This is a genomic window from Nitrobacter vulgaris (assembly GCF_002028545.1).
Lineage (GTDB): Bacteria > Pseudomonadota > Alphaproteobacteria > Rhizobiales > Xanthobacteraceae > Nitrobacter > Nitrobacter vulgaris.
On record NZ_MWPQ01000045.1, the window covers coordinates 1 to 56,694 of the forward strand.

Annotated in this window: 52 protein-coding genes, 1 tRNA gene and 1 other RNA gene (1 of these 54 only partly in view); 30 read left to right on the forward strand and 24 right to left on the reverse strand. The window is 59.1% G+C overall.

The genetic code is table 11. The annotated features are described in order from the left end of the window. Positions 1–114: 114 nt before the first annotated feature. Positions 115–417, forward strand: a complete 303-nt coding sequence (locus tag B2M20_RS12345; RefSeq protein ID WP_079447353.1) for a RusA family crossover junction endodeoxyribonuclease — start codon at positions 115–117, stop codon at positions 415–417. Positions 418–707: 290 nt separating this feature from the next. Continuing rightward, the gene (locus B2M20_RS12350) at positions 708–1,142 is read left to right on the forward strand and encodes a hypothetical protein (protein WP_079447354.1); all 435 of its coding nucleotides are present in this window, start codon (positions 708–710) and stop codon (positions 1,140–1,142) included. A gap of 60 nt (positions 1,143–1,202) precedes the next feature. On the opposite strand, the gene B2M20_RS19570 is transcribed toward B2M20_RS12350, so the two are convergent. Next, positions 1,203–1,340, reverse strand: coding sequence for a hypothetical protein (locus B2M20_RS19570; RefSeq protein WP_158081537.1), 138 nt, complete (start codon positions 1,338–1,340; stop codon positions 1,203–1,205). Between the two features lie 895 nt (positions 1,341–2,235). On the opposite strand from B2M20_RS19570, the gene B2M20_RS12355 reads away from it, so the two are divergent. From B2M20_RS12355 to B2M20_RS12370, 4 genes are all read left to right on the forward strand, one after another. Beyond that, complete coding sequence (locus tag B2M20_RS12355; RefSeq protein ID WP_139372902.1) at positions 2,236–3,300, forward strand: tyrosine-type recombinase/integrase; 1,065 nt, start codon at positions 2,236–2,238, stop codon at positions 3,298–3,300. Continuing rightward, positions 3,300–3,491, forward strand: a complete 192-nt coding sequence (locus B2M20_RS12360) for a site-specific integrase (RefSeq protein ID WP_079447356.1) — start codon at positions 3,300–3,302, stop codon at positions 3,489–3,491. Before B2M20_RS12355 ends, B2M20_RS12360 begins: the two co-directional genes overlap by 1 nt. 391 nt (positions 3,492–3,882) lie before the next feature. Beyond that, on the forward strand, positions 3,883–4,338 hold the full coding sequence (locus tag B2M20_RS12365; RefSeq protein ID WP_079447357.1) for a hypothetical protein: 456 nt from the start codon (positions 3,883–3,885) through the stop codon (positions 4,336–4,338). Between the two features lie 317 nt (positions 4,339–4,655). Then, positions 4,656–5,717: a hypothetical protein gene (locus B2M20_RS12370; RefSeq protein WP_079447358.1), complete on the forward strand. Its 1,062-nt coding sequence runs from the start codon at positions 4,656–4,658 to the stop codon at positions 5,715–5,717. A gap of 105 nt (positions 5,718–5,822) precedes the next feature. Here B2M20_RS12370 and B2M20_RS12375 read toward each other — a convergent pair whose 3' ends face one another. Further along, positions 5,823–6,149 carry a hypothetical protein gene (locus B2M20_RS12375; protein WP_079447359.1) on the reverse strand — a complete coding sequence of 109 codons (327 nt, stop codon included), beginning with the start codon at positions 6,147–6,149 and terminating at the stop codon, positions 5,823–5,825. A 541-nt stretch (positions 6,150–6,690) separates the two neighbouring features. Between B2M20_RS12375 and B2M20_RS19125 the strand changes: the two genes are divergently transcribed. The 5 genes from B2M20_RS19125 to B2M20_RS12405 all read left to right on the forward strand — a co-directional run bounded on the left by B2M20_RS19125 (position 6,691) and on the right by B2M20_RS12405 (position 11,433). Beyond that, complete coding sequence (locus tag B2M20_RS19125; protein WP_139372903.1) at positions 6,691–6,885, forward strand: hypothetical protein; 195 nt, start codon at positions 6,691–6,693, stop codon at positions 6,883–6,885. Positions 6,886–7,574: 689 nt separating this feature from the next. Next, positions 7,575–9,170 (forward strand): terminase large subunit, encoded by a 1,596-nt coding sequence (locus tag B2M20_RS12390; protein WP_201789024.1) that lies wholly within the window; start codon positions 7,575–7,577, stop codon positions 9,168–9,170. 1 nt (position 9,171) lies between these two features. Next, the gene (locus B2M20_RS12395; protein ID WP_139372904.1) at positions 9,172–9,834 is read left to right on the forward strand and encodes a hypothetical protein; all 663 of its coding nucleotides are present in this window, start codon (positions 9,172–9,174) and stop codon (positions 9,832–9,834) included. A gap of 89 nt (positions 9,835–9,923) precedes the next feature. Next, a complete protein-coding gene (locus B2M20_RS12400; protein ID WP_079447363.1) occupies positions 9,924–10,727 on the forward strand; it encodes a hypothetical protein in 804 nt (267 codons plus the stop codon). Between the two features lie 310 nt (positions 10,728–11,037). Then, a complete protein-coding gene (locus B2M20_RS12405; RefSeq protein ID WP_079447364.1) occupies positions 11,038–11,433 on the forward strand; it encodes a hypothetical protein in 396 nt (131 codons plus the stop codon). 178 nt (positions 11,434–11,611) lie between these two features. Here B2M20_RS12405 and B2M20_RS12410 read toward each other — a convergent pair whose 3' ends face one another. The 5 genes from B2M20_RS12410 to B2M20_RS12430 form a co-directional block, all read right to left on the reverse strand. Then, on the reverse strand, positions 11,612–12,907 hold the full coding sequence (locus tag B2M20_RS12410) for a hypothetical protein (RefSeq protein ID WP_079447365.1): 1,296 nt from the start codon (positions 12,905–12,907) through the stop codon (positions 11,612–11,614). Positions 12,908–13,091: 184 nt separating this feature from the next. After that, a tRNA-Lys gene (locus B2M20_RS12415) sits at positions 13,092–13,167 on the reverse strand. 161 nt (positions 13,168–13,328) lie between these two features. After that, positions 13,329–13,928: a Spy/CpxP family protein refolding chaperone gene (locus tag B2M20_RS12420; protein ID WP_079447366.1), complete on the reverse strand. Its 600-nt coding sequence runs from the start codon at positions 13,926–13,928 to the stop codon at positions 13,329–13,331. Between the two features lie 197 nt (positions 13,929–14,125). After that, the gene (locus B2M20_RS12425; protein ID WP_079447367.1) at positions 14,126–15,685 is read right to left on the reverse strand and encodes a 2-isopropylmalate synthase; all 1,560 of its coding nucleotides are present in this window, start codon (positions 15,683–15,685) and stop codon (positions 14,126–14,128) included. Between the two features lie 372 nt (positions 15,686–16,057). After that, positions 16,058–17,077, reverse strand: a complete 1,020-nt coding sequence (locus B2M20_RS12430; RefSeq protein ID WP_079447409.1) for a polyphosphate kinase 2 family protein — start codon at positions 17,075–17,077, stop codon at positions 16,058–16,060. Positions 17,078–17,322: 245 nt separating this feature from the next. Between B2M20_RS12430 and B2M20_RS12435 the strand changes: the two genes are divergently transcribed. Further along, a complete protein-coding gene (locus B2M20_RS12435) occupies positions 17,323–18,129 on the forward strand; it encodes an ATP-binding cassette domain-containing protein (protein WP_079447368.1) in 807 nt (268 codons plus the stop codon). After that, on the forward strand, positions 18,126–19,685 hold the full coding sequence (locus B2M20_RS12440; protein WP_079447369.1) for an ABC transporter permease/substrate-binding protein: 1,560 nt from the start codon (positions 18,126–18,128) through the stop codon (positions 19,683–19,685). The genes B2M20_RS12435 and B2M20_RS12440 overlap by 4 nt, the downstream gene beginning before the upstream one ends. A 156-nt stretch (positions 19,686–19,841) precedes the next feature. Here the strand turns inward: B2M20_RS12440 and ilvC are convergent, their stop codons facing one another. The 5 genes from ilvC to miaA all read right to left on the reverse strand — a co-directional run bounded on the left by ilvC (position 19,842) and on the right by miaA (position 25,455). After that, on the reverse strand, positions 19,842–20,861 hold the full coding sequence (gene ilvC, locus B2M20_RS12445; protein WP_079447370.1) for a ketol-acid reductoisomerase: 1,020 nt from the start codon (positions 20,859–20,861) through the stop codon (positions 19,842–19,844). Positions 20,862–21,011: 150 nt separating this feature from the next. Next, positions 21,012–21,713: a class I SAM-dependent methyltransferase gene (locus B2M20_RS12450; RefSeq protein ID WP_079447371.1), complete on the reverse strand. Its 702-nt coding sequence runs from the start codon at positions 21,711–21,713 to the stop codon at positions 21,012–21,014. Between the two features lie 4 nt (positions 21,714–21,717). Then, a complete protein-coding gene (ilvN, locus tag B2M20_RS12455) occupies positions 21,718–22,260 on the reverse strand; it encodes an acetolactate synthase small subunit (RefSeq protein WP_079447372.1) in 543 nt (180 codons plus the stop codon). Between the two features lie 166 nt (positions 22,261–22,426). Next, complete coding sequence (locus B2M20_RS12460; protein WP_079447373.1) at positions 22,427–24,205, reverse strand: acetolactate synthase 3 large subunit; 1,779 nt, start codon at positions 24,203–24,205, stop codon at positions 22,427–22,429. A 317-nt stretch (positions 24,206–24,522) separates the two neighbouring features. After that, the gene (gene miaA, locus B2M20_RS12465; protein ID WP_079447374.1) at positions 24,523–25,455 is read right to left on the reverse strand and encodes a tRNA (adenosine(37)-N6)-dimethylallyltransferase MiaA; all 933 of its coding nucleotides are present in this window, start codon (positions 25,453–25,455) and stop codon (positions 24,523–24,525) included. Here miaA and serB point away from each other — a divergent pair. Beyond that, a complete protein-coding gene (serB, locus tag B2M20_RS12470) occupies positions 25,454–26,347 on the forward strand; it encodes a phosphoserine phosphatase SerB (RefSeq protein WP_079447375.1) in 894 nt (297 codons plus the stop codon). The genes miaA and serB overlap by 2 nt on opposite strands. A gap of 127 nt (positions 26,348–26,474) precedes the next feature. Here the strand turns inward: serB and B2M20_RS12475 are convergent, their stop codons facing one another. The 6 genes from B2M20_RS12475 to B2M20_RS12505 all read right to left on the reverse strand — a co-directional run bounded on the left by B2M20_RS12475 (position 26,475) and on the right by B2M20_RS12505 (position 32,107). Next, positions 26,475–27,965, reverse strand: a complete 1,491-nt coding sequence (locus B2M20_RS12475; protein ID WP_079447376.1) for a Do family serine endopeptidase — start codon at positions 27,963–27,965, stop codon at positions 26,475–26,477. A 388-nt stretch (positions 27,966–28,353) separates the two neighbouring features. Next, positions 28,354–28,554, reverse strand: coding sequence for a DUF2065 domain-containing protein (locus B2M20_RS12485; RefSeq protein ID WP_079447378.1), 201 nt, complete (start codon positions 28,552–28,554; stop codon positions 28,354–28,356). Positions 28,555–28,588: 34 nt separating this feature from the next. After that, entirely contained in the window at positions 28,589–29,485 is an 897-nt protein-coding gene (hflC, locus tag B2M20_RS12490) for a protease modulator HflC (RefSeq protein ID WP_079447379.1), read from the reverse strand. Next, on the reverse strand, positions 29,482–30,627 hold the full coding sequence (gene hflK, locus B2M20_RS12495; protein ID WP_079447380.1) for an FtsH protease activity modulator HflK: 1,146 nt from the start codon (positions 30,625–30,627) through the stop codon (positions 29,482–29,484). Before hflK ends, hflC begins: the two co-directional genes overlap by 4 nt. A gap of 155 nt (positions 30,628–30,782) precedes the next feature. Continuing rightward, complete coding sequence (locus B2M20_RS12500; protein ID WP_079447381.1) at positions 30,783–31,316, reverse strand: dihydrofolate reductase; 534 nt, start codon at positions 31,314–31,316, stop codon at positions 30,783–30,785. After that, the gene (locus B2M20_RS12505) at positions 31,313–32,107 is read right to left on the reverse strand and encodes a thymidylate synthase (protein ID WP_079447410.1); all 795 of its coding nucleotides are present in this window, start codon (positions 32,105–32,107) and stop codon (positions 31,313–31,315) included. The genes B2M20_RS12500 and B2M20_RS12505 overlap by 4 nt, the downstream gene beginning before the upstream one ends. A gap of 116 nt (positions 32,108–32,223) precedes the next feature. Between B2M20_RS12505 and ssrA the strand changes: the two genes are divergently transcribed. The 6 genes from ssrA (at position 32,224) to B2M20_RS12535 (ending at position 36,108) form a co-directional block, all read left to right on the forward strand. Beyond that, positions 32,224–32,582: a transfer-messenger RNA gene (gene ssrA / locus B2M20_RS12510) on the forward strand. A 167-nt stretch (positions 32,583–32,749) separates the two neighbouring features. Next, entirely contained in the window at positions 32,750–33,301 is a 552-nt protein-coding gene (locus B2M20_RS12515; RefSeq protein ID WP_079447382.1) for an SspB family protein, read from the forward strand. Positions 33,302–33,388: 87 nt separating this feature from the next. Beyond that, positions 33,389–34,798 (forward strand): class II fumarate hydratase, encoded by a 1,410-nt coding sequence (gene fumC, locus B2M20_RS12520; protein WP_079447383.1) that lies wholly within the window; start codon positions 33,389–33,391, stop codon positions 34,796–34,798. Positions 34,799–35,026: 228 nt separating this feature from the next. Beyond that, the gene (locus B2M20_RS12525) at positions 35,027–35,215 is read left to right on the forward strand and encodes a DUF4169 family protein (protein WP_079447384.1); all 189 of its coding nucleotides are present in this window, start codon (positions 35,027–35,029) and stop codon (positions 35,213–35,215) included. Next, entirely contained in the window at positions 35,212–35,466 is a 255-nt protein-coding gene (locus tag B2M20_RS12530) for a ribbon-helix-helix domain-containing protein (protein ID WP_079447385.1), read from the forward strand. The genes B2M20_RS12525 and B2M20_RS12530 overlap by 4 nt, the downstream gene beginning before the upstream one ends. Before the next feature lie 309 nt (positions 35,467–35,775). Further along, positions 35,776–36,108, forward strand: coding sequence for a ribbon-helix-helix domain-containing protein (locus B2M20_RS12535; protein ID WP_079447411.1), 333 nt, complete (start codon positions 35,776–35,778; stop codon positions 36,106–36,108). 110 nt (positions 36,109–36,218) lie between these two features. Here B2M20_RS12535 and B2M20_RS12540 read toward each other — a convergent pair whose 3' ends face one another. Further along, a complete protein-coding gene (locus B2M20_RS12540) occupies positions 36,219–39,830 on the reverse strand; it encodes an AsmA family protein (protein ID WP_079447386.1) in 3,612 nt (1,203 codons plus the stop codon). Between the two features lie 621 nt (positions 39,831–40,451). Beyond that, positions 40,452–40,625 carry a DUF1328 domain-containing protein gene (locus B2M20_RS12545; protein ID WP_079447412.1) on the reverse strand — a complete coding sequence of 58 codons (174 nt, stop codon included), beginning with the start codon at positions 40,623–40,625 and terminating at the stop codon, positions 40,452–40,454. 266 nt (positions 40,626–40,891) lie between these two features. Between B2M20_RS12545 and B2M20_RS12550 the strand changes: the two genes are divergently transcribed. The 3 genes from B2M20_RS12550 to B2M20_RS12560 all read left to right on the forward strand — a co-directional run bounded on the left by B2M20_RS12550 (position 40,892) and on the right by B2M20_RS12560 (position 45,146). Further along, complete coding sequence (locus B2M20_RS12550; RefSeq protein ID WP_079447387.1) at positions 40,892–43,342, forward strand: ATP-dependent helicase; 2,451 nt, start codon at positions 40,892–40,894, stop codon at positions 43,340–43,342. 119 nt (positions 43,343–43,461) lie between these two features. After that, positions 43,462–44,382 carry an ABC transporter ATP-binding protein gene (locus B2M20_RS12555; RefSeq protein WP_079447388.1) on the forward strand — a complete coding sequence of 307 codons (921 nt, stop codon included), beginning with the start codon at positions 43,462–43,464 and terminating at the stop codon, positions 44,380–44,382. Positions 44,383–44,384: 2 nt separating this feature from the next. After that, complete coding sequence (locus B2M20_RS12560) at positions 44,385–45,146, forward strand: ABC transporter permease (protein ID WP_079447389.1); 762 nt, start codon at positions 44,385–44,387, stop codon at positions 45,144–45,146. A gap of 79 nt (positions 45,147–45,225) precedes the next feature. Here B2M20_RS12560 and B2M20_RS12565 read toward each other — a convergent pair whose 3' ends face one another. Continuing rightward, positions 45,226–45,564 carry a hypothetical protein gene (locus B2M20_RS12565; protein ID WP_079447390.1) on the reverse strand — a complete coding sequence of 113 codons (339 nt, stop codon included), beginning with the start codon at positions 45,562–45,564 and terminating at the stop codon, positions 45,226–45,228. Between the two features lie 266 nt (positions 45,565–45,830). Between B2M20_RS12565 and B2M20_RS12570 the strand changes: the two genes are divergently transcribed. The 6 genes from B2M20_RS12570 to B2M20_RS12595 all read left to right on the forward strand — a co-directional run bounded on the left by B2M20_RS12570 (position 45,831) and on the right by B2M20_RS12595 (position 53,136). Further along, complete coding sequence (locus B2M20_RS12570; protein WP_079447391.1) at positions 45,831–46,628, forward strand: L,D-transpeptidase; 798 nt, start codon at positions 45,831–45,833, stop codon at positions 46,626–46,628. Between the two features lie 150 nt (positions 46,629–46,778). Then, positions 46,779–48,386 (forward strand): phytoene desaturase family protein, encoded by a 1,608-nt coding sequence (locus B2M20_RS12575; protein ID WP_079447392.1) that lies wholly within the window; start codon positions 46,779–46,781, stop codon positions 48,384–48,386. A 299-nt stretch (positions 48,387–48,685) separates the two neighbouring features. Continuing rightward, entirely contained in the window at positions 48,686–48,955 is a 270-nt protein-coding gene (locus B2M20_RS12580; RefSeq protein ID WP_079447393.1) for a hypothetical protein, read from the forward strand. Positions 48,956–49,088: 133 nt separating this feature from the next. Further along, positions 49,089–49,985, forward strand: coding sequence for a 50S ribosomal protein L11 methyltransferase (locus tag B2M20_RS12585; protein WP_087881178.1), 897 nt, complete (start codon positions 49,089–49,091; stop codon positions 49,983–49,985). A gap of 51 nt (positions 49,986–50,036) precedes the next feature. After that, positions 50,037–51,860, forward strand: coding sequence for an aminopeptidase P family protein (locus tag B2M20_RS12590; protein WP_079447395.1), 1,824 nt, complete (start codon positions 50,037–50,039; stop codon positions 51,858–51,860). A gap of 250 nt (positions 51,861–52,110) precedes the next feature. Continuing rightward, a complete protein-coding gene (locus tag B2M20_RS12595) occupies positions 52,111–53,136 on the forward strand; it encodes a class I SAM-dependent methyltransferase (protein ID WP_079447396.1) in 1,026 nt (341 codons plus the stop codon). A 119-nt stretch (positions 53,137–53,255) separates the two neighbouring features. On the opposite strand, the gene B2M20_RS12600 is transcribed toward B2M20_RS12595, so the two are convergent. After that, a complete protein-coding gene (locus B2M20_RS12600; RefSeq protein WP_079447397.1) occupies positions 53,256–53,975 on the reverse strand; it encodes a DUF899 family protein in 720 nt (239 codons plus the stop codon). Between the two features lie 413 nt (positions 53,976–54,388). Next, positions 54,389–54,598 (reverse strand): cold-shock protein, encoded by a 210-nt coding sequence (locus tag B2M20_RS12605; protein ID WP_079447398.1) that lies wholly within the window; start codon positions 54,596–54,598, stop codon positions 54,389–54,391. 236 nt (positions 54,599–54,834) lie between these two features. Here B2M20_RS12605 and B2M20_RS12610 point away from each other — a divergent pair, with 236 nt between their 5' ends. Continuing rightward, positions 54,835–55,119, forward strand: a complete 285-nt coding sequence (locus B2M20_RS12610; RefSeq protein ID WP_079447399.1) for a hypothetical protein — start codon at positions 54,835–54,837, stop codon at positions 55,117–55,119. A gap of 153 nt (positions 55,120–55,272) precedes the next feature. On the opposite strand, the gene ahcY is transcribed toward B2M20_RS12610, so the two are convergent. Continuing rightward, on the reverse strand, positions 55,273–56,694 hold the 3' portion of the coding sequence (ahcY, locus tag B2M20_RS12615) for an adenosylhomocysteinase (protein ID WP_079447400.1). 18 nt of this gene lie beyond the right edge of the window; 1,422 of the gene's 1,440 nt are visible here — the last part of the coding sequence; its start codon lies beyond the right edge, outside the window; it ends in the stop codon at positions 55,273–55,275.

The window sequence follows — 56,694 nt, forward strand, 5'->3', positions numbered from 1 at the left end:
TCCACGATCAGCATCCCCGACCACCTGCTTCATGACAAAGCAGGCAGCGCAACAGCCAACCTGTAGGGGGTCAATTTTGGACGCCGATCCCCCGGCTTACGGGGTCAATTTTGCATGCCGAATGACATGCTACGGCGGCATCCTAAGCGTTACATGACCCACGAAGGGCGCGCGCTTAAGGAGAAGTACCATTGGGAAGCGCGGGCGCAGTGGAAGGGGAAGCCGCTCAAGGGCGAGGTGCGCATGCACGTTACGCTGTACTTCGGCACCAAGCGCCGCGCGGACTGGGACAATTTCCACAAGCACGCGCTCAACGGCATCGCCTACGAGGACGACAGCCAGATACGGCAGGTTACCGGCATGCTCGCGTACGACAAGCAAAACCCCTGGATAGAACTTGCGGTTGAGCCGTATTGAGGCCTTCCGGGGAAATTTCGCGCCTGTAGGAACGTTTGCCGTGGGCTCTTGTTGTTTCGCCTTCAAAGCGGAGGAGAAGCTGTGCAGAATCTAGGCCGGAGCACCAATGATCGGAACGAAGGCTCCGAACTGCTGGACGAGGAACGGCTCGTGCGGGGATCGAAGACTAGGGAGGGACGAGGAGCGATCCGGGACCGCGGACAGACCCCTGTGCAGGGCTGCGCGCACCCTGTCCCCGAGTTACGCAACACTCAGGTGAATTGTTCCCTGAACACGCATTGGGTTTCTTAATGTCGAAAGGCTCGATGTTCGCTGCTGCCGCGGTTGCCGCGTTAGTCCTTGCTGCAATAGCGGCGTTTGTGACCGCCCTGGTACCTTCGAGGGGCGGGCTAGAACGTCGCGCAGCCACGAGCCCCGACCGTAACCGCCAATGGGATACCTATTCAGTTTCCGATTACTACCGAGGCGAATACGACTGGCCGGGGCTGAAGCTTGGGGACCCGGCGACAAGGCAGAGCATCATTCATGACATCGTCCCGCAGATCGAGCGCCTCACTCCTGACCAGTTGGCGCGGCTCGCGAAGCAGCAGGATTTCTGCTCGGGTCCTCTTGCAATCAAATGCTTCGGGATTCCTGCCAGCAAGCTGAGGGGGTATGTCGAATGGACCCTGGGCAGGCATGTCCATGACATGGCAGTCCAATCCTCGAAGACAGTAGAGCGCTGAGCCGCCGCTTAGTTGGCGCCAGGAAGCCCCACCGGCGCCCGTCGCGGAAACGACCCAGCCTTACTCGGCTTGCGTAGACACTGCCGTTGAGCCTTCGGGCCGGTAATGCGTGCCCTTGCCGTTGTAAAACGACGAAAAGAGGAACAGCGCTATGACGACCGCGCCCCCGATAACCCAGCCTTGTCTGACGCTACTCATGTTTTCGAACTCCCATGGAATGCTGCCCAATACCATGCTGCGCTTTGAAGAAACAGCAGCCTGACAACGCGTCCATTCACGCGCGCGTGATACCATGAGGAAGAGCCGTAGGGTTCGCCGCTCGTCCGTTTGATGCGGGCAACAAATAACGCGAGTTCGATTCCGCGCGCCGTGAAACTCGGTATGACTTCATAGCCTGGTCGGCTTATCCGGGGCGGCTGCGGTTCGACTCCTCACGGCTCAAAAGCGCGTGGTACGATTGGCGTACGCCGCCGCGCCATGAAACCTACCTCAGGCACATCCTCGAAGGCATCGTGCTCCAGCCCGAGCATATGCGCCTCGAGCGCACGGAGGACCCGCGCGGCATCCTCTCCGCATCCGAAAGCACGTTTCAAGCCGACGAGAGACCATCGCCGTCCCGAACTATCTTCGTTAGTACGACGCCGGCTATGTCCCTATGAAACGATTGGCAGCGGCTGAATTGGCTGCCCTACCCAGTCAGCGAACCGGTCTCTGCCGCTCCGCCAGGAACGGGAATTTTCGATGCAGAGACGGAGCGCCCTCTTGCGATATTTCTGGGGCCAGAGACGCACGCAGAGACCAGACGGATCGAGGAAACCCGCAATTTACGGGACAAATTGACGGATGTGTCACCGAGCTCGTTCCCTGCGAACTGGGTGGTGGGCGATGTAGGGCTCGAACCTACGACCCGCTGATTAAGAGTCGAAAGTCGTATCAGCGATTAGCGGCGATTATCGATGATCACCGGAACCAAAACCTTTATCCTTTCAAATAGATAGTTTAATTTTCGGTGATCGCTGGGGGTCGCCAATGACGTTCAGGGAGCCATTGATCCCGCGCTTTTTTGCGCACCTTTTTTGGAGGCTCGCGTGTCATGCCCACGCGTCTATTTAAAGAATTGAGCGTTATGAAGCTGCGCCATAAGGCCGGCGAAGCCGATACTCAGGTTACATACTACGACGCGAAGCAGAAGGGTCTGATCCTTCGCCTCAATCAGAAGGGCACAAAAAGCTGGCGCGTGCTTTACTGGCATGACGGGCGGACTCGATCTGAGGCTCTTGGCCACTTCAAGCCCGGCCTGCCCGACCACATGAGCGTCAAGCAGGCTCGCGATGCGGCAGCGAACTTCAGGGCGAACAAATCATCCATTTTGAGCGATCGCGCGAAGCAGGCTCTTGCCAACCGCGACAGCTTCGAAATCGTAGCCGAGCGATATTTGAAACGCTTCGTCGATGGCAAGCGGCGATCGGCTGGGCAAATTCGCAAGCTGATCGAAAAGCTCTATCCAGCTTGGGGCAAAAAACCATTCGAAACCATCAAACGCTCTGACATCTCAGACCTGCTCGACGATATCGAGGAGAACCGCGGGGCAAGAACCGCGGATGTCACGCTTGCAGTCCTGCGGCGCATGATGGCGAAGCACGCCATCGCTCACGACGACTACGCCAGTCCAATCTGCGAGGGCATGAGCCGCATCGAAAACCCGTCGGAGCGTGCTCGAGACCGCATCCTGAATGACGATGAAATTCGTGCCGTGTTCAAAGCGTGTAATGAACTGGGGGTGTTTGGCAGCCTCACAAAGATGCTGTTACTCACAGCCCAGCGGCGCGCCAAGGTCGCCACCATGAAATGGTCCGACGTTAGCGACGATGGCATTTGGACGATCGCGACCGAAGATCGGGAGAAAGGCAATGCCGAACGACTGAAGCTCCCAAAGCGCGCTCTTGCGATCCTCGACGCCCAGAAGAAGCTTCGGCTGAACGAGTACGTATTTCCAGCAGGCCGTATCGGCAGGCGCAACGGTCCCGGAAAACACTTCGGCTCGTTTTCAGCTTTCGGTCAGGGCAAGCGCGAACTCGATAAGGCCATGGCCGCGATTCTCCCTGGCGTTCCGACGTGGGTGCTGCATGACCTTTTCGCCGCACAGCCCGGTCCCTGATGTCGCGTGCCGATGTGCGGCCTGACATCGCGGAGCGCGTGCTCGGCCATGCGATCAGCGGCGTTCAGGGCGTATATGATCGGCACCATTATGATCGCCAGCGCGCTGCGGCTCTCGTTTCGCTATCATCGCTAATCGGCGACATTTTGGAGCCTAAGCGGGCGGGTAAGGTCGTGGCGTTTCGGCGCTAGGCCTTCTTCTTTGCGACCGCCTTCCGCTTAGTCCTCGCTGCCCTTTGGCCACCAGTGCCTTGATTCAAATGCTTCGCGAGAGCCTTGATAATCTTTTCGTCTCGCCTCTTGGCGATAAATACCAGAACTTCGCGGCCCTTAGGCATTTCTACTCCTAATCGTTGAATCGGCATTTGTTCGAATATGCGCTTCGAAGCGCTAATTTTCTATGTCCCGCTGCATAAGAGCCCTTGAAGGGTTAGAGGTGTTTTGGCAATATTGATTCGGGCCACACAACAGCGCCCAAGGGCGTCGCTGTTGGGAACCTCCTGCTGAAACAGGGTGCGGACTCGAAATACTCTCGCGAATGAGAGCTTTGAGTCGCCCTTTGTATATTAGTACGGAGGATATTATGCCTGTACAACGTGAACGATTGAATCCGATCAAGCGAGAACGGCTCCATGACAATAAGGAGCCGATCAAGCGAGAGCGGCTCCATGCCGAACCGGAAAACATTTCGGACTTCGCGCCAACACGCCGGAAACTGCGTCCGACTCGAAAATCACGCGGCCCTAACAAGGAGCGGTTGATCACCGATAATCGGCGACTCCTTTTGAGGCGTGAGCTAGCCGATGTTTGCGCCGTCAGTGTCGATACGGTCAAAAAATGGGAAGCGAAGAACCCGGGCGACACCGGTATTAAACCCGTGCGCCTCACACCGAATGGCCGTTCGGTCTTCTATGACATTGAAGATGCCGAGCGCTACCTCGGGATCGCCTTGCGCCCTAAACAGGCGGTGATCGCCTCGACGGACGCGCCTGACGAGACGCCGCCACCCTCGGAGCAACCGCCGAATAAATCGTCATAGCGGGGCCGTGACTGCGTTTTCGGGCGTTCGCCGGGCGATACAGCGGCGAACGCGGGCAACGTCCCTACGCCTCCCGTAGCGCGCTATAGAGGGCGTCGATTCTATATCATTGAAATGATGGAAGAACTTCGACGTTGCATCGACGAAGCGGGGTCCGTCATATCGAGGGCAATGACGAAACACGTTCATATCGCCTGCAATAAAGAACCCGACGCTGTTTGCGCAGCGCCGGGCCTTATCTCTTCGCCAACACCGACAACCAACCGCCAAGTCAATTCCCGATGCGTGAACGACACTGACAGGGAGGCCAGATCGTTATGTTCGGAATCATAGGAGGCCCCGAGGGGCAGAACAAGCCCGCTCCTCTCCTCACATTCACGTCTTACATCGACACGTTGGCGGTTGTCGTCACCGGCACTGATCGATTACCGAGATCGATATTTCGCCAGATCATTCAGATCTACGGCGACAGACCCCACGGGCGCGGGCATCGTTTCGAAATCAACGACCGAACGATCGCCTACCTAGTGCTGACCTTTCAGTGCCCTCAACCCGATTTGATCGAGGCACTTGTCGATATGGCCCAGCAACTAGTCGAGACCGACTCAAATATTCGCGTTCGCATATCGCGCCTCGATATCGGCTACGACGTGATGCCCGATCCGCTGCAACCGGCATCAGAGCAATTCAGGTTCATCAAAGAGCATGTCCTGATGCGTTATCGCAGGCGCCAGCCGATCAAGGTGATCGATAACGACGACGGCACCCAAGGCTATTACTTTTCGCATTATCACGGTCAGCGCGACCTAGTGCTCTACTTGCGGCGATCGAAATTACCCGAATATCGAGACCAACCCGTCGCTCGCATGGAGCTCAGAGTGAAGGGATGTGCCGCGCGCAAGGTGCTGTTGAGCGATCTGTTCGAACTAGACCCGATGAAGCACCTATTCAGACACATTCGTTTCGTTTCAGATGATTTACAAAAACGACGATTACAGATGTTGAAGCGTGTCGTGCAAACGAATACGGGTGTCATGAGGGCAAAAGCACGTCTCAATCAGCTTGATGATGATGCACAGCTTGAATTCATGCAACGTGTTTACGATCAATCGAATCCATCGCTGTTTCATCCAAAAACCGATCTCGTATCAGTGCCAAATGCGTTGATGTGGGGAGCTGTTCGAAATCAAAATGCGCGTTGCAATGAAATCAATGACATAGGGGTGAAATGTATAAAGGGGAGGTACATTAATATGAGACCCCCTTCGAAATCAGACTATCACGCGCAACGATTAGAGCCGATTGCACGTGAAAGACTGATTAAGCGTGAAAGACTAGGTACTACGACGATTGTCCGTGAACGTCTGAGACCGAGCTAAGCCGGAACGTGGATGTTCGCGATCGCGTTCATCACAAAGTCCAAGTGAAGCAACTTGGCGGTAGACCGATACTGCGCAAGTTGAGGCTACCGCTGACGCAACGGCCTAGCGATGTTGGTCGAGGCGAGCGCGTGCGACATCAAAACAAAACTCAATAATGCTCTTGCTTAGCTCAACGGCCTCGTCATCGCTCATCTGGCGCAAAGTAGACGGGACTTTGCCTTCTCCAGCATGTCCTTCCGCTTTGGCGGTGAGACGGTTCATGATTTCGCGAAAATTGGACTGCATTTCGGGATCATTGTCGAAATCAGAAACCTGGATCGGATGAAAGCTTGAGTAGGCAGACCACAAGCGGTCTTGCATCCGCCCATTACCCGCGAGTGAATAGACAGCAGTCGAAAATTTTTCCCATACGTAACTAAGATCGGCCATTGTTCTTCTTTCCACAAAATAAAAAACCGCCCCAAGGGGGCGCGTCCCGAACCTAAACGATGTATTGAGTGATGAAAACCCCGCCGATCCCGAGTCGCTGAATCCGTCCCCATACTCGTTTTCTCGCTTTGACGTACCCACATAGCGCCCCGCCCTCGAAATCCTCCCCATCCGCGGATATGGGGGAAATACGCGCCTTCAAAATCGCCCCCGAGCAGGCGAACGCCTGCCCTCGACAAAAGCGACACCAGCGGGCTTGGCAAATCAAACAATCGCAGCGATGTTGCAGAGCCTCATGACAACGGAGGCGAACATGCCAATCCCCGACAACGAAATCGATTACAACATTTGCTTCGGCAAAGGAGCCGAGCGCCAAGAGCGTGAACACAACTCAGACGCCCGCCGTCATGCGAAACACAATCGATCAAAGCCGATCAGGCGCGAACGGTTAAAGACTGAGCGATCAAAGACCCGAGAGTTAAAGACTGACGACAGCCAAGACGCCCCCGAGCGAACAATCAGGGACACGAAGTCACTCGTGATGCTTCAAGCCCTGAAGTACCCGACATTCAAAGAGGCGTACGAAAATCACGAAGACGAAATCGGGACCCATTTGACGCCCGTCACGTTCGCAAACGTCATTCGCGATACGAAACACGCGTTGAAGCTTTTCACTCACATCGGCATCATCGATCAGGCAGCACTCAAGCGCTTTAAGAGGCGAAACAGAGTGTGACGATCGGTCCTTTAGCGCTGTCGAATACATGAGTTGAAACGTCGTATTCGTGTCCACACACAACTTCACTTCGATACAACGCCTTGGGACAACGCCATTCGCGTCGCGCAAATATTTCTAGTTATATGATCTAGGATCATGCGGTGACGCGCATTAAGCCCCTCTGATTGTTCAGTTCTCACCATGAGGCTAGTTCTAAGGTGCGGTAAGAGGATATGTTTCATACCGTAAATGGTGGCAAACAGATCGAGGGGAGATCGACGCTAAAATGCGCCCAATGAGGCCGAGGTCTGCAGTCTCAAACGGGTCGCGGCTATTTGCGTCACGCCTCGATATGCGTACGCCTCGCGGCAAGCGCTTTAAGGACCTGATCGATTCCTACTCCCGCGATGCGGGGTGCGGTAGCCTGACTGAAGCCCAGCGCGCGCTTGTTCGAGAGCTGGCGATGCTCCAATGCATAGCCGAAGACCTACAGCTTGAGTACATGCAGACCGGCGACATGTCTGACGAGACCCGGACTCAATACAATCGCGTATCGAATACAATCCGCCGCCACCTTGCGGCCCTCGGCTTGACGCCTAAGGCACCGGCTCGGTCTAGCGACGATAACAACGAAGGGCTTGATCCATTGTCATACGCCAAACGGGGCGGCACCCGCCACAAACGGTCGAAACGATCAGAGTGAGAGCATGGGGCTTAGGCGTGAAAGACTAGCCTCAAAGCCCCCCACCAAGACCACCACCACACCTCCAGCACCGATCGAGCGCGAACGGCTTGATAAGCACAAGCGCTCGGAGCCGTCACGCCTGACATTGCTCGATGCGATGGAAGACCCGAACCTGTTCGCCGGGCTCTTCCCCGACCTTGAGTCGTGGCTTGCATGGAGAGCCTTCATCGCTGCGGCGTTCGGCTTGCCCATGAGCGCCGAACAGCTTGCAATTTATCGGTCTTGCACAGGGCGCACGGAGCCGCCCTCACAACAAATGCGAACGATGGTGCTGGTCGTGGGTCGCCGTGGCGGTAAGTCGCGCATATTGGCACTGATCGCTGTGTGGCTGGCCTGTTTCGTTGATCATTCGAAATACCTCGATGCAGGCGAGCTTGGTGTTGTGCAAGTCCTCGCCGCCGATCGAGATCAGGCAAAGGTGCTGCTCCGATACGTGAAAGCGTTCCTGCATCGGGTGCCGATGTTGCACCGAATGATCAAACGCGCTTCGCAAGTCGGCATCGAACTCTCGAACTCGATAGCGATCGAAATCACCACCTCAAGCTATAGAGCCGTCCGAGGGAGGACAGTCGTCGCGGCGCTCTGCGACGAAATCGCGTTCTGGTCTAGTGAGAACTCAGTCAACCCCGATCAGGAGGTGATCAACGCGATCAAGCCTGCAATGGCGACGATACCCTCATCAATGTTGTTGATCGCATCCAGTCCCTATTCGAGGCGCGGTGTCCTCTATCGAATGCACAAGCAATATCATGGCGTCGATGATGCCCTGACCTTGTCATGGCAGGCACCTACGGACGTGATGAATCCGACGATCGATCGCGATTTCCTTGATCAACAGTATTCGGAGGACGCGGCGTCGGCATCAGCGGAGTACGGTGCTCAGTTCCGATCCGATATCGAAGCCTTTATCAATCGTGAGGCAATCGAGGCGGTCACGAGCGACGAGCACGAGCGCCCGTATCTCTCCGAATTTCAATATCACGCCTTCGTCGATCCAGCGGGCGGCTCGGGTCGCGACAGCTTTACATTGGCTTTGGCGCATGTGGAGGGCGGCTTCAGCGTTCTCGATGTGATCCGTGAGGTCCGGCCCCCGTTTTCGCCCGAGGCGACAGTTCAGATGATGGCTGAACTTCTCAAGGCATATTCCATTCGCAAGATCGTCGGTGACCGGTATGCGGGCGAATGGCCCCGCGAACAGTTTAGCAAACACGGCATCACCTACGAACCAAGCGCTCGACCTAAGTCGCAGATTTACTCCGAGTTCCTGCCTTTGTTGAACAGCAAACGCTGTCTGCTCCTTGATCACCAAAAGCTCTTCAGCCAACTCGTGGCCCTTGAGCGCCGCACGGCGCGCGGCGGCAAGGATTCAATTGATCACGCCCCCAATGGTCACGACGACGTTGCGAACGCCGCTGCGGGCGTGATCACGAGCATGGGCTCTCGCAAATATCGATACGACTGCACGATGGCATGGGCGCTGCCAAGCGAGCCGTCAAAGGACGACCGAAGTTCCGCTTCCGAATATGTCTCCCGCCTGCTCAGATCAAGAGGACTATGACATGACTACTGACAACGCTAAATCCAGCCGCAGCATGATCGACGACTATGATCTCGAAGACTCTAACCGTGAAGTTCTTCGCGACAAACGACGCCGAAGCTTTTCGCTGTTGGTGATGGACAACGACCCGACAGGGCTTACGCCTGTTCAAAAACAGGCTCTATGCAATGACATCAACAAGGGCGTGCCATTTGATCGCGCCCTTGATAACGCGCGCTCGGCGACCGGCGGCACAACGCAGCAGCCCGGGAGCACTCAGCCGTTTTTACAGGCCATAGCGGACTCGGATGATTGTCTCGCTTCGCGCAAGGAGCGCATCAGCAATAGGTGGCGCGACGCGGATGCTGAAGCTCCGCCGCCGACGCCGGTCAACACCATCACTCGCGAGGATGTCGATCGCGCCATGGACCGTCGAAACGAGCGGTTGACCAACGGATGGCGCGAGAGCGCTCCCGATGTCGTGAACAACGCGGCTCCTGTCGTTCACCAGACCATAGCGGACTCGGAGCTCGTCTCGCAAACGGAACGACACCGCAATAGGTGGAGTGACCCCGAGTCCAACTTCATGTTCAACGTCGTCAACGGTTGCTTCCTCACTCGTGAGGAAGTCAATAGCGCCATGGAGCGGCGACACGAGCGCCTCAGAAATGCGTGGAAGAGTTAGGCCCGTGCTGTTCGCACGATTGTTAACGCCGTGGAGGCGTTTGTTCACCCCCAAAAGCCGTCGAACCGATCCGGCATGGAGAAAACATAATGGCATCAAGTCCCCGACTACCTCCGAAAGCGAATGCGAAGGCACACGCGATCGACGAGGCGAAACTGGCAGCACAAGTGCTGGTCAATACGACGCTCAGCACGATACGGGAACTCAATCCCGAAGACGCCGAATGCCAGAGTGAAATCGATCGACTCTCCGAGCGGCTTGAGACGCTTCAGGCCCGGCACTGGGCGCTAACCGACCTGAGCGCCCGCGTTCAACGCTACCTTGAAAAGCTTCCTCCCGATGCGGTGATTGAAGCGGCCCCGCGCTTCAAGGTTCGCCTTAGAGACGGCGAAAGCCTAACACGTGCCGTTGACCGCATTCGGGGCGAGATCGCAAATCAACAACGCGAGCGTCAACGGGTCCTGCGCGCCGAACTGCCTATAGCTGATCGCAAACGGGCTGCGCGGGCCTACGTCAATGAATTGGCGGCAAAGGGCAGTCCGCGGATTGCGGCGGATCATGATCGGTTCGAGCTCAACTTCCCCTCAGGATTGTCGTTCGGATCGAAACCCGACGTGCAAGCGTTGCTGGCTTGGCTGAACCCGGAGCTATTTCGCGAACGACTCTGCGCCGAAATCGACGCAATGCCCAAGCCAAAGTTTGCGTTATCGACGGATGCGAAACGCGAGCGGCTACGGGAAATCAAGGCGGTCATCACTGAGCTTGAGCGCGAAGAAGAGGGCCTGATCGAAAAGGCGGCGGACGAGGGCTTCGATATCGCCCGCCGTCCCGATGCATCGCCAGCGGTCATCCTTGGGATCGTCGTCAATAAGAAGGCACGCGTCGCCGCCTAATTGTGTTCCTCGCAGGTCTTAGCTTCCCTAGCGAGGCGTGGACCAGTGGTCAGGTGTCCACGGCATATTAAAAAAACAGACCACAGCCATTGGTCAGTTTTATCCTTACTGAGGCGGTGGCAACCCTAGCTGGGGGTTTGAACCCAGAGCCCGCGGTCGTTAGCCAAAGCGGCGCGGCGGGCCCTCCCAAAATAGATTTGACCCGTATCGGTGATTAGCAATGATCGCCGGGAGCAGCCCGTATCACGGGCTCGTCGAAAACTTTAGCCTGGCTCGCATTGGACGATAGTCGTCCGACGGAGAACCACGCATGGCTAATAAGATCAATTACGACATGGGTAGAATTTCACCGATGGACTGGCGTGAAGCCTCCGTAGACGAGCACTTCGCGTTCGAATTGGCGCGCCTAATCAGAAAGGCTGTGGACCAAGTCTCGAAAGCTGCAATGGCTGAAGAGGTCAAGCGCGGTTATGAATGTGACTGCGGCGATCCCAACTGCCCGACGCTCAAATGCTCCCAACATGTGATCGATAAAGCGCTATTGATTTTACACTACAATCATCGAGAGATTTTCTTCGCATTGCGAAATTCCGAAATTGATGAGGCAATTAGGTGCGCCGACGAGTCTTTTGGCCAGTTAAGACAGGTATTTAATCTCGTCGGCGAGATTGAAATCTCGCATGGAGTGACGCTGCTGGCCAGATAGTTTGGCTTTGACCTCTCACCTGAACCCAGCGTCGGTCGGTCGCGCGACCTGTTGCTGGGTTCCGAGATCGCTTCAACGGCGTCGAAACGCCTGACACCGGGAAGCAGCTAGGTCGATGATGAGTGCCGAAACCGGTTTAGGCCGACATAGGGAATCCTTCGGCCGCAAGATTTAAAGTTTAGTCTTGCCAGTCGTTTGGAATCTCGCGCGCCCAAGCGTCATATATCGGGGCGAACATAAAGTGTTGCCCCCTTATTATTGTTTGAGTGGCTCCAAGCGTTACTTGATCGCCGTTGCGATGGAAGTCCGCAAAGAGCTCAACGGGATCACCCTCGCGCCGAACAAGAATGGCACGAAGCACCTCTTTCCGATCCGGCGCGTCGGCTGCACGCATGTACGGTTTGCTTGGGTCCGCAACAGCTCTCCAAGCCTCTCCTATCAGTATGACGCCATCTGCGGCCAACCGCGTTACTTCATGCGCGATGTCCCGCATTATGAGGTACTTGGCTCCGTGATCCGAAAACTCCGGATGAATAACCTGAACCATTTTGACGCCCCTCAGCAGAAACACGAGCGTGAGGTGATAGCCATCTTTTTCAACCATCTTCCTAGCGGTATCAAAGAGCGAATCTAGAAGGGTCTCTTGATCGCCGGAGGTGTCGAATACTGCCTCCGGCTGCAAGCCGTATCTTGCTACGCTCTCCTCGGCTTTTTGACGATCAAAATGGATTGCCTCTCGCGAGAGATCAAACTCCTTCCCATCAGAAAGAGAAATGTTGATGCTTCGCGCATCTCCGTGGCCTATCATGCACGGAAGCCTTCCAGCTCTTCCCGCTCCAAATTCTTCGCCAGTTTCAACGTCGATCGTTATGGGAGGATGTCGCCCTATGTTTCTATGCGCATCGTGAACGACCTCAGCAATTTTGCCATAGGCCATAGCGACTGCATCAAGCAGCTCGTAATCAGGCAACGAATTCTCTACCCAACGGCGTTGAATTTTAACCGTTCCGAATTCCTTAATATGCTGCCCCAAGGCTGACTCCGGTATGCTCTTTATGAGCACCTGCGGACCGTCAAAAAGCTTTGCTGGCACCTCGATGACAGGGCCATTGTTGAGGTAGGATGCAATAATTTCAGCACGAACGAAGCTGTTCGCTTCTAAGTCTCCCTGTTTTTCGATCTTGTTTCTTGCGTCGACCATCCAGCGCATTAGCCCATCGGACTTTAGCTTTTCTTGCCAGGGCGCATACCAACGATCGAATTCGGGGATGAGGTGCTTATTACTCTGCAATACAAAAGTGACGGTGCGCAGTGTTTGAATAGCGGTCTGGATCGCGATGCGAAATCCGTCCGGTTCGAAATAGGCTCGCTCCGCCGAATGCCAATGCCGATGAACATCCTCGAGGCGACGGTCAATTGCTGCTAAAGGGCAGGCTCGGTCATGCAATTCGGTTCGCTCGGTCTTTCTTGACATGCCACCATCTAACCTCGCGAACCCTGATACACGCTAACTACCCAAATTCGCTACCTCCCGCGGCCGCCGAGCGCGTGAGTTTATCGGGGACAAAAGGTGATTATCGGGGTTTTTGGACCGCGCCTTTACCGCACCTTTGGGTATCGGGCGTTTTGGCGAAAATCAACTAAACCATTGATTTTATTGGTGGGCGATGTAGGGCTCGAACCTACGACCCGCTGATTAAGAGTCAGCTGCTCTACCAACTGAGCTAATCGCCCGGAACTGTCCGAAATTCCCTTGCGGGAGGGGGTCGTTTAGCAAAGCGAACCCGCGATGTCCAGCAAAGCAGCCCTGCTTTCCCCTGCCGCCGCAACCTTCGGAGAGACGAAAAAGCCGCCGATTTCCGGCGGCTTCCTCTTGGCTATCTTATGTCGGCGGATCAGAGGCGTCCGGGCTTCTGCTGGTCATGGTGATCGGAGTCCCCGTCGCGGTCCTTGCTGTGATCGGACCAATCACCGCCTCGGTCAAAGTGATGATGGTGCCACCCGCTTCCCATTCCGAAGCCGTGATTCATACGGGTGAGAACCATCAGGCGCCGCTTTTGGCCATCGTCGAGGGTCTTGTAAAGCGGATCGGCAGCATCAGCGATCTTTTTCAAAGCCGCAGCTGTCTCGGCCATGCGATCGGCGTGCGCGCGAAGCCGCGCCACCTGATCGACAGGCGCCTGCTTTTCCGCGTCATCATTCTTGGCTTCGTTCTTGCTTTCCTTCTTGGCCTGCATCTTGGCGTCGGCACGATCGATCCGAAGCTTGGCAAAATCACGGATTGCCTTTTCCACCGGCGGCCACAGCTTTTCCTGATCCGGCGTCAGAGTAAGACCGGCGTGGACCGCCGCAATCCGCGCATCGGCGATAGCCGTTCGGTCCTGCTGACTGAGTTGTACGCGATCACGAGACCACAGGTGATGCGGGTGAGCGTACACCGCTGTCGAACCGGCGATGACGAGCGCTGCGACACCGGCGAGGATGGCCTTCTTCATTGGAACTCTCCTTTGCAAGGTCCAATCAAGATGGGGGCGCGCAGCACACCAAGCAAATTACATCTTCGAAAGGGAACCCTATCTTACGAAGATGTAATGTCGCCTCGCGATTCGTCGCGATGATATGTCGCGTCAGGATCTGTCGCGCGCACAAACGGCGGTTGACGCACCGTCCGTTTCGCTTGCGGAACGAGCAGTCAACTGGCAGCGGCCGAAGGAAGGTCGCGCTGATGTTTCATCACGATCTTGTTTAGCGCACCGAGATAGGCCTTGGCGGATGCAACCAGCGTGTCAGGATCGGCGGCCTTCGATGTCATCGCGCGGCCGTCCTGGCTGAGACGCACCGACACTTCCGCCTGTGCGTCAGTGCCCTGGGTCACCGCATGAACCTGATAGAGTTCGAGCTTGGCCTCGTGCGGCACTAGCCTCTTGATGCAGTTGAATACGGCGTCGACCGGCCCGTTGCCTTCGGCCTCCTCGATCCGGGTCTGGCCATTGACGGTGAGCTTCATGGTCGCTCGCTGCGGGCCATGGGTGCCTGCGATCACTGTCAACGATGACAGCTTGATTCGATCGTGCGACGCGGCCATTTCCTCGTCCACCAGCGCAATGATGTCCTCGTCGTAGATGTCCTTCTTGCGGTCGGCCAGTGCCTTGAAGCGCACGAACGCATCCTGCAACTGGTTCTCGGCCAGCTTGTAGCCGAGTTCTTCCAGCTTGTGCTGAAAGGCATGGCGGCCGGAATGCTTACCCATCACCAGCGAGGTCTGTTTCACGCCGACGCTCTCTGGCGTCATAATCTCGTAGGTCTGCGCGTTCTTCAACATGCCGTCCTGATGAATGCCGCTCTCGTGCGCGAACGCGTTCCGGCCGACGATCGCTTTATTATACTGCACCGGAAATGAGGTGGCGGCCGAAACCAGCTTGGAGGCACGAGTCAGCATGGTGCTCTCGACGTTGCACCAATACGGCATGACATCGCCGCGGGTCTTGATCGCCATCACGACTTCTTCCAGCGCGGCGTTCCCTGCCCGCTCGCCAATGCCGTTGATGGTGGATTCAACCTGGCGCGCGCCACCCTCGACGCCGGCCAGCGAGTTGGCGACGGCGAGACCCAGATCGTCATGGCAGTGCACCGAGAAGATCGCTTTATCCGCGTTCGGCACCCGCTCGCGAATGGTCTTGAACATCCGCCGGTACTCGTCAGGCACCGCATAGCCAACGGTGTCTGGCAGGTTGACGGTGGTGGCGCCGGCTGCAATCGCCGTCTCTACGCATTTGCACAGGTAGTCAATTGGGGTGCGGGTCGCGTCCATCGCCGACCACTCGACATCCTCGACCAGGTTGCGGGCCTGCGTCACCGTGGCGGTGATGATTTCCAGCACCTCCGCCTCGCTCTTTCGCATCTGATGCGCCAAATGGATCGGCGACGTGGAAACGAAGGTGTGGATGCGGCCCCGCCGTGCATGACGCACCGCTTCACCGGCACGAGCGATATCGCCGGAAATGGCGCGGGCCAGACCTGCGATCACCGCGCTTTTGGCGTTCTTCGCGATCTCCGCAACCGCTTCGAAATCGCCGACCGAAGCGATTGGGAAGCCGGCTTCGATGATATCGACTCCCATGTCGTCGAGCATCTCGGCGACTTCGATCTTCTCCTCGAAAGTCATGGTGGCGCCGGGGCATTGCTCACCGTCGCGCAGGGTGGTGTCGAAAATAACGACGCGGTCCTTGTCGGACTTATTCGCGGTAGTCATGGGGAAAGATCCTCTGGGTCAATGCGCCGTGCGGGCGCTCGAAGGGGTTCTGGTGTTTCCTGCGTTCCCCTGAGTGCCCAGGCAACAACTGCCCAGCCGGCGCTCAGGGGCCGATAAGAAGCAGAAGCCCGCCAGTCAGCAGACTGGGCATGGGCATAGCCGGAATCTCTTCGGAACAAGCAGCCGACGCCACCAGCCCGTGAACTCCTGCCATTTCGCTGCAAGCCAGCATTACCGAACCCTTTAGAGGGTCATTTTCAACAAGAACCGTTGACGGTTCGTTGCCGACCCTTCCTCTACAGATTTTAGACGAGAATGACCTGACATCGCAATGCCCAAAATTTGGTCAGGAATCGTGACCAACCACTCTGCTCAGTTCGTTCGTGCCGGCCTCCCTGTTCCTCGAGATGCCGACGAATCGGAAGCAACTTCGGACTTCTCCCCCGCAGCATGCTTCACCGCTGCCTTCTTTACGCGCAACGCGCTGTTGTTCTCATTTTGCAATGCCTTGCGAACCTTCTTGAATTCACCCAATTCGCTCTTGTCGACCTTGGGGAACCGCAGGTCCAGCCTATCCAGCGCGCCGACAATGGCAGATCCGACCACGACACGCGCGAACCACTTGTGGTCGGCCGGCACGATGTGCCACGGCGCATCGAGCGAGGATGTATGGCGGATCATGTCCTGGTAGGCCGCCTGATACCTGTCCCAGAGCTTTCGTTCGGCGACATCGCCCATCGAGAACTTCCAGTTCTTCGCCGGCTCCTCCAGGCGATCGAGAAAGCGCCGGCGCTGCTCCTCCTTCGAGACGTTGAGGAAGAATTTCAGCACGAGCGTGCCGTTACGGGCGAGATATTTCTCGAAAGCCGAAATATCCTCGAAGCGTTCGCGCCAGATGTTCTTCGTCACCAGCTTCGGTGGAACTTTCTGCTTTGCCAGAATTTCCGGATGCACGCGCACCACCAGTACTTCCTCATAATAGGAGCGGTTGAAGATACCGATGCGCCCGCGTTCGGGAAGCCGCCGCGCCGCGCGCCACATGAAATCATGATCGAGTTCTTCCGTTGAAGGTTGCTTGAAGGAATGCACGTCGCAGCCTTGGGGATTGACGCCGTCGAACACGCTCTCGATGGCGCTGTCCTTGCCGGCGGCATCCATGCCCTGGAAGATCAAGAGCAGCGACCAGCGATCCTGCGCATAGAGCTTTTCCTGCAAATCGCTAAGGCGGTCGCGGTTGGCCTTGATAATCTCCTGCCCGCTGTCCTTGTCGATGCCGCCGCGCTCCGCAGTTTTGTACGAGGCGAGACGAAACGCCCTGGTGTCATCGACACGAAAGGGCTCCACGTAGCGTTTTAATTGTTCTGGCAACAACGATGATGATGTCTTTCTCATAAGGGAATTGCGCCTTTGCTTCCCCATTTCCTGCGGAAGATGGTGGTTTCGAGCGTAGCGAGAAATCGGATCCAAAACAAAATAAAGGCGGGGACAACAAGATAAAATCGTCGATGCTTTCCAGCGTCACCGACCGGATCAAAACTCGAACTGAATTGTGGGTTCGGGCTTCGCCTAGAATTTACTGTTGCCACCAAGGGCATGGGCTTGGTGCGATGGCGACCGTGTGATAACCCCCGCAGGGCATGAGCGAAACCTCACCGCTGGTCGCGTTTTCACATGTCGCCAAAAGCTTCAAAGGCGGCTGTGCAAGAGACGACTATGTAAGAGCCGTGGACGACGTCTCGTTTGCCATCGGCGCGGGCGAATTCCTCGCCGTTGTCGGCGGTTCCGGCTCCGGCAAGACCACACTGCTGCGGCTCGCCAATCGCCTGATCGATCCCGACGCCGGAACTATCACCGTTGCGGGCGAGGATATCGCCGGAATCGACGCGATCGGGCTGCGCCGCCGCATCGGCTATGTATTCCAGAGCGGCGGCCTGTTTCCGCATATGACTATCGCCGCCAACATCGGCATCACGCCCCGCCTGCTCGGGACGCCGAAATCCGAAATCGCCGCGCGGGTCGACGAGTTGATCGATCTGGTGCAACTCGACCGCGCCCAACACCGCGATCGCTTTCCGCATGAACTTTCCGGTGGCCAGCGCCAGCGGGTCGGCGTAGCGCGAGCACTTGCCGCAGAGCCGCGCATCGTCCTGATGGACGAGCCGTTCGGTGCCCTCGACCCGGTAACGCGTGACGCGCTCGGCAACGACTATCGTGCGCTGCACGCCAGACTCGGTCTCACAACCATCATGATCACCCATGACATGACCGAAGCGCTGCTGCTCGCGGATCGCGTTGCTGTCATGCACGAAGGTCGCCTGGTTGCGCTGGGCACGGCAAAGGAATTGTCCCGCATCGACAACCCTTATGTCGGCGAGCTGCTCGGAACGCCACGCCGCCAGGCCGAGCGGCTTCAGGCAGCGCTCTCGCAGAGCACCACGTTATGAGCCTGCTCTTTGATCCGCGCTGGAATGAAGCGCTCGGTCACCTGCCCGACTATCTTGGCAACCACGTCCGCGTCAGTGTGACGGCGCTGGCGCTGGGACTCGTGATCAGTTTTCCGCTCGCGCTGGCCGCTCGCAACCGGCCGGTGCTGCGGAGTATGATTCTCGGTTTTGCAAGCATCGTGCAGACCATGCCGGGGCTGGCGCTGCTGGCTTTGTTCTATCCGCTCCTCCTGGCTCTGGCGACAATGACGTCGCGATGGTTCAGCCTCGGATTCTCAGCATTCGGATTCTTGCCTGCGGTCCTGGCGCTGGCGCTCTATTCGATGCTTCCGGTGCTGCGCAACACCATCACAGGCTTGCAGGGGATTGATCCTGCATTGACGGAAGCGGCTCGAGGGGTCGGTATGACGGCGCGGCAATCCCTCGTCATGGTCGAACTTCCGCTGGCGCTTCCTGTGATCATGGCCGGCATCCGCACCGCAGCGGTTTGGGTGATCGGCACCGCGACACTCTCTACGCCGATCGGCCAGACCAGTCTCGGCAACTACATTTTTGCCGGGCTGCAGACCCAGAACTGGGTGTTCGTGCTCTTCGGCTGCATCGCCGCGGCAGGCCTCGCGCTGGTCGTCGATCAGTTGCTGGCGCTGATCGAATCCGGCTTGCGGATACGTCGTCCCATCCGCGTGTCAGTCGGCCTTGTCGGAATCGCAATTCTCGTTGCGGCCACACTAGCGCCCTCCCTCACCCGCGCGAAACCCACCTACATCGTCGGCGCCAAAACCTTCACCGAACAATATGTGCTCGCGGCGCTGATCTCGCACCGGCTACAAGCCGCGGGTCTTCCCGTAGCCACCCGCGAGGGTCTTGGCTCCAACGTCATTTTCGATGCGCTAGCGAATGGCGACGTTGACGTCTACGTCGATTATTCCGGCACGCTGTGGTCCAATCAGTTCCATATAACAGACGTCAAGCCGCGTGAGGAACTACTCACCGAGCTCAAGGCGAGGTTGGCGCGGCAGAATATCACGCTGCTTGGTGAACTCGGCTTCGAGAATGCCTACGCGCTGCTCATGCCAAAAACACGAGCTGACGCGCTGAACATTCATTCGATCTCCGACCTCGCCGCCCGCGCCGGCACGATGTCAATCGCCGGCGACTACGAATTCTTTGCCCGGCCTGAATGGATGACTCTGAAGAAGATTTACGGATTATCGTTTCGCGAGCGGCGGCAGATGCAGTCGGACTTCATGTATGCCGCGGTGGATTCCGGTGAAGTCGACGTGATAGCGGGCTACACCAGCGATGGACTGATCGCCAAATACGGCCTGACCGTGCTTGACGATCCCCGACACGCCATTCCGCCCTATGACGCGATCGTGCTGATATCGCCGCGGCGCGCCAACGACGCAAAGCTGCGTGCCGCAATTCAGCCGTTGCTCGGAAGAATCAGCCTCACGCTCATGCGCGAGGCCAATCTTCGCGCCAGCGGCAGCGACGCGGACAGTTCATCGGCAATGGTGGCGCGGTGGTTATGGGCGAAGATCGACGAGAAATAAGGTGGTGGGTGCTTACTTGTATACCCTCACAGCGCGGCACCTTTCCCTCTCCTTGTGGGAGAGGGAGCCTCAACTCACTGTTAGTCGACCCGCGCACCACACTCCTGATCATTGAGATCGCACCGCGCGATCAATCATAGGCAGGAATGAAGAACTTCAGTTCTTCGCTTTGTCGACCAGTGCGGCCTTCTTGATCCACGGCATCATGTCGCGGAGTTTTGCACCGACCTCCTCGATCGGATGGGCGGCAAGCCTTGCGCGGGTCGCCTTGAAGGAAGTCTGGTTGACCTTGTTTTCCAGCATCCAGTCGCGAGCGAATTTGCCGGACTGAATATCGTCGAGCACGCGCTTCATCTCCTTCTTCGTCTCCGTGGTCACGATGCGCGGACCCGTGACGTATTCGCCGTATTCAGCGGTATTGGAGATCGAGTAGTTCATATTGGCGATACCACCCTCGTAGATCAGATCCACGATCAGCTTCACCTCGTGCAAACACTCGAAGTAGGCCATCTCTGGTGCATAACCGGCTTCCACCAAGGTCTCGAAGCCGTTCTTGATCAACTCGACCAGACCGCCGCAGAGCACAGCCTGTTCGCCGAACAGGTCGGTCTCGCACTCTTCCCTGAACGTGGTCTCGATGATGCCAGCGCGGCCACCACCGATCGCCGAGGCGTAGCTAAGACCAAGATCATGCGCGTTACCCGAGGAATCCTTGGCAACCGCAATCAGGCAAGGAACGCCGCCGCCGCGTTGATACTCCGCCCGCACAGTGTGGCCAGGGCCTTTCGGAGCGATCATCAGGACGTCGAGATCGGCGCGCGGGTCCAGCAGATTGAAATGCACGTTGAGTCCGTGCGCGAAGATGAGCGCCGCACCCTTCTTCATGTTGTCGTGCAGCTGCTCGCGATAGATGTCGCCCTGCAGTTCATCAGGCGTCAGCATCATCACGAGATCGCCCCACTTCGCGGCATCGGCGACTTCCATCACCTTGAAACCAGCAGCCTCAGCTTTCTTGGCGGAAGCAGAGCCCTTGCGCAGCGCGATCGCGACCTCCTTGACGCCGGAGTCCTTCAGGTTCAGCGCATGGGCGTGGCCCTGGCTACCATAGCCGACGATGACCACCTTCTTTCCCTTGATCAGGTTCAGGTCGGCGTCGCGATCGTAATAAACACGCATGGTTGGTCCTCTTTTGCGGCCACAAGTTGCGCCCGGTTTTAGGGCTACGGATGCCGGGAAACAAGTCCGCTGCAATGCCTTGAATGATGGAAAAACTTCAACGGTCGTCCGGTAGGAAAAGGTGAATAGCGCCGCGCGACAAACACAAGACTATGCCGGAGGCTCGTCGCCTGGCTTACGGCAGAGATAAGTGCCGTGAAGCGGCGCGTGATAGTCCGCAGATACCAGCGCAAAGCCGACGTCCTTCAGCATCCGCTCAATCACCCAGCCAAAGGTCGAATGTTCGTCGCGCATGTGGCTGGCGACCTCGCCGCTTGGGAAGTCGTGGTTGTTGATGTTGAATTCCGCCCATTGCTCGACCGTTCGGTCGGAGCCATCCGGTTCGCGGACGAACACGATGTCGCGCAGAAACAGCTGTCCGCCGGGCTTGACGACGCGGAACATGCGTGACAGCGCGACTGCCTTCCAGAAATCCGGCAGATGATGCAGCGTGAACTCGCTCACGACCAGATCCAGAGAATCCGATGCGAGAGCAAAACTGAGCAGACCGGCCGCCTGAGTCCGGATCGCAACGTTGCCGTCACGCGCCTGGGCCTCGGCCAGAGCGAGCGCTGCCGGCGCAATATCGACCGCATAGACTTCCGCACCCATCCTGGCGGCTTCACAAGCAAGCGTGCCCGTGCCGCAACCGATATCTGCGATCCGCCAGCCGGGCCGCACGCCTAGCTTGGCGAGAGTTGCGCGAGCCCGGCTGCCGCTATCATCGTGATCATAGATCGCGGAGCGCGCAGCAATGAGCGAATCCAATCCGATCCGCCCACGTTCACTGTAAAACCAGTCGCGCGCCAGCATGACCTTACATCCCCTCCGGTCCGCGCCCGATCGCAGCGACACCGGTTCGCGACACTTCGACCAGACCGATCGGCCGCATCAGATCGACAAACTGATTGATCTTCGAGGTGCCGCCCGTAATCTCGAACACAAAGCTCTCATTGGTGGCATCCACCACACGAGCACGAAACACCTCTGCGAGCCGCATTGCCTCGATACGTTGGTCCCCCGAACCCTTCACCTTGACCATGGCTAGCTCGCGCTCGATGGAGCGCCCGGTCAGTGTCATATCAACGACCTGATAAACCGGGATCATGCGGTCGAGCTGATGCTTGATCTGCTGGATCACCATTGGGGTGCCGGTGGTGACGATGGTAATTCGCGAGACGTGCTTCTGATTTTCGGTCTCGGACACCGTCAAGCTTTCGATGTTGTAACCACGACCTGAGAACAGTCCGATCACCCGCGCCAAAACGCCCGGTTCGTTGGCGACCAGCACCGACAGCGTGTGCGTCTCGTTCGGATCGCGGCGCTCTTCGAGAAAGTAGGCGGAAGCGGGCTGGTTCATGGATATGTTCTCAAATCGATATCGTGATTGCCGTCATTGCCGAGCGTAGCCGTTCGTAAAACGGCGTCGTTTCGTTCGCCTGTGCCCCGGCAAGCCGTCTTCACGATGGATGCGCAGATCAAGTCCGCGCATGACGATCTGTGCGTGGCGACACTTCGAGACATTTTCACACCAGCGCCTTGCCGCCGGCAAATGCGGCCGCGGTCGCATCGTCATTGGCTTCCGCCGGCAACAGCATTTCGTTGTGCGCCTTGCCGGATGGAATCATCGGGAAGCAGTTTTCCAGCGCTGCGACGCGGCAGTCGAACAGCACCGGCTTCTTCACCGAGATCATCTCCCTGATCGCGCCGTCGAGATCAGACGGCTTGGTCGCCTGCAGGCCGACACAGCCGAAGGCATCGGCGAGCTTGACGAAATCGGGAAGCGCCTCTGAATACGAGTGCGACAGGCGGTTGCCGTGCAGCAACTGCTGCCACTGCCGCACCATGCCCATGTACTGGTTGTTGAGGATGAAGATCTTGATCGGAAGCTCGTGCTGAACCGCCGTCGACATTTCCTGCATCGTCATCTGCACGGAAGCATCGCCGGCAATGTCAATGACGAGGCTGTCGCGATGCGCCACTTGCACTCCCAGCGCGGCCGGCAAACCGTAGCCCATAGTGCCGAGGCCACCCGAGGTCATCAAGTGGTGCGGCTCCTCGAATCCGAAGAACTGCGCGGCCCACATCTGATGCTGGCCGACCTCGGTTGTGATGTAGGTGTCCCGGCCTCGCGTCGCCTCGAACAGACGCTGGATCGCGAACTGCGGCAGGATTACATCGTCGTTCTTCTTATAAGCCAGCGAGTTGCGCGCGCGCCAGCGCCCGATCTCGAACCACCACGGATCGATTTTAGGATTTTTGCCTTCCGCCTTGAAAGCCTGCAACAGGTCGGCCATCACGCTGCCGGCATCACCGATGATCGGCACGTCGACGCGGATATTCTTGTTGATCGATGAGGGGTCGATATCGACGTGAATTTTCTTTGATCCCGGCGAGAACGCATCGGTACGACCCGTTATTCGATCGTCGAAGCGTGCACCGATGCACAGCATGACGTCGCAGTCATGCATCGCCATGTTGGCCTCATAAGTGCCGTGCATGCCGAGCATTCCAAGCCAGTTCTTGCCGGAGGCCGGATAGGCCCCTAGTCCCATCAAAGTGGACGTAATCGGAAAACCAGTGGCTTCGACCAGCGCGCGCAGCGTCTTCGACGCCTCTCGGCCCGAGTTGATGATGCCGCCGCCGGTATAGATCATCGGCCGCTTGGCATTCACCAGCAGCGCGACAGCCTTGCGGATCTGTCCGGCATCCCCCTTTATCTGAGGCTTGTATGACGCGTGGACATCGGTCTTGCGCGGCGGGTGATAGGTTCCGGTGGCGAACTGCACGTCCTTGGGCACATCGACCACGACCGGCCCGGGGCGGCCGGTAGTCGCCACATAGAACGCCTCGTGCAGCACCTTGGCGAGATCGTTGACGTCGCGCACCAGCCAGTTGTGCTTGGTGCAGGGCCTGGTGATACCGACGGTGTCGCATTCCTGAAACGCATCGTTGCCGATCAGGTGCGTCGGCACCTGGCCGGTGATGCAGACCAGCGGGATCGAGTCCATCAGCGCATCGGTCAGCGGCGTCACCATATTGGTAGCGCCGGGCCCCGAGGTCACGAGCACCACCCCCGGCTTGCCGGTGGAGCGGGCGTAGCCTTCGGCCGCGTGACCCGCGCCCTGCTCGTGCCGCACCAGGACATGCTCGATATCGCTCTGCTGAAAAATTTCGTCATAGATCGGGAGTACAGCCCCGCCCGGATAACCGAAAATGCTTTTGACACCATGGTCAACGAGGGCTCGAACAATCATGGCCGCACCGGTCATCTGATTGGAATCTTGGCGCTTGGTCTGACTCATGGTCGGCTCCGGATTCGCGCAGGCTTCGTGTCCGCCAGCGTCGCAAACAATAAAAAAGGGCCTTGAAGGCCCCCGGCACACCGCCTTCCATTCGGACGGCTCAGCCGTCCCGGGCGGTGCTCCAGGATACGATGATAACGGGGACGAGGTGGCGGATAACAAAGTTGCGCATTTTACAGCTAACGTTCCCAAAGGTTGCGCGGGTTATACGGGGCGGATTTGCGGCCGTCAACGGTGTTTCGATGCAAATAAGCCGGTTTCGGCGGTTTGGAAGGGGGCCGAGGGGCCGGTCGCCTCAGCGCGAAACGTCAACCCCCTTAGTCCAGCGCCTTTCTGGCCTCCTCAGGCCGCACCCAGGCGAACTCTGTCAACTGATGGCGAAACCAGGTGAACTGCCGCTTGGCATAGTGGCGCGTGTCGGCGCGCCCGATCTGGGCGGCCTCCGCCAGCGAAATCTCGCCGCGCAGATGCCGGACCAGCGCGGGCACGCCATGCGCCTTCATCGCCGGCAGGAGCGGGTCGAGACGCCGTTCGGCCAGCGCCGCGACTTCCTCCAGCGCCCCGGCCGCCAGCATCGCATCGAAACGGGCGTCGATCCGCGCGTAGAGCACTTCACGATCCGGAGCAACGAAGACCGCCCTCGCCCGCTCGGGCGGCAGCAACGGCGGTAAGCCATCGCGATGCCAATCGATCAACGAGCGTCCGGTCGCCTCGACCACTTCGAGGGCACGGGCGATGCGGGCGCGGTCGCGCGGTTTCAGACGTTGCGCCGCCGCCGGATCGCGCCGCGCGAGAACAGCATGAAGCACTTCGGCCCCATCACGTTCGAGGCGCGCTCGGACGTCATCGCGCACCTGAGACGGAATCGGCGGCACCGCCGACAGGCCGCGCGTCAGCGCTTTGAAGTAAAGGCCGGAGCCGCCGACGAAGATCGGCACCCGGTTTTGCGCGCGAGCTTCGGCAAGAGCGACCGCTGCATCGGCGACCCACATCCCGGCGGAGCAGTTCACGCTCGCATCGACATGGCCGTAGAGCCGGTGTGGCGCTCGCCCCTCCTCATCAGGGGTCGGCCGCGCGGTCAAGATGCGGAGATCTCGATAGACCTGCATGGAGTCGGTATTGATGACGACGCCGCCCGTCCGTTCGGCAAGTGACAACGCTAACGCAGACTTGCCGCTCGCGGTCGGCCCTGCGATAAGCACGGCATCCGTCGCCTGCCCGTTTACCTCGCCAGAGCTCTCCCCATCCATGTCGCTCGTCGCCACGCTGATCTGCAATCCGGTTAACCCCGCGCTCGATAGCACGGTGCTCGACGGCGCGCGCGCAATTCTGAGCAATGCCGGCCCGGCGCGCTGGCTGTGGGACGAAGTCGCGGCCGACATTCCCTTCGAAAGCGACGAGCCCATTCCGGCCATTGCGCAGCGCCTGCGCGAGGCGCGCGGCGATCTGCCGATCGACGTAGTGATCCAGCCGCAGCTCGGCCGGCGCAAGAAACTGTTTCTGGCCGACATGGATTCCACCATGATCGGGCAGGAGTGCATCGACGAACTCGCCGATTTCGCCGGTCTCAAGGCACATGTAGCAGCGATCACCGAGCGTGCCATGCGCGGCGAAATGCAGTTTGAAACCGCGCTGCGTGAGCGCGTGGCGTTGCTGAAGGGTCTTTCTGTATCAGTCGTAGACGAGGTGCTGGCAAAGCGCATCACGCTGACACCGGGCGGGCGCGAATTGGTCATGACCATGCGCTCCAATGGAGCCTATACCTGCCTGATCTCAGGCGGCTTCACCTTGTTCACCAAAGCAGTGGCCGCCATGATCGGCTTTCAGGAAAATCGCGGCAATACGCTACTGGTCGAAGACGGAAAATTGTCGGGCGCGGCCGCCGAACCGATCGTCGGTCGCGAGGCGAAACTTGCAACTCTGATCGAACTGCGCGATGCCTCCGATCTCGACAATCTTGATACGCTGGCGGTAGGCGACGGCGCCAACGACCTCGGCATGATCCAGCAGGCTGGCCTAGGTGTCGCCTATCATGCCAAGCCCGCGGTTGCCGCAGCGGCAGCCGCCCGAATCGATCACGGCGACCTTACCGCCCTGCTCTATGCGCAGGGATATCGACGCGACGAGTTTGTGAACGCTTGAGTCCATTCAGACTTAAAGCGCAATCAGCCGCCGTCTCCGCTTATTGTTCAGTGATCCACGTCTTTCGCCGCTCCATCGAACGGCGATTGCCCCGACCACGACAACCGCGCTCCGATGTGGTTCGTACCTACTTCAGGCTCAGCGCCACAAACCGCAGTTCGCCGGCGCCGTTCGAAACCATCAGCAACACTGCCTTTTTGCCGTCCTTCTTCAATTGATCGACGCGCTTGCGGATATCGGAAGCGCTACTCACGGCTTCCTGCGCCACCTCTACGATGACGTCGCCGGCGCTGAGCCGCTTCTCGGCCGCGTCGGAATCCGCGTCCACATCGGTGACGATGACGCCCTTGACACTGTCCTTAATCTTGTAGCGCGCACGCAGATCCTTGCTAAGCGTGGCGAGATCGAGACCGAGCGCCTTCTGCGTTACGGGCTTGTCGTCGTCATCAGGCCTGGTCTTGATCGAGACGGGCGTTGCCTTGTCGCTGTCGTCGAGGCGTCCCAGCGTTACCTTCTTGGTCTCTTCCTTGCCTTTGCGAATGATCGTGACCTTGACTGTCTTGCCAACTGCCGTGTCGGCGACAAGGCGAGACAAATCTTTCGGCTCCTTGATGTCCTTTCCGTCGAAAGCGATGATGACATCGCCGGGTTCAATGCCGGCAGGTTTAGCTGGACCTTTATCCTCCACGCCGGCAACGAGCGCCCCGCGGGTCGGTTTGATATTGAGGCTGTCGGCGATCTCGTCGGTGACCTGCTGGATACGGACACCAAGCCAACCTCGACGCAACTCACCGAACTGCCGTAATTGATCGACAACGCCTGCTACCGTCTTCGACGGCACCGCAAAGCCGATCCCGATAGAACCGCCCGACGGCGAGATGATCAGCGTATTCACTCCCACGACCTCGCCCTCGAGATTGAACAGTGGACCACCGGAATTGCCACGGTTGATGGAGGCGTCGGTCTGGATGTAGCTGTCATAGGGGCCGTTGTTGATGTCGCGGTTGCGCGCCGAGACGATCCCGGCTGTAACGGAACCGCCAAGACTGAACGGGTTGCCGATGGCGATCACCCATTCGCCGAGCCGCAACTTGTCGGAATCGCCAAACTTGACGGCGGTCAGCGGATGCGGCGGCTTGAACTTCAGCACTGCGAGATCGGTTTTCTTGTCGACCCCGACGGTTTCAGCCTTGACCTTGGTGCCATCATTCAGAATGACGTTGATCTCGTCGGAATCGGCGATAACGTGATTATTGGTGACCACTATTCCGGCGGCATCGACGATGAATCCGGAGCCGAGCGAGTTTGTCTTGTGCGTTTGCAGGCCGCCATTCTTGCCGCCGCGGCGATTCTTGAAGAAGTCGTCGAAGAACTCCTCGAACGGTGATCCCGGCGGAAGTTGTGGAATCGCGCGGCGGCTCTCGCCACTCTTTGCTTCAACGGTTTGGGTCGTCGAGATGTTGACCACCGCGTCGATCACCTTTTCCGCCACGTCGGCGATGCCATCGGGACCGCGGGCCAGCGCCGGCTCGGATATCATGGCGCTAGCGGCGCTGAGGCATAGCGCGATTAGCAGGGAACGCCGGCGAAAGCTCAACGCGTGAATCGCTCGGATCATGTTTCGAGTCTCTCCTGGAGAAGCATATTGCCGGGCATACACTGCGCCGGACGCCGAACACGCGCAAGCAGCGAAACGGCGCTCGCTGATCCATCGGGATTTCCGATTACGGCAAAAAGCTGGCACCACCTTCACGATACGTTGCAAGCTCAGGCTTTCGAAGCGCTCCCGCCCGTTGGCTCCGGTAGGCTTCCGCCACCGATAGACATAGAAGCGGCGCTCTATCTTTTGGTACGCTGGGTCTTCTTCATGCCGACCGACGGTCTTCGCGCGAAAACCTATGATATTCACTCGCATGATCTCAGCGATCGTCGCGGCGAATGCCTAGAATTACAGCATCACTGGCGGATCAAACTATAGAGTCGGTGGCCGCCAAGAGCCTGCCCCCCTAACGCCTGACCAGCCAGATCAGGATAAGGCCCACGATTGCCGACCCGATACCCACCATCCGCAAAATGTGTTCTGGAGCTGCCAGCGCACTTTTCATCGCTCGCCGCGTCCAATCCGGTGCCGCGGCAAACAGGATGCCTTCAAGCATGAAAAGGATACCGAGACCGATAAGAAAATCGGCGAAGGCGATGGAACCCATCGGCGGCGTCTCCCGGCATCGCGATCTTTCGGGTTTACGGCTTCGCCGCCGATGCCGCAGGCCTGCCGCTTGGATGCCCAAAGAAACGGAAGAAGTCGGAATCGGGCTTCAGCAGGAAGCGGGTAGCGCTGCCCTTCAATCCGTTCTGGTAGGCGGTCATTGACCGGTAGAACGCAAAGAAGTCCGGGGCCTTGTTGTAGGCATCGGCAAACAGACGGTTGCGCTCGCCATCGCCCTGGCCGCGGATCTGCTCGGCCGCGGAATTGGCCTCGGCCACGATCACGGTCGCTTCGCGATCAGCCTTTGCCCGGATCTCCTGCGCTTTCTGACCACCCTGAGCGCGGAACTCGGCGGCCTCCCGTTGTCGCTCAGTCTGCATGCGCTGATAGACCGCCTGACTGTTCTGGTCCGGCAGATCGGCTCTCCGAATCCGAACATCGACGACCGAGATGCCGTATCCGCTGGCCTCCTTGTCGAGCTGGTCGCGGATGCGACCCATCAGTTGTTCGCGCTCATCCCGCACCACCTGGATGAAGGTGACCTCGCCCAGAACACGACGCAGCGACGCATTAAGCAGTGTCGTCAACTGGATATTGGCTGCCTGGACGGAGCCGACGCTTTGGTAGAAGCGCAGCGCATCCTTGATTCGATAGCGCGCGAACGCATCGACAACGAGCCGCTTCTGGTCCGACGCAATGACTTCCTGCGACGCCTGCTCGAGGTCCAGAATTCGTTTGTCGATCTGGATCACGGAATCCACAAACGGCGCCTTAAAATGCAGTCCCGGCTCGGTGACGACACGCACCGGTTCACCCAGTCGCACCAGCAACACCTGATCGGTCTGGCTCACCGTGAAAACGGAACTATATCCCACCACCAGCAAGGCCAGCCCTACCAGTAGCCCGGCAATCCCTAAAACTCCGATTTTCATCGGGCGCTCCCGTTCGTCCTGGCTGGCTGGTTCGCGGTCCCGGCACCACGCGGCGATGTCAATTCGCTCAGCGGCAGGTAAGGCAAGATACCCGGCGACGATGAACCCGGATCGTATACGAGCTTGTCGGCGTCTCCGAGCACATGCTCCATGGTCTCCAGGTAGATGCGCTCGCGCGTCACGTCAGGTGCCGTTTTGTAGGCCTCATAAACCTGCAGAAACCGAGAACTCTGGCCCTTGGCTTCGGCGATGGCCTGTCCCTTGTAGCCTTCAGCATTCTGCACGATCTGCGACGCCCGGCCGCGCGCATCGGGAATAACTCGATTGGCGTAGGTCTGGGCTTCGTTCTGCAGCCGCTCGAGGTCAGCACGCGCCGCCTGCACGTCGCGGAATGAATCGATGACCTGAGCCGGTGGATCGACCTTCTGCATCTGCACCTGCTGAATCAGAACACCGGCACCATATTCATCCAGGGTCTTCTGCATCAGTTCATGCACCGAAGCTTCAATTTTGGTTCGCTCGGACGTTAGAATGGGTTGAATATCCGAACGTCCCACCAATTCGCGCATCGCACTTTCGGCCACCGCTTTGACGGTACCTTCCGGATTCTGGATATTGAACAGGAAGTCACCGACCCCGCCCGGCTTGATCCGCCACAACACCGTGAAATCGACGTCGACGATGTTTTCATCGCCCGTCAGCATCAGACTTTCCTCCGGCACATCACGCATCGTGCTGGTGTTCCGGGCCGGGTCCTGAGCCAGCGTCAAACCGATATTGAGGGTCGAGACACGCAGCGCCTTCGGCAGCAACACGGTCTCGATCGGATACGGCAGATGATAATTGAGGCCAGGCTGCACGGTCCGTACATGCTTGCCGAAGCGCAGCACCACACCGAGTTCTTCCGACTGCACCCGGAAGAAGCCGGACATCCCCCAAATCACGACCGCGCCGACCAGGATCAGCAAGATGCCCATGCCGCTCAGATGTCCGCCTGGCAACAGTTGCCGGATACGTTCCTGAGCCCGACGCAGCAGATCCTCAAGATCCGGTGGCTTGGGTCCAGTCGGCTGCGGGCCGGCTCCCCAAGGCCCTTTCGGACCCTGACCCCACGGCCCCCCGGTTTGATTCTTCCACGGCATCGACACTCTCCTCCGCGCGGATGGGCCTTTAAAGCCTAACCTCGCTCTCCATTCGACCTTATAGGGGACGCTCTCGGCCCTTACAACGCGGCTTGTTAGCTGCAAGGAGCTATATTCGATCAGACAAATGTCAATGCAAACATCAGGGAATGCGGTTAATGCATCCGACGGCGATATGTCACATAAGAATAATCGGCAGTGTCGCCGCTGGCCGCCGTGTTTCGGCAGCGGGCGACTTCGTGCCAGATCGAAGGATCGATCGGCGGGAAAACGGTGTCCCCATCGACTTGGGCATGAACCTCGGTCACTTCGAGGCGGTCGGCTACAGGCATGGACGCGGTATAGATCTCGGCACCGCCGATCACCGCAATCTCAGCGACCGAACGCCGCATGGCATCTCCTTTTGCGATGGCGAGCGCGTCTACCAGCGATCGTGTCACCAACGCTCCGGCCGCCGTAAAGTCCGGATCGCGGGTGATGACGATGTTGGTTCGTCCCGGCAGTGGCCGACGCAATGAGTCGAAGGTTTTGCGGCCCATTACGATCGGCTTGCCGATAGTGATCGCCTTGAAGCGTTGCAGATCGGCTTTCAGCCGCCACGGGATTCCATTGCGCTGACCAATTATACCGTTCTCGGCAACCGCAACCACCAGGGCTATTTCCGGACGCAGGGAGACAATCCCGGTCATACGGCGACCTCCGCCTTGATGTGCGGATGGGGATTGTAATTTTCGAGTTTGAAGTCCTCGTAGCGAAACGCGAAGATATCCTTCACCTCGGGGTTAATTGTCATCGTCGGCAGCGGCCGCTCGGGCCGCGCGAGTTGAAGCCGAGCCTGCTCAAGATGATTCGAATACAGGTGCGCGTCGCCCAGGCTATGTACGAAGTCGCCGGGATTAAGCCCCGTAACCTGCGCAACCATCATCGTCAGCAGCGCATAAGACGCGATATTGAAGGGTACACCGAGGAATACGTCGGCCGAGCGCTGATAAAGCTGGCATGACAGTTTTCCGTTGGCGACATAGAACTGAAACAGGCAATGGCACGGCGGTAGCGCCATCTTATCGACATCGGCCGGATTCCACGCACTGACGATCAACCGCCGCGAATCGGGGTTGTGTTGGATCATGTCAATGACGTTGGCGATCTGGTCGATACTGCGACCGTCCGGCGCGGGCCATGAACGCCACTGCGAACCGTACACCGGGCCGAGATTGCCGTTTGCATCGGCCCACTCGTCCCAGATCGAGACGCCGTGGTCTTTCAGATATTTAATGTTGGTCTCGCCCTTCAGGAACCAGAGCAGTTCATGCACGATCGACCGGAGGGGAAGCTTCTTGGTGGTCAGCATCGGAAAGCCAGAGGCGAGATCGAAGCGCATCTGATGTCCAAAGACAGACAGCGTTCCGGTGCCGGTACGGTCATGCTTCTCCGTACCTTCGCCGAGTATTCGTTTGAGCAGATCGTGATATTGATTCATGCCAGTGGCGCTTTCGGGCGATGAACTTAACGTCGGATCGGTTGATCTGACAGCGCCGCGCCTCATTATACCCGGGAAAATGGATCGCCGAGACGGCAAAAAATGTGCCGTCTGGCACCCTTTTTTCCTCACGTTTTGCAGACTATATTGAAAGCGCCGGTTCGCCGGCTATGGAAATAAATGGCCGCCGCAATAAACCATTCGGACCCGGGGGCAGTACCCGGCGCCTCCACCAGAGCCCGACCCGGCAGATTTCGGGTTCTGGCGGGGGCGAAACAGGATCGACGAGGGCGTAAAGGGCTCGCTTTTTCCCGGTATGGTTCCGCCGTTATCGGGCTATGCAATAGTTGCAAACGACAACTATGCTCCGGTTGCTCAGGCTGCGTAACGCAGTTTGAAAGACCACTCTGAAGTCCTGATGGGTTAAGCTCCGTCAGGCGGGGTTCGGAGGCACCTGGCAACAGAAGCCTCCACTTTAATCCGTTCACCGCTCCAGCCCAACTGGCGACGAGAAACTTACCGGTCCGACCCCAACCGCTGCTGACCTCGCAAGATCGTGGGAGTATCATCGCGAGACGGCGCGAGTCGGCTTAGACGTTCGCGGCGATTTGCGCATACTGCCGAGGCGACGAGACCTAATCGATGCAAACCGATCATATTCGCTACGATTTGCTTACGAGCGACGCAATGCGCGGTGTCCTGCGCCGCGTGCTGATGGACGCCGCCGAGCACGGGCTGCCGGGCGAGCACCACTTTTTCATCACCTTCATGTCGACGGCCGACGGAGTGACGATATCGTCCCGCCTTCTGGCGCAATATCCCGAGGAGATGACCATCATTCTCCAGCATCAGTTCTGGGATCTGACGGTGACCGAAGATCACTTCGAGGTCGGGCTGTCGTTCGGCGGGGTGCCGGAGCGCCTCGTGGTTCCCTTCAGCGCGATCAAGGGCTTCTTCGACCCATCGGTACAGTTCGGATTGCAGTTTGAGCCGGCTGCGACAGAAACAACCGAGACGGAGAAAGCTGAGATCGAGACAAGCGCGAGCGAGACCTCGAGGACGACCCCGACTGCGCCCTCCCCGACGGCGCTGGCCGTTCCGGCCAATCCTTCTCAGCCGGCCGAAACCGAGGACAAACCTAAACCTGGCCAGGGCGCCGAGGTTGTCAGACTGGACCGCTTTCGCAAGAAGTAACCCGGGGTTGCATTTGCCGGATTGTCCTTTCGCGGGCGGAGGATTGGGCTGCGCCCCACAGCGGCATCAAACATAACGGACCGGACCATGGTTGCGTCATCACGCACGGCGAAAACGCGCACGGAAACCGATAGCTTCGGTCCCATCGAAGTTCAGGCAGACCGCTACTGGGGAGCCCAGACCGAACGCAGCCGACAAAACTTCCGCATCGGAGACGACCGGATGCCGATGCCGCTGATTCGAGCGCTCGGCATCGTCAAACTCGCAGCAGCACAGACCAATCGGGAGCTTGGCCTGCTCGACCGCCGGCGCACGAACGCAATCATTCGCGCGGCACGCGAAGTGATCGACGGCAAGCTCGACGAGCATTTTCCGCTGGTGGTCTGGCAGACCGGTTCCGGCACACAGACCAACATGAACCTCAACGAGGTCATCGCCAATCGTGCCAACGTGTTGCTCGGTGGCGAACTCGGCCATAAGAAGCCCGTTCACCCAAACGACCACGTCAACATGAGCCAGTCGTCGAATGATTCATTTCCGACGGCGATGCATATCGCGGCAGCTCATGGCATCGTGTCAGACTTGGTTCCCGCCCTGGCCGCTCTGCTCAAGGCGCTACGCGAAAAAGAAAAGGTCTTCGCTGATATCGTCAAGATTGGGCGGACTCATACCCAGGATGCAACTCCGCTGACGCTCGGCCAGGAATTCTCCGGCTATGCGGCGCAGATCGAGAGCGGTCTGGCCCGACTTCACATAGCACTGAAGGATCTCTATCCGCTGGCGCAAGGCGGAACCGCGGTGGGGACAGGACTGAACTCGAAGCCAAAATTTGCCAAACTGTTTGCGAAAAATGCAGCGCTGCTTACAAAACTCCCCTTCACAAGCGCTCCAAACAAATTTGAGGCGTTGGCTTCAAACGACGCCTATGTTTTCGCTCACGGCGCGATCAATGCAGTCGCAACGGGCCTGTTCAAGATCGCGAACGACATCCGCCTTCTGGGTTCCGGACCTCGGTCTGGCCTCGGAGAGCTGATTCTTCCCGAGAACGAACCTGGGTCATCCATTATGCCGGGGAAGGTCAACCCTACTCAGTGCGAAGCGATGACAATGGTCTGTTGTCGGGTGTTCGGAAACCATACGACCGTGACTGTGGCTGGCAGCCAGGGGCATTTCGAACTTAACGTTTACAAGCCGGTTTTGGCTTACTGTATGATCGATTCCATACAGCTGCTCGCCGACGTCGTGCGCTCATTCACCGAACACTGCATCAAAGGCATCCGTGCCGACGAGCAGCGGATTCGCGAATTGATGCAACGCTCGCTCATGCTGGTCACGGCTCTCGCGCCAAGGATCGGCTACGATAACGCGGCGAAGGTCGCCAAGGCCGCCCACGCTCGCGGATCAACATTAAAGGAGGAGGCTCAGCGGCTCGGCTTTGTTACGGCTGCGGAGTTCGACCGATTGGTGCAACCCAGCAAAATGACCCGACCAGGATAAAATGACCGGTCGGAGTTTTGTAGTTCTATCATTCTCTAACAGGCTGATATTCTAATGATCAGGGTTTCGGCAATTATTATATTCTAATATTGCGTAGCATATTAGACAAAATTTTCTACCCTGCTGCGATGCATCATGGTACATCCCCAATTATAGCCGCTTTTGGCGGAATGAATTTTCGATGTTTGCGGCTGCGCGTTCCCGGCATTCAAGACAGCGGAATTGGTCATGGGGGATGTGATTAACTTAAACAAGCGCAGGAAGCGCGCCGAACGCAAACAGGCGGCCGCCACCGCTGACGCTAATCGCGCGCGCTTCGGCCGCAGCAAAGCCGAGCGCGATCTTTCCGAACAGCGGAGGATGCGAGAACTGCGTTTGCTCGATCAACACCGCATCGACGGCGAGGACGCGTCATGAAATCGCCAGTAGTGAAACGATCGATCGTAGTGGCTGGTCACAAGACAAGCGTGAGCCTCGAGGAAGCATTCTGGAACGGGATGAAAGAAATTTCGAGTCACCGCGACATGACGCTGTCCGAACTCGTCGGGGAAATCGACAGCAACCGCCAACAGGGCAACCTCTCCTCGGCAATCCGTCTCTTCGTGCTGGACTACTTTCGAAGCCGCGCGACGACGTCCGGATCCGAACACAGTCCTAGCCTCGGATAGCAAGCGCGATTCTCCGCAGATCACCGGCGCAATTCTCATCCGTATGTCTGCGAAGGTCCGCGTCACGATAGTGAGCCGGGCTAGGTTGTTTCCCGAATACCGACGTCGGGTACTTTCAGCTACTATTTACCTGCCTTGACGATCTGCCATCGCGCCGATCAGAGGTAGACCGCGAAGTCACCTGCATGCCCGCAGCGCGGTCCACCGACGGTCCGCAGCACCGCTTTCGCAGTTGGACCGAACAAACATCCGGTGAGATCTCATCGTGCGACGATGATGAGGCTTGCCGGAATACAGATGGAGTCAATCATGCAAAACGACGAAAGCGGCGACCGCCGCGGAGAACCAGGACCATTGCGCGAATATGCCGTCGTCAAAAGATCCGTGGTCGTCGGTGGTCACAAGACCAGTGTCAGCCTCGAAGATGCGTTCTGGACCAGCCTGAAGGATATCGCGACACGGCGGGGCATAACCCTTTCCACACAAATTGCTTCGATCGATACCAATCGCAGGACCAGCAACTTGTCTTCGGCGATTCGTCTGTATGTCCTCGAGCATTTTCGCACGCGAGCGGTAAGCACCATGTTCATCGGCGAACGTCAGGCACCGTCAACGCGGCTTGCGCCGCTTGGCCCGAAGTAGCTCCACTCCTGTCGGCTCGGAGCAAATCAGAAGGAATACCCGGACTTGGTCGGGGACACTTCTTCGCGAGTTGACGCACTGGCTTCGTTCCTCCGGGGAGACGGGCGGCCTCAGCGCTGGCGCACCGGCCTTGGCGCCACGAGCTGTGTCTCCACCGGCAAACGCGCAACCGACGGCGGTGTCGGCACACGGGATACCCGGGCGGCAGTCGTCGGACGCCGAGACGGTAGCGGGACAGCCATCCGACCTCTTGCCGCGAACCGCCGAGGATCCCGCTTTGGTCTTGGTGGATGAGTGACGGGTGCTGCGTCCGAAGCCAGTAGACTAGCGGAAAGATTTGAGGGTTCAGCCTGCAGGGATGCCTGCGCCGGGGAAACGCTCGGAGCCGGCTCCAGGCTTTGCTCGATCGAGTCGAGTCTGCGAGACTCGCGATCAATCGACCTCACCGCAAGCCATGAGGACAGCGCCGCGACATCAATAGCCCGGTTTATCGCGTGGGACGGCCCAACTGCGAATATCTGAACTTGCGGACGATCGTTCGCAGACCCGGTCGAGGTTGACGCAAGGCCAGCGCGCATATCGACTTGATCCGACGTGATGTCATAGCCGCCGGAGACAATCGCCTGCGCACCTTCGCCGTCTAACGGCGTTGGGCTAACACGCACACGGCCATCCCTCACCGTGAACGGAATTTGCGCCGATACGACCGACAGCGGACCGGCGGTGAGAGACTGCTCTACGATCTCCTGCAATCTAGCATCGTCCGATCCCCGCTCGACATTGCCATTGATCGCAACTTCGAACACGCGCGGATCGAGCCCTGAAATCCGCGCGTGATCGAGCGTGACCACCCCGTCGCCGGACAACGCTCCCACCATCGCCGACGCGCTGCGGCCCCGGCTGGCGAGTGTGATCCGCGCCGAGATGCGGCCGGCAGGCATCGCCAGCGCACCGTATTGCAATGCTGCCCCCTCGACGTTGGTGAATTGGACGTTCGCATTCAAGGCAACGCCTTCGGCGGTCTGCCCAACATGGAGGCTTGCCGTGGCATCGCCATCGCCGATTTTCCCCTTCATCGCATCGAACGTCAGGGAATGGTCGTCCCCTTTGACAACGCCGCTGACGGGTCTCAATTCAGCGCCTCCCGGCAACGTGCCGCGCAGCGCCGCGAAAGCCAGTTGACCGCGCCAGCCCTCCGGCAGGCCGACATTCAACGGCTCCGCCGGATCACGCCCCCCGAAGTCGACTGCAAGCCCGAACACCGTCGCCAGATCGAGCGTATTGATTCCGAGTTCGCCTTCGAGGCGCCTTTCGTTTCCTAGACTGACCGTAACATGCCCGCGCATACGCGAGTCGCCGATCGCGCTATCGAGATCGCTGAAAATCAGCTTGTCGTCGGCCAGGATGACATGGGACGAGAGCCTGACCTCCTGACCGTCGGGACCGGACGGCTGAAGATTCAGTCGCGGCTTGAGATCGACGCGGTGAACTGTGAGATTAAGGTCCGCCTTCCGATCCGATGACCATGGCTGCACCATTCCTTTTATTTCGGCATCCAGATCGGTTCCTGACATCCTCGCATTTAGCTGAGCCGGGGTACGCCAGGTTCCCGTCGCTGTAGCTTCCAATACAGATGGGTTCGCAACCGCGATCACACGATCAAGACCCAGCAGCATCGGCACGCCCCCGCCGCGCTCCGACGTCAGATTCGTCCGAAGCGTCACCTCGCTGCGTGCCAATACATCAAAATCGGCGGCGCGTACCGCCGCGAGTGAAGGTGCTGCAACCAGTGACAGTGAGCCTTTCAGTTGCGGCAGATTGACGTCGAGTGTAGCGCTGGCATCTGCCTTGTTGTTGTCGGCAAGGCTCTTACCAACGTTGAGCGTGAGGCGAAGCTGGGCAGCCCCCGCGGCCGCCGGTATCGCATCGAGGCGCGCCGCAACGCTCGGTGCGAGCGGAGCAATCACGCTCGCCATAGGGGCAACCGACTCAGATGTCGCATTCAACGATAACTTCCCGGTGGTATTGATGCGGTCGAATGCACCGGAGCTATCGATCATGAGTCCGCCGGAGGAGCCGACTTTCAATTGTTCGAGCGAGATTGCCGTTGGCCCATAACTCAGTTCGGCGAGAAATGGACCGAACTCCCGTGTCGCCCACATCGCGTGATCAACATTTAAGGACAATCGTCCCTCACTGGGCCAACTGTCTTGCAATGCCGCGACCGCGCGCACCAGACTTGCCGCCGCATCAAGATCGAGACGATCCGCTTTGAGTTCAGCTTCGGCCCGCGTACCGTTCTCCGGTGTCAAATCGACAAACGCCAGCCGCCCTTCAACGCTGCCACCCTCGATATCGGCCTTGAGCTGTTCGAAGACCACCTGGCTTTGATCAGCAGTCAACTTGCTTTGCACATGCAGCGGCTTTCGGCTCAGATGAGTGACTTCGCCACGGCCCTGCAACCATGCGATGAAAGTATCGGGATCAGACGATTCAACGTCGAGTGCACCGTTGAGTCGCGGCGACGGTCCGGGCAGCAGGATCGCGCCGTTAACAGCCATACGCGTGGCGCCGGGAGCGTGGAATTCCAGCCGGCTGATCGTCCATGAAGCAGCGTCGCTGCGTAAGTCAGTGCTGAAATTTTGTATCGGGCGGCCGCCCAGCATGATCTGGTCGGCGCTGATCTCTATGTCGGCGGCGAGCCATGGTTTCGGGATTTTTGTTAGATAACGTTGCATTGTCTGCAACATCTTTGCGGGATCGGCCTGTTCCTTGGCAAACAGGCGGTCGGCGTCGAGTTGACGCGCGGAGAATGCAGCGCGAAGCCGGGGCGACGAGCCGAAACGAATGTCTCCTTTGCCTGTGAGCCTCAGCGCAGAGTCGGCATGACCATAACTAGCATCAACCTGCTCGAGACGCGCGCCTTTCGGATCTGCTTTTACGTTGGCCGATACACGCCATGGTCTTTGAGAGGGGGCGACCGAAAAGTTTTTGCCGACAGATTCCCCAGCACCTGCCAGCGTCAGCGCGCCATCGAAGCGCGGGATCTGTTCGTCGAATGACAAGATCCCATCGACGTCGATGAACTCCGCCCGCGTTCCGGGATCGATCGCGACGTGAACACGGCTGGCACCGCCGGCACTCGCCTGTGCGAGCGAAATTTGGAAGGGATATCGCGTTCCTGACAACACGAAATTGCCGTCGCCGCGCACGGAAGCTCCCGATGGCCGCACCTCTCCACTGAACGCGATGTCGTTCAATTCCAAAGTGCTGCGGCTTGCAGCATCATGAAGCGCTACGCGGCCGGTGAGATTCAACTGATCAACAGAAAGCGAGCCGAAATTGAGCGATAGTGGCCAGCCCATCCGCTCTCTGTCATTGAGACCGAGGTCGAGCGCAACACCGTTGATCGTCAATTCGGTTGCGCGCCACTCTCCACGCATCAGCGAACCAAGGCTGAATTCGACGGCGAGACTGTCGGCCTGTACCTGTCCCGGATCGTTCGGCCTTCCAACGAATACCGACTCAAGCCGCAATGACGGCGACGGCAGCAGCCGGGCGTCGATCCTACCCTCGACCCGCACCGGCGCGCCGATCACGCGCGCCGCCTCTGTCTCGAACTGGGACCGAAACCGGCTCCAGTCGATGAAATGCGGCCCGATCAGCGCGGCGATGAGCGCAACAATGAATGTAATCGCCAGGCCGAGCAGCGTCGTCTGCACGGTGTCCCCCTCTGACCCTTCCGACAGAATTGCATTCGTTCGGGTCGCCCTTCCGCAAATGGTAGACCCGGGTTCGTGCTTCCGGACTCCGCGAGGCGCACTAAAACGAATGCCGTATCCTTATACTAATAACAACTGTGGCAAAGTCGCAGCGACGGCAGGCAGCGCATTGTTCCTGGAAGGGGCGGCGCAGACAGTGCGAAGCGATGATGGCGGTCAAGTGATCCATCATCGCGCACCGACCTGTTCTGGCTCGAACTGGGGAATCGGCCTCGATTACATGAAAGCGTGCCCGCGCCTCCCGCGTTCATGGCCGAATCCCATTTGCGCTATTTGCGGGAAATCGCCTGGACGGCCCAATTGTAGATCCAACTCTTCGGATTGATCGACGAAAAGCATCTGCGTGAGGGAGAGGAAATTACAACACGCTCACCGAGAAGCCTCTCGGCAACCTCCGAACGATGACGCTTCACGTCGAGATGGCCGCCCGCTGTCCCCCTCGCCTCCGATAGCGGTGCCCACTTCAGGCCGTCGTTGCCCTTGCAGCATCGCCGCGCGTCCCCGAGGGCACAGCGCCGGACAATCGCGATGCCCTCGACACCCCAGGTTAAAACCCGCGCGCTATGCGCCGGGTCGGCCGCGCAACAACCCGACCACCGCTGAAACCACTAACAGAATCAGCGCGATGAAAAAGATGATCTTCGCGATTTCGATCGAGGCGCCCGCGATACCTCCAAAGCCCAAAACGCCGGCAATCAATGCAATGACCAGGAACGTCACTACCCAATTCAACATGATCTGGCCTCCATTTTTGCGCGCTTTGCGCGTGACTGAAAAACAATCCGTCACCGGAACAATAGTTCCGCCCGGTCCTACACGAGAAAGTTCTGAAAATGAGCGGCTTTTGGGGAACAAAACGTCGAACGCGGCGAGATCATTCCATTGGCTTGGACGCAGAAAAGCCGATACGAAGCGCGTCACCCCTATATATTTCATTGATCCGACTAAGAGGCTCTCCCCTTCGCTGGCCAGCAGTGTCATCGTGGGGAAAGACGATTCGCATGACCGATCCAGGTAGACTGATCCATAGCAACGTTTCCGAGCACCAGCCCGCCGCCGGCGGCATCGCTGCGCGCGCGCGGGCCGCAGCAACGCCACGATATCTGAGCGGGCTCAATCCGGAACAGCGCGAGGCCGTGGAAACGCTGGACGGACCGGTTCTGGTGCTGGCCGGTGCGGGAACAGGCAAGACCCGCGTGCTGACGACCCGCATCGCGCATATTCTCAGCCAGGGCCGCGCCCGCCCTGGCGAGATCTTGTCGGTGACTTTCACCAACAAGGCCGCTCGCGAGATGAAGCATCGTCTCGGCCAGATGCTCGGGCAAGCAGTCGAAGGTATGCCGTGGCTCGGCACCTTTCATTCCATTGCGGGCCGGATCCTGCGCGTTCATGCCGAACTGGTGCAACTCAAATCCAACTTCACGATTCTCGATGTCGACGATCAAATCCGCCTGCTCAAACAGCTTCTGCAGGCCGACAACATCGACGACAAGCGCTGGCCCGCACGGATGCTGGCCGGGTTGATCGACGGCTGGAAGAACCGCGGACTGACGCCCGCACAGGTGCCATCGGGCGAAGCCTCCGTATTCGGCAACGGTCGCGGCGGCAAGCTTTACGCCGCCTACCAGGCGCGGTTGAAAATCCTCAATGCAGTGGACTTCGGTGATTTGCTGCTGGAGAATGTCCGGTTGTTTCGCGAGCATCCGGACGTGCTGCGGCAATACCAGAACCGCTTCAAGTTCATCCTTGTCGACGAGTATCAGGACACGAACGTTGCGCAATATCTATGGCTGCGGTTGCTGTCGCAGGCGCCGCCTTCATCGCAAGCGCATTTTCCCGCTTCCTCTCCGGGAGAGGATCCGAGCCCGCGCACGGCCCAGCCCAAAAACATCTGCTGCGTCGGCGACGACGACCAGTCGATCTACGGCTGGCGCGGCGCCGAGGTGGATAACATCCTGCGCTTCGAGCACGATTTTCCAGGCGCCAAGGTGATTCGACTGGAGCGTAATTATCGCTCAACCGGCCATATCCTCGCCGCTGCCTCGCACCTGATCGCGCATAACGAAGGCAGGCTCGGCAAGACATTACGTACCGAGGATATCGACGGCGAGAAGGTCACCGTCACCGGCTCCTGGGATTCCGAGGAGGAAGCCCGAGCCATTGGCGAGGAAATCGAACAGCTCCAGCGCGCCGGCGAAAAATTGAATGAAATCGCAATTCTGGTGCGCGCCTCATTCCAGATGCGCGAGTTCGAAGACCGCTTTGTCACGCTTGGCCTGCCCTATCGCGTTATCGGCGGTCCTCGCTTCTACGAGCGCGCCGAAATCCGCGACGCGCTCGCCTATCTGCGCCTCATCAACTCGCCAGCTGATGATCTTGCCTTCGAGCGCATCGTTAATGTGCCCAAACGTGGCCTGGGCGATGCCACCGTCCAGACGCTGCATGGCATCGCGCGAAAGCGGCAGATCCCGCTCAGCGAAGCGGCCCGCACCGTTGTCGAAACCGACGAGTTGAAACCGAAAGCGCGCGGATCGCTGCGCGCTTTGGTCGAGAGTTTCGACCGGTGGCGCGTGCAGCGAGAGGCCATACCGCACACCGAACTTGCCGAGATCGTGCTGGACGAGAGCGGCTACACGGAGATGTGGCAGAAGGATCGCTCGGCTGATGCTGCTGGTCGCCTGGAGAATCTGAAAGAACTGGTACGCTCGATGGAGGAGTTCGAAAACCTGCAAGGCTTTCTCGAGCATATATCTCTGGTGATGGATCGCGACGGCGGCGCCGACGAGGATGCCGTCTCGGTCATGACGCTGCATTCCGCCAAAGGGCTCGAATTCGACAGCGTCTTCCTGCCAGGCTGGGAGGAAGGTCTGTTTCCCCATCAGCGCGCGCTGGATGAGCAGGGACGCTCTGGTCTCGAAGAAGAGCGCCGCCTCGCGCACGTCGGGCTGACACGGGCGCGCCGACGCGCAAAGCTCTATTTCGCTACCAATCGCCGTATCCATGGCTCATGGTCGACGACGATTCCGTCCCGCTTCCTCGACGAACTGCCGGCTGAAAACGTCGAGATCACGGAATCGAAGGGTGGGTCGGGATGGGGCGGAACGGGCGGTTACGGCCCCTCGCGGTTCGACAACATCGAGGCGTTTGGCTCGAGCTATGCAACGCCTGGCTGGCAACGCGCACAGGCCAATCGCGGTCGGGGCGGATTTAATGAGACCAATGCACCCTATGCTGCGAGCCGACCGAAGTCGAAGTACACGCCATTGACCATCGAAGGCGAACTGGTCGCGAAATCTACCGGCACGACATCCGAGTTCTCACTTGGCGACCGGGTCTTTCACCAGAAATTCGGCTACGGAAAAGTGGCGCGGATCGATGGCAACAAGCTGACCATCGCTTTCGAAAAAGCCGGCGACAAAAAGGTGGTCGATAGCTTTGTGAAGCGGGTGTAGCCGAATTGCGAACCACCGCACGTGTTCTTATCTAACCTCCATTCCATCATCCTGCCATTCGACGCGATAGCATCTTCTCGTCGTCCCTTTTCCACCAGCTTACAGCGTGTCAAGCTCGCATGTCGCCCATCATATCTATTTCCGGCTTGTCGAAGACCTACGCGTCCGGCTTCGCAGCACTGAAGAGCATCGACCTCGATATCAAACGGGGTGAGATTTTCGCACTGCTCGGCCCTAATGGCGCCGGCAAGACAACGCTCATCAGCATCATTTGCGGCATCACCAACGCGTCCGCAGGTCAGGTGCGGGTCGACGGTCGGGACATCCGGCGCGACTATCGAACTACCCGCGCGCTGATCGGCCTGGTGCCGCAGGAACTGCATACTGATGCGTTCGAAACGGTCTGGGCAACCGTGAGTTTCAGCCGTGGGCTGTTCGGAAAGCCCAAGAACCCGGCCCATATCGAGAAGGTCCTGAGAGATCTCTCGTTGTGGGACAAGAAAGATAGCAAGATCGTCACGCTGTCCGGAGGCATGAAACGACGTGTTATGATTGCGAAGGCCCTTTCACACGAGCCGCAAGTGCTGTTTCTCGACGAGCCCACAGCGGGGGTCGATGTCGAATTACGGAAAGCCATGTGGGAGATGGTGCGCGCGCTGCGAGCCTTGGGCGTCACGATCATTCTGACGACGCATTACATCGAAGAAGCTCAAGAAATGGCGGACCGTGTCGGCGTCATCAATAGGGGCGAGATCATTCTCGTCGAAGAAAAGGCAGCGCTGATGCAGAAGCTCGGCAAAAAGCGGTTGAAGCTTCATTTGCAGTGCAAGGTCGAAGCCATACCTGCAACGTTGGCGGCTTACAATCTCGAACTTGCCGCAGACGGAATGCAAGTGATCTATACCTATGATACCCAAAGTGAGCACACCGGCATCACCAGCCTGCTGAGCGATCTCCGTGCCGCGGGTATCAGATTTTCCGACCTCGACACCACTGAAAGCTCGCTGGAAGAGATCTTCGTCAGCCTGGTAAGGACCTGACCATGAATTTTGGAGCCGTGCAGGCGATTTACAAGTTCGAAATGGCGCGCACTTGGCGCACGCTGCTGCAAAGCATCGTGTCACCGGTGGTTTCGACCTCGCTTTATTTTGTGGTGTTCGGCGCGGCAATCGGATCGCGCATCACTCAGGTCGAGGGCGTCAGTTACGGCACTTTCATTGTGCCCGGACTCATAATGTTGTCGGTGCTGACGCAAAGTATCACCAACGCATCGTTCGGGATCTACTTCCCAAAGTTCATAGGCACCATTTACGAGATACTGTCGGCGCCGGTCTCCTATTTCGAGATTGTCCTCGGCTATGTGGGGGCGGCTGCGACCAAATCGATTATTCTAGGCCTGATCATTCTGGCCACCGCCGGTCTGTTCGTGCCATTGCACATTCATCACCCGATATGGATGCTGACCTTTCTGATATTGACCTCAGTGACCTTCAGTCTTTTCGGCTTCATCATCGGGATTTGGGCCGACGGTTTCGAGAAACTGCAGATGATTCCGATGTTGATCATCACGCCGCTAACATTCCTCGGAGGAAGTTTTTATTCGATCAACATGCTGCCGCAGACTTGGCAAACCCTCGCGCTTTTTAATCCCGTCGTCTATCTCATCAGCGGATTCCGGTGGAGTTTTTACGAGATTGCTGACGTCAGCGTGTCCGTGAGTATTGGCATGACAGTCGGTTTTCTTGCGGCCTGCATGTTGATGGTATGGTGGATATTCAGAACCGGCTATCGGCTTAGACATTAAATTGTGATGCGCAAACGCAGACCGCGACGGGTTCAACCCCCGACCGCGGTCTGCTCATACGTCATACGGGAAATCCTTATCAACGGTAGCAGTGGAAATGCCCGTGCTTCCAATAACCACGGCATCGATGCCCCCTTCGGTATCCGCGATCCGGAATGCCGAGCACGCCGTTGACGCCGCCCACGGCACCCCCGACGCCGGCGCCAATCGCGCCGCCGATTGCGCCACCCACCGGCCCTGCCGCACGATGACCCTCGTACGCGCCTTGGTTGGCACCACGCTCCATGCCATTGAAGACGCCCTGAGCATGCGCTTGATGCGGAATGGCGAATAGGGCCAGCGCCGCTGCAGCAGCGGCTACCGCGATCCGCAATCGGAAAGAAGGCTCGGTTGGCAATGCTATGGTTCTCATCCTCATCGGCGTTTCTGTCCTTATTTTGAATCTAGCTAGGTTGCCCCAACAGGCCGTGATCGCTGGATCTGAGGTGATATAATGTGGAATCCCGCCGAAAGTTCCAAGCCGTGCGCGAGGGCGCTTTCCAAGGTCTCACCCGACTTTTCCTCCCCGCCGCCTTGGTCGTGCCGCCTCGTGAGTTAACGATGACGCAAACCCGCTACTGGAAGCACATCCTGTTTGAGCGCATATATGGCTCGGGGACGTAGGCTGAAGTCGAGGCCGAGGTAATGCGCAAGTTTCTTATTCCTGTTTCCGCTCTGCTGTTTCTCGCCGCTGGTAGCGTCGCCCACGCAAAGGTGTCCATTGTGGTCGACAAGGACAATCAGCAAATGACCGTTTCCGTCGACGGCGTTGAACGCTATCAATGGCCGGTCTCGACTGGAAATCCGTCGCACGAAACTCCGAATGGAAAATTCCAAACTTTCCGGATGGAAGCCGACCATTTCTCCAAGGAGTTCGACGACGCGCCGATGCCGCACTCGATCTTCTTCACCAAGATCGGTCATGCCATCCACGGCACGTTCTCCGAGGGCAGCCTCGGCGTCCCCGTCTCTCACGGCTGCGTCCGTATCTCGCGCGCCAACGCCAGCACACTGTTCTCTCTCGTGAAGACAGAGGGCGTCCTCAACACCACCGTCACACTGACTGGATCGTCGCGCGTGGCGCTGGCGCGCAATCCTCGTAGCAGGCGGCAAACCGATGTCGCCCGTCGCGATCCGACGTCGGCCTATCAATCTTACGATGCCGCCGGAAATCCGGTCGATCTGACGCCCGGACAGATCGCACCCGGTCGCCAGCCGCAAGCCACCGTTCGCGGCGACGACGGCTATATCTATCCGGCGGACGGCAGTTCCAACGATCAGCGTTATCCTGCTCCGCGCGGTTATCGTCGCGGTGCGCAGAACGTTCCTCAACCACAGCAATACTACTACGGCGATCAAACAGGCTACGGATACGCGCAGCCTCAGGTCTATGCGCCACGACCCTATCGGTCGCGTGGCCTGTTCTCTGGCTTCGACGACTGACCGCTACTATCTTCACCATTGCGCTGTTACCGCCAACGCAGAGCGTGTCATCAGGCTGAACTCGGCTCTTAAGCCTTGTGCCGTCCATCGGACTTTCCGATAAGAGCTTGAAGGACGGCAGTCAGACCGTCTGAGGACTTTGAAGCGGATATGTCAGACACTGACGTCGTTATCATCGGCGCAGGCCACAACGGCTTGACGTGCGCGGCCTATCTCGCAATGGCCGGACTCCGCGTCAGAGTCGTGGAGCGGCGCAAGGTGGTAGGCGGCGCAGCGGTGACCGAGGAATTCCACCCAGGTTTCCGCAATTCGGTCGCGGCCTACACCGTCAGCCTGCTCAATCCGAAAGTCATCGCCGACCTGCAGCTTCACGACCACGGCCTGCGGATCGTCGAACGCCGCGCGCAGAACTTCTTGCCCGCTCCCGACGGCCGCTTCCTGCTCACCGGCGAAGGCCGCACCCGGGCATCGGCGGCTCGCTTGAGCGAACGGGATGCAAGCGCGATCGGCGATTTCATGCGCGAACTCGAAGAGATCGCCGACGTTGTCCGCCAATTCGTGCTCCGCGCGCCACCAAATCTCGTTGAGGGGCTTGGCCTCAAGGCGGCGCACGAGTTCGTCAACGCCGCCGGAACGGTGGGTATCTTGCGCGGGCTTTCGCTGGAGCAGCAACGCAGCCTGCTCGATCTCTTTACGCGATCGGCAGGAGACATGCTCGACGATCGCTTCGAAACCGATCTTATCAAGGCTCTGTTCGGCTTTGACGCCATCGTCGGCAACTATGCGAGTCCCTACGCGGCCGGCTCGGCCTACGTGATGCTGCACCATGCTTTCGGGGAAGTGAACGGCAAGAAGGGCGTTTGGGGACACGCCATCGGCGGCATGGGCGCGATCACCCAGGCGATGGCAATGGCCGCCCGCGCGACCGGTGTGGAAATCGAAACGAACGCAGGCGTGCGTGAGATCGTTGTCGAAGGAAAGCAGGTAGCAGGTACCGTGCTCGACGACGGACGGACGATCCGCGCAAGATATGTCGCGGCGAACGTCAACCCAAAACTACTGTATACGCGGCTGTTGCCCGCAGACGCGCTGCCCGCCACCTTTCTGACCCGCATCAAGAACTGGCGCAATGGCTCCGGGACATTCCGGATGAACGTCGCGCTCTCCGCCCTCCCCTCATTCTCCGCCTTGCCGGGCGCCGGCGACCATCTCAGCGCCGGTATCATCATTGCACCCGGTCTCGACTACATGGACAGCGCCTGGCGTGACGCGCGAAAGTTCGGCTGGAGCCGCGAACCGGTGATCGAGGTTCTGATCCCCTCGGTGATCGACGATTCCCTCGCACCGCCCGGCCGCCATGTGGCCAGCCTTTTCTGCCAGCATGTCGCGCCGCAATTGCCTGACGGCGCGTCTTGGGATGACCATCGCGATGAGGTCGCCGACCTCATGATCGCGACCGTCGACCGCTACGCGCCGGGCTTTACCGCCAGCGTGATCGGCCGGCAGGTCCTGTCACCGCTCGACCTCGAACGCGAATTTGGATTGCTGGGCGGCGATATCTTCCACGGCGCGCTGACGCTGAACCAATTGTTTTCGGCCCGGCCGATGCTGGGCTACGCAGATTATCGGGGCCCGCTGAAGGGGCTCTATCACTGCGGCGCCGGCGCGCATCCCGGCGGAGGTGTCACAGGCGCACCCGGTCATAACGCCGCCCGCGCCATCCTGCGGGATCACCGGGCGCTGTTCGCTCGCCGCTAACAATCAGCACCACATAGACTATCGCCAGCGAAGCCAATTCCGACCACAACCCAAGCCGATGCCGAGGCGACGGATAACGCTGTCGAAAACCCTGTGCGAAACCGAGGATCAGACTGTGGAAATCCTGTGGATATCTTTGTGGAAAGCTTCCGCATCCCCGGCCGCCCTTCGTGACAATCGCGACGCCTGTCGCCGTCACTCCGCCCACGCCTTCCGGCCCGCGCATTTTCCATCGTCTAAGTTTCCGATTTGCACTAAAGCAAAGGCCTGACGAAAGCAGGCAAGTTCTGGGGGGTGAGGTGCTACAAATTCTTGGCCGGGTTTTTCTGGCGATTCTTGTCCCGACTTATCTCGGTTATGTCGGCGCATCGTTGAATATGTTTGACGTCTACCTGCTCGTGGCCGCCTCCTGGTCGCTGTGGGCCTATGGGCAACCGGGACCGCAAGAGCTCTGGGAAAGCGGCGGCATCATCGCAATTATAAAGGGCTGGCTTGTCATGGTGTTCGCCATTCTCCTGGTCGCCGGACCGGCCTATGGCATCGGCTATCTCATTTCCAAATATGTATGAGGCCCTGCGGGATCTCCGTTCCCCTTTCCGCTTCTCATGAAATCCGAGGCGGAGCTATGATCTTGATTTAATGCGTTTTCTTCACGCGAACCGGTCCACTTCGCTCGAAAACGCTATGGACCCCGGGCTGTCGATGACAAATGCCATTTCGCCGGCAACAAGCTGCGCCGCCTTCGCCATCGGGGCAGAGCAGATCGCGCGTCGGGTCGTCGATCTCCTGACCGAAAGCCTTGAGGATAGCGAGGCCGCGGTTACCGCATTCGAACGCAGCGACGGCTGCTGGAGCATCGCGGTCCACTTCGCCGATCCGCCGGACGAAAAACGAATCCGCGCGCTGATCGCTCTCGCCGCTGGCGATGAGATCGCCCGGACCGTCGTCTTCGATAGCGTTGCCGCCAGGGACTGGGTCGAGGCCAGCCTTGAAGGGCTGGCTCCGGTCCCCGCTGGCCGCTTCATCGTCCACGGTCGGCACGACCGCGCACGCGTCCCGCCGAACAAGCTGAGCATCGAGATCGAGGCCGCGCTGGCATTCGGCACCGGCCATCACGGCACCACCCGGGGCTGTCTGCTGTTGCTCGATCAGGTACTGCGCGCCCGGATGCCGCGGCGCGTTCTCGATCTCGGCGCTGGCACGGGCGTCCTGGCCATCGCCGCGGCCAAAGCGCTGCGTCGGAACGTGCTGGCCAGCGACATCGACCCGCGTTCCACGTCCGTGGCAAGAGAGAATGCCGTATCGAACGGCGTCGGCAATCTTGTCGAGGCAATCTGCGCGACCGGCTTTTCCGCGCCGTCGTTTCGCATGCGCGCGCCGTTCGATCTGGTGCTGGCGAATATCCTTGCCAATCCGCTGCGGCAGATGGCCCCGGCCATGGCGCGTCACCTCGCGCCTGAAGCCATGGTGATCCTCTCGGGGCTGCTGCCGCAGCAAACTCGCGGCGTCATCGCGGCCTACCGCGCGCAGGGGCTGGTGTTGATCCGGCAGATCCGGATCGACGGGTGGTGCAGCCTGCTGATGCAGAACAGACGATGACCCCCCGGCTGCGTTGCGCAGCCCTGCCCTCGATCCTATGATGCCGGGACAATGTTCGAGGCCCATTTCCAGACATTCGAGGACCCCGAAGGCGGCGTCGCGCTGACCGCCCGTCTCGCCGCGTTTCGCGAGGAGCTGGTGCGGCGGCAACTGACAGGCTTCGTGATCCCGCGCGCGGACCGGCAGCAGAACGAGTATGTCCCGCCTTCCGAGGAGCGGCTGGCGTGGCTCACCGGCTTCACCGGATCGGCCGGCCTTGCCGTCGTGCTCGCGACGGAAGCTGCCGTATTTGTCGACGGCCGCTACACTTTGCAGGCGGCGCAACAGGTGGACGTTCGGGCCTGGAGCATCGCTTCGCTGGCCGATCCGCCCCCGGAAAGCTGGCTGGCGGAGCATCTCACGGCGGACGATCGCCTTGGTTACGATCCATGGCTGCACACCTCGGCGGCGGTCGAACGTCTCGCGACGGCTTGCACGAAGGCGGGCGCCGAACTCGTTCCGGTGGAGAGCAACCCGGTCGACAGCATCTGGACCGACCGACCCGCGCCTCCGCTCGGCCCGGTAACGATCCATGGCGCGACGTTCGCCGGCGAAGCCGAGGCCGACAAGCTCGCGCGCATCCGCACTGAGATGACAAAGCTCGGCGTCGATGCGCTGGTGTTGTCGGATTCCCATGCGGTGGCGTGGACCTTCAACATTCGCGGCGCCGATGTCTCGCATACGCCGCTGCCTCTGTCCTACGCCGTGGTGCCGAAGGATGGCCGTCCCACGATCTTCATCGACACCCGCAAACTTTCCAACAGCGCACGCGATCATCTCGAGCGCAACGCCGAGGTCCGCGAACCTGATGAGCTGACCGACGCGCTGACGCAGACGGCCCAATCCGGCGCGGCCATCGCGCTCGACAAAGCCACCGCCGCCGACGCGTTGAGCCGCCTGATCACATCCGCCGGCGGAAAGCCGGTGCGCGGCAACGACCCCGTTGCGCTTTTGAAGGCGGTGAAGAACCAGACCGAGATCGAGGGCGCCCGCGCCGCGCATCGGCGCGACGCCGTGGCGCTGGCGCGGTTTCTCGCCTGGATCGACCGCGAGGCGCCGAAGGGCACGCTGACCGAAATCGACGCGGTCGAGGCACTGGAAACCTTTCGCCGCGAGACCGGCGCGCTGAAGGACGTCTCCTTTCCCACCATCTCGGGCACCGGGCCGAACGGCGCCATCGTCCACTACCGCGTCACCCGCATGAGCAACCGCCGCATCGTGCCCGGCGATCTGCTGCTGATCGATTCCGGCGGGCAATACGAGGACGGCACCACCGACGTCACCCGCACCATCGCCATCGGCACGCCGACCGACGAGATGCGCGACCGCTTCACCCGCGTGCTGCGCGGCCACATCGCCATCGCCCGCGCGATGTTTCCTGATGGCACCACCGGCGCGCAACTCGACACGCTGGCGCGGCAGTTTCTCTGGCAGGCCGGCATCGACTTCGACCACGGCACCGGCCACGGCGTCGGCAGCTATCTGTCGGTGCATGAAGGCCCGGCGCGGATTTCGAAACTCGGCACCACACCGCTGAAGCGCGGCATGATCCTGTCCAACGAGCCGGGCTATTATAAACGTGATGGGTTCGGCATCCGGATCGAAAATCTGGTGCTGGTCACGGCCGCGGAAATTGCGCATGCCGAGAAACCCATGAACGGCTTCGAGACCCTGACGCTGGCGCCGATCGACCGCCGCCTGATCGATCACCGCATCAGCAAGAAAGAGCTGATGTGGCTTAACGACTATCACGCCCGCGTCCGCCGCGAGGTGCGCCCGCATCTCGACGAAGCCACGAAACTCTGGCTCGACGCAGCGACCGAGCCGCTGCCGTAGCGCGCGCGAGGCTTGCCTCGTTCGCGTCACGAAAACTCGCGTGACGTTTGCGCCATTCGCGCAAAATATTCAACGTCGATCTCCTGCCTGCGCTCCTGACGCTAGTTAAAACGTAACCCTGCCATTAAACCGTCTCTGTTCCGGCTCCGATTGTCTGTAGTGAGCATCTGTGGGCCTAGCGTAGATCAAATGCGCTCACAGAACGCATCCGGCGTGACCTTACGAGGGCTCGCCAGTCGGGGAGGCTCAGATGCAAAACGGAATTTCTCCAGATCACATACTGCAAATTGGCTTTGGGTTCTGGCCAGCCAAGACATTGTTGAGCGCGGTGGAACTAGGGCTCTTCTCGCTGCTTGCGGACGGCCCCAAAACCGGCCTCGAACTGCAACGCGCCATGGGTCTGCATCCGCGCGGGACGTATGATTTTCTCGATACCCTCGTCGCGCTCGGATTGCTGCGGAGGGACGGCGCCGGTGAAACTGGCAGATACGGCAATACGCCATCAACCGAGCTATTCCTGGTCGAGCGGAGCCCACAATACATCGGTGGAATCCTTAAGATGGCGAACGCGCGCCTATATCGGTTCTGGGGCAATCTCACACCGGCATTGCAGACTGGAAAGCCTCAAAACGAGATCAAGGAGACAGGCAAGTCCATGTTCGGCGAGCTCTATGCGGACCCGGCGCGCCTGGAGCAGTTCATGGACGCGATGAGCGGCATCTCGATGAGGAATTTCACGACGTTTGCCGAGAAGTTCGATTTTTCCAAACATAAGACGCTGGCCGATATAGGCGGCGCAACCGGGCAGCTTTCGGCCATCATCGCGGCGCGGCATCCGCACATGCAATGCCGGACCTGCGATCTCTCAGATGTGCGGCCGATCGCCGAACGGCGCTTGAGGGAGTGCAATCTCGGCGGCAGGGTCACCGCCGAGACGATCGACTTCTTTGCTGATGAATTTCCCAAGGCGGATATCATCACAATGGGAATGATCCTTCACGACTGGAACCTCGAGAACAAGAAAATGCTGATCGCCAAGGCCTACCGTTCATTGCCAACCGGCGGCGCACTGGTCGCCATTGAAAATATCATCGACGATGAACGCAGGCAAAACGGCTTCGGTCTCATGATGTCTCTGAACATGTTGATCGAATTTGGTGAGGCGTTTGACTTCACTGGCGCCCAGTTCACCGAGTGGTGCAAAGAGGCAGGGTTCAGTCGCTGCGAGATTATTCCGTTAGCAGGACCTGCAAGTGCAGCGGTGGCTTACAAGTAGGGGCTTCGCATTGCTACTCCTTGAGCCAGAAATAAGTCTCGATTCATAAATGGTCTTTCGGAAGCCGTAGATCTTTACCTCTCCCCTCAGCGTGGCCCTATGACGGTCCGGTCCGGACGCTAATACTCCACCTCCGGAAACCACGTCTCCCCTCGCCCCTCCGGTGTCATGTCGAGCAGATTCCACAAGGGATCGGCCATGTCGCCGGCGCGGTGGTGCTGGCCTGGCACCGGGCGCGCGAAGGCCATCTCCGAGCCCCAGAAGTGATGGATTTTTCCGTTGCGTTTTTTGAAGACGTTGAAGATCGTTTCGTCCCAGTTCTTGCCCACCGGCACACTGTGCTGAAGCCGCATGGCTTTTGACAGCTTCGTGGTGTCGCCAAAATAGTCGCCGTCGTAACAGTTGCCCGCGGTCGAGAGCAGCGACATATGCTGCCAGCCGCGCTCGCGTGCGAGCGCCATCAGCCGCGCGATCGGCGATTTGGCGACAACATGAAACGCCGCGCGCTGGGTGAGGTGTCGCGCCGCGCCGTCGATGCCATCGAGAAGATGCGTGCAACCGGAGCATGGGGAGTCGCGCTCGGGGCCATACATGAAACTGTAGAGGATCATCGTGTCGTGCGGCCCGAACAGCTCGGACATCCTCACCTTCTGCGGCATGAGATTGTCGCCGATGCGCTCGAACACATAATCCCACGGTACTTCGCCACCCAACGGCAGCGCACGACGCCGCGCCGCGACGGCCTCGATCTGCGCGCGCAGCTTGATCTCCTCCTCCAACAACCGGTTGCGCGCGATTCGATAGCCCTCGCTCTCGTTCGGATATTGCAGATGTTCCATCGGGGGCCTCGTCGAATGCTGGGGGGCGCTAAAGTCTTTCACCGCTTCACGGGAATGGTGAAGGCTCTAGCTTTTTGATCTGACGGGTTTTCTTCACGCGAACCGGATTCCACTTCGCTCGAAAACGCTATAGCGGGATCGAACGGAGAAAACGCGGGGCCTGGAGCCGGGTTCCGGGCCGCGAACAATGCGCCGTGTCGCCGGCAATGCCGGCGCAACAAAAAAGCCCCGTCATCGCTGACGAGGCTCCCTGAACGCCCGTTTCAAGACACTGTCCGTTTCAGGACATAGGTGAAACGAGGCGCGAAGAAAGCGGGTCCCGGTTCATCCGCGGGTGACGACGCTTTCCGATTCCTTGCATGATGCATGGCCATCATCACAAGGAGATGACAGCCAGCGCGACCATGATCTGTTTAAGCGAGCGAGAGATTTTCCGCGCTGACCTTGCCGCGCATCTTGTCGGTCTTCAGCTCGAAGTTGACCTTCTGGCCCTCATTGAGGCCGCTGAGGCCCGCACGCTCCACCGCGCTGATATGCACGAACACGTCGTTGCCGCCATCGCTCGGCTGGATGAAGCCAAAACCCTTCTGGCCGTTAAACCACTTCACTGTACCTGTCGTCATCGGAGTCGTCCCTTATTCCAAAGCGCGCACATGCGCGTTTTCCGCGCACGATTGCGCGAGCCATCCAATCTCAGCGATGTCTTTGGAAAGGAGCCTTGTCTTTTTACATAAGACTTGCGGCGCTCTAACAAAACCAATGCCGGCAATCGAATACCCCTAGTTATGGCATTTTTCGGCGGAGAAGGCAAATCCCGGCCCACCCTGGCATTCCGGCAAACCATGCCTATATAGGTTCCATGACAAAGTCTCCGCCGAGTCCAGCACAACTGGCCCGTAACGAACGAATGCGCACAGCCGCCATTGAGGGCGCCAAGGCCCGCGCCGATATTGAAGCCCGCGATGTCGCGGTCCGCAAGAACATGGAGCGCCTGCGCGTCCTGCGGCTTGCGAAGGAAGCCGAAGAGGCGGCGCAGCCGAAGCCAGTGAAAGCGCCCGCCCGAGGCAAGAAGGCAGCGCCCAAACAAGCGGCCAAGCTGTCGGATTTCCTTGCGGCGCAGAAGAGCAACGGCCGGACCACTTGAATCGGTGACGTCCGACCACCGCTCACAATTTGACAGAATCTAAAATCTAAAAAGCCCCGGATCGCTCCGGGGCTTTTTGCGTTTCGTAGCGCGTGAGCCTTCAAGCGAGCATGATCTCATCCGAAAACCGGTGCCCACTTTTCGGGATCATGCTCAATATCGGTAATGATCGCTCTTGAACGGACCATCGACCTTGACGCCGATGTAATCGGCCTGGTCCTTGCGCAATTCGGTGAGCCTGACGCCGATCTTGTTCAGATGCAGCCGCGCCACCTTCTCATCCAGCGACTTCGGCAGCACGTAGACTTCCTTCTTGTACTTGCCGTTCTTGTTGCCCGCGAACAGTTCGATCTGCGCCAGCGTCTGGTTGGTGAAGGAGGCGGACATCACGAACGACGGATGCCCCATGGCATTGCCGAGATTCACCAGACGGCCTTCCGACAACAGGATCATGCGCTTGCCGTCCGGGAAGGTGATCTCGTCGACCTGCGGCTTGATGTTGTCCCACTTCAGGTTCTTCAACGCGCCGACCTGAATCTCGTTGTCGAAGTGACCAATGTTGCAGACGATGGCGCGATCCTTCATCGCTCGCATGTGCTCGATGGTGATGATGTCCTTGTTGCCGGTGGCGGTGACGAAGATGTCGGCGCGCGACACCGCGTCCTCCATGGTCACAACCTCATAGCCTTCCATCGCCGCTTGCAGCGCGCAGATCGGATCGATCTCGGAGACCATGACGCGGCAGCCGGCCTGGCGCAGCGAGGCGGCCGAGCCCTTGCCGACGTCGCCGAAGCCGGCAACCATGGCGACCTTGCCGCTCATCATCACATCGGTGCCCCGGCGGATGCCGTCGACCAGCGACTCGCGGCAGCCATAGAGGTTGTCGAACTTGGATTTGGTGACGCTGTCGTTGACGTTGATCGCGGGCCACAGCAGCGTGCCGTTCTTCTGCATCTCGTAAAGGCGATGCACGCCGGTGGTGGTCTCTTCCGAGACGCCCTGGATGGATTTGGCCACCGCGCCGAACCAGCCTTTCGGCTTGTCTTTCAGCAGGCGCTTGATCAGCGCGAACAACACTTCCTCTTCCTCGGCGCCCGGCTTGTCGAGAAACGCGATGTCGCCCTTCTCCGCGCGCACGCCGAGGTGGATCAGCAGCGTCGCGTCGCCGCCGTCATCGAGGATCATGTTGGGATGGCCACCGCCGTGCCAGTCGAACAGCTTCGCGGTGTAGTCCCAGTAGTCCTTCAGCGTCTCGCCCTTGACAGCAAATACCGGAATGCCGGCGGCGGCGATCGCGGCGGCGGCGTGATCCTGCGTCGAATAGATGTTGCAGGAGACCCAGCGGATATCGGCGCCCAGCGCTTTCAGGGTTTCGATCAGCACCGCGGTCTGGATCGTCATGTGCAGCGAGCCCGCGATGCGCGCGCCCTTCAAAGGCTGTTTGGGTCCGTATTCCTCGCGCGTCGCCATCAGGCCGGGCATCTCGGTCTCGGCGAGCGAGATTTCCTTACGGCCGAAATCGGCAAGGCCAATGTCGGCGACGATGTAGTCTGTGAAGCCGGCGGGCTGCTTGGC

Excerpts from the sequence above, each read along its gene's own strand:
- B2M20_RS12505 (WP_079447410.1), bottom strand. The coding sequence starts at position 32,107 with ATGAATCAATATCACGATCTGCTCAAACGAATACTCGGCGAAGGTACG.
- B2M20_RS12430 (WP_079447409.1), bottom strand. The coding sequence starts at position 17,077 with ATGAGAAAGACATCATCATCGTTGTTGCCAGAACAATTAAAACGCTAC.
- B2M20_RS12475 (WP_079447376.1), bottom strand. The coding sequence starts at position 27,965 with ATGATCCGAGCGATTCACGCGTTGAGCTTTCGCCGGCGTTCCCTGCTA.
- miaA (WP_079447374.1), bottom strand. The coding sequence starts at position 25,455 with ATGGATGGGGAGAGCTCTGGCGAGGTAAACGGGCAGGCGACGGATGCC.
- serB (WP_079447375.1), top strand. The coding sequence starts at position 25,454 with ATGTCGCTCGTCGCCACGCTGATCTGCAATCCGGTTAACCCCGCGCTC.
- hflK (WP_079447380.1), bottom strand. The coding sequence starts at position 30,627 with ATGCCGTGGAAGAATCAAACCGGGGGGCCGTGGGGTCAGGGTCCGAAA.
- B2M20_RS12535 (WP_079447411.1), top strand. The coding sequence starts at position 35,776 with ATGCAAAACGACGAAAGCGGCGACCGCCGCGGAGAACCAGGACCATTG.
- B2M20_RS12575 (WP_079447392.1), top strand. The coding sequence starts at position 46,779 with ATGTCAGACACTGACGTCGTTATCATCGGCGCAGGCCACAACGGCTTG.
- B2M20_RS19125 (WP_139372903.1), top strand. The coding sequence starts at position 6,691 with ATGCTTCAAGCCCTGAAGTACCCGACATTCAAAGAGGCGTACGAAAAT.
- fumC (WP_079447383.1), top strand. The coding sequence starts at position 33,389 with ATGGTTGCGTCATCACGCACGGCGAAAACGCGCACGGAAACCGATAGC.
- B2M20_RS12600 (WP_079447397.1), bottom strand. The coding sequence starts at position 53,975 with ATGGAACATCTGCAATATCCGAACGAGAGCGAGGGCTATCGAATCGCG.
- B2M20_RS12345 (WP_079447353.1), top strand. The coding sequence starts at position 115 with ATGCCGAATGACATGCTACGGCGGCATCCTAAGCGTTACATGACCCAC.
- B2M20_RS12590 (WP_079447395.1), top strand. The coding sequence starts at position 50,037 with ATGTTCGAGGCCCATTTCCAGACATTCGAGGACCCCGAAGGCGGCGTC.
- B2M20_RS12545 (WP_079447412.1), bottom strand. The coding sequence starts at position 40,625 with ATGTTGAATTGGGTAGTGACGTTCCTGGTCATTGCATTGATTGCCGGC.
- B2M20_RS12360 (WP_079447356.1), top strand. The coding sequence starts at position 3,300 with ATGTCGCGTGCCGATGTGCGGCCTGACATCGCGGAGCGCGTGCTCGGC.
- B2M20_RS12450 (WP_079447371.1), bottom strand. The coding sequence starts at position 21,713 with ATGCTGGCGCGCGACTGGTTTTACAGTGAACGTGGGCGGATCGGATTG.
- B2M20_RS12395 (WP_139372904.1), top strand. The coding sequence starts at position 9,172 with ATGACTACTGACAACGCTAAATCCAGCCGCAGCATGATCGACGACTAT.
- B2M20_RS19570 (WP_158081537.1), bottom strand. The coding sequence starts at position 1,340 with ATGAGTAGCGTCAGACAAGGCTGGGTTATCGGGGGCGCGGTCGTCATA.
- B2M20_RS12570 (WP_079447391.1), top strand. The coding sequence starts at position 45,831 with ATGCGCAAGTTTCTTATTCCTGTTTCCGCTCTGCTGTTTCTCGCCGCT.
- B2M20_RS12530 (WP_079447385.1), top strand. The coding sequence starts at position 35,212 with ATGAAATCGCCAGTAGTGAAACGATCGATCGTAGTGGCTGGTCACAAG.
- B2M20_RS12515 (WP_079447382.1), top strand. The coding sequence starts at position 32,750 with ATGCAAACCGATCATATTCGCTACGATTTGCTTACGAGCGACGCAATG.
- hflC (WP_079447379.1), bottom strand. The coding sequence starts at position 29,485 with ATGAAAATCGGAGTTTTAGGGATTGCCGGGCTACTGGTAGGGCTGGCC.
- B2M20_RS12405 (WP_079447364.1), top strand. The coding sequence starts at position 11,038 with ATGGCTAATAAGATCAATTACGACATGGGTAGAATTTCACCGATGGAC.
- B2M20_RS12440 (WP_079447369.1), top strand. The coding sequence starts at position 18,126 with ATGAGCCTGCTCTTTGATCCGCGCTGGAATGAAGCGCTCGGTCACCTG.
- B2M20_RS12605 (WP_079447398.1), bottom strand. The coding sequence starts at position 54,598 with ATGACGACAGGTACAGTGAAGTGGTTTAACGGCCAGAAGGGTTTTGGC.
- B2M20_RS12355 (WP_139372902.1), top strand. The coding sequence starts at position 2,236 with ATGCCCACGCGTCTATTTAAAGAATTGAGCGTTATGAAGCTGCGCCAT.
- B2M20_RS12350 (WP_079447354.1), top strand. The coding sequence starts at position 708 with ATGTCGAAAGGCTCGATGTTCGCTGCTGCCGCGGTTGCCGCGTTAGTC.
- B2M20_RS12420 (WP_079447366.1), bottom strand. The coding sequence starts at position 13,928 with ATGAAGAAGGCCATCCTCGCCGGTGTCGCAGCGCTCGTCATCGCCGGT.
- B2M20_RS12555 (WP_079447388.1), top strand. The coding sequence starts at position 43,462 with ATGTCGCCCATCATATCTATTTCCGGCTTGTCGAAGACCTACGCGTCC.
- B2M20_RS12550 (WP_079447387.1), top strand. The coding sequence starts at position 40,892 with ATGACCGATCCAGGTAGACTGATCCATAGCAACGTTTCCGAGCACCAG.
- B2M20_RS12365 (WP_079447357.1), top strand. The coding sequence starts at position 3,883 with ATGCCTGTACAACGTGAACGATTGAATCCGATCAAGCGAGAACGGCTC.
- B2M20_RS12485 (WP_079447378.1), bottom strand. The coding sequence starts at position 28,554 with ATGGGTTCCATCGCCTTCGCCGATTTTCTTATCGGTCTCGGTATCCTT.
- B2M20_RS12410 (WP_079447365.1), bottom strand. The coding sequence starts at position 12,907 with ATGTCAAGAAAGACCGAGCGAACCGAATTGCATGACCGAGCCTGCCCT.
- B2M20_RS12370 (WP_079447358.1), top strand. The coding sequence starts at position 4,656 with ATGTTCGGAATCATAGGAGGCCCCGAGGGGCAGAACAAGCCCGCTCCT.
- B2M20_RS12400 (WP_079447363.1), top strand. The coding sequence starts at position 9,924 with ATGGCATCAAGTCCCCGACTACCTCCGAAAGCGAATGCGAAGGCACAC.
- B2M20_RS12565 (WP_079447390.1), bottom strand. The coding sequence starts at position 45,564 with ATGAGGATGAGAACCATAGCATTGCCAACCGAGCCTTCTTTCCGATTG.
- B2M20_RS12610 (WP_079447399.1), top strand. The coding sequence starts at position 54,835 with ATGACAAAGTCTCCGCCGAGTCCAGCACAACTGGCCCGTAACGAACGA.
- B2M20_RS12375 (WP_079447359.1), bottom strand. The coding sequence starts at position 6,149 with ATGGCCGATCTTAGTTACGTATGGGAAAAATTTTCGACTGCTGTCTAT.
- B2M20_RS12425 (WP_079447367.1), bottom strand. The coding sequence starts at position 15,685 with ATGACTACCGCGAATAAGTCCGACAAGGACCGCGTCGTTATTTTCGAC.
- B2M20_RS12595 (WP_079447396.1), top strand. The coding sequence starts at position 52,111 with ATGCAAAACGGAATTTCTCCAGATCACATACTGCAAATTGGCTTTGGG.
- ilvN (WP_079447372.1), bottom strand. The coding sequence starts at position 22,260 with ATGAACCAGCCCGCTTCCGCCTACTTTCTCGAAGAGCGCCGCGATCCG.
- B2M20_RS12435 (WP_079447368.1), top strand. The coding sequence starts at position 17,323 with ATGAGCGAAACCTCACCGCTGGTCGCGTTTTCACATGTCGCCAAAAGC.
- B2M20_RS12525 (WP_079447384.1), top strand. The coding sequence starts at position 35,027 with ATGGGGGATGTGATTAACTTAAACAAGCGCAGGAAGCGCGCCGAACGC.
- B2M20_RS12560 (WP_079447389.1), top strand. The coding sequence starts at position 44,385 with ATGAATTTTGGAGCCGTGCAGGCGATTTACAAGTTCGAAATGGCGCGC.
- B2M20_RS12585 (WP_087881178.1), top strand. The coding sequence starts at position 49,089 with ATGACAAATGCCATTTCGCCGGCAACAAGCTGCGCCGCCTTCGCCATC.
- B2M20_RS12390 (WP_201789024.1), top strand. The coding sequence starts at position 7,575 with ATGGGGCTTAGGCGTGAAAGACTAGCCTCAAAGCCCCCCACCAAGACC.
- B2M20_RS12500 (WP_079447381.1), bottom strand. The coding sequence starts at position 31,316 with ATGACCGGGATTGTCTCCCTGCGTCCGGAAATAGCCCTGGTGGTTGCG.
- B2M20_RS12460 (WP_079447373.1), bottom strand. The coding sequence starts at position 24,205 with ATGAGTCAGACCAAGCGCCAAGATTCCAATCAGATGACCGGTGCGGCC.
- ilvC (WP_079447370.1), bottom strand. The coding sequence starts at position 20,861 with ATGCGTGTTTATTACGATCGCGACGCCGACCTGAACCTGATCAAGGGA.